Consider the following 55,413-nt stretch of genomic DNA (forward strand, 5'->3'; position numbering starts at 1 on the left):
TGGCTGGATCACGTCGGGGAGATGTTCCCGACGTTCGACCGGTCGACGGTCCGGGAGTTCCGGGTGGCGCGCAACCCGCGGGCGGCGCCGGTCTACGAGCGGGGATATCTCGATCTGGTCGTCCCCTACGACCTCGGCGACGCGGTGGCGGAAGGGGTCTACTACGCGGGAATGGCGAGCCGGGCGCAGTATCCGGAACGGAGCCTGAACGGCGGCGTCGTCGCTGGCTTTACGTGTGCTGATCGGATCGCCGACTAGGCGCCTTCGGACTCCCGGACGTCGTCGGGGGTGACGCCGGGGGCCTCGGTCGGGTCGACGTCCTCGGGTTCCTCGATTCCGCCCGCGACGACCTCCTCGCCGGTGTCGACGTACACGTCGTCGGCGAACCCGCCCTCGGCGTGGGGATGTTCCGGATCGTCGAGTTGCTCGGGTGTCGAGGGGGCACTGGCGACCCCGCCGGCGGGCCGGAAGTCGCCGAGCGGGTCGTCGATGGTGATCCCGTGGCGCTCGAAGAAGTCGACGTAGCGCTCGTAGTGGTCCTCCAGTTCGTCAGTGGGGAACTCCATCATCTCCACCCAGCCGTGGTTGTAGAAGTCGAAGTTCGCCTGAATGTGGGTGATCTCACGGGCCTCGGCCTCGGTGTACCCCTCGTTGAGCGCCGCGAGGTAGGTGTCCATGGTCGCGTCGAAGAAGTCGTCGAGGTGGGCACGACGCGCCTCGCGGACGTCTTCGTCGGCCTTCTCCAGGAAAACGCGCGTGTGCAGGTCGACCAGTTTGTCGTTGACGATCGACCCCACCACCGGGAGGGTGAGCGCCTTCCGGGACGCGAAATGGCGGACGTTCTGGCTGATCTTCATCGCCGTCGGTTGGGATCGTTCGCCCTTCAAGCCAACGGTGCCCCGTCCGGGTTCGAGGCGAATTTCGCGGATAGCAATCGACATTAACCCGTACCTCCAAACGTCGGGGTATGACCCAGTCGTATGTGATCATCGGCGACGGGATCGCGGGGAGCTCCGCGGCGGAAACGTTGCGCGAGGGGGCGCCGGACGCCGAGATCACCGTCATCACCGACGAGGGTGAGGCTCTCTACAATCGTATTCTCATCAAGGAGTTCGCCAAGGGCAAACTGCCGGAGATGCCCGTCTCGATCCACGAGCCCTCGTGGTACGAGGAGCGCGACATCGACCTCCGGCTCAACACGCTGGTCACGAACGTGGATCCGGAGGGGCACCGACTGCGGACACACGAGGGGGAGCGCATCGAGTACGACAAGCTCCTGGTGGCCACGGGCGGGACGCCGGCCCAGCTTCCGGTCGAGAACAGCGACGCCGAGGGCGTCCACCACTTCTGGACGTTCCAGGACGCGCGGGCGATCCGCGAACACGTCGAGCGAGCGGAGACGGGCATCGTCGTCGGCGCGGGGCTGCTCGGCATCGACCTCGCGGCCATCTGCGGCGAGCAGGACGTCGACGCCCACTACCTCATGCGTGGCGACTGCTGGTGGCGCTACGCGCTCTCGACGGAGGGCGCGGAGATCCTCCACGAGGCGATGCGCGAACGCGGCGTCGAGCCGGTCTTTGGGAGCGGCGTCGACCGCTTCGAGACCGACGACGACGGCCACGTCACGGCCGCGATCGACCCCAACGGCGACCGCTACGAGGGTGACTTCGTCGGCATCGCCATCGGCCTGGACTTCAACACCGAGATCCTGCAGGGGACGGGCGTCGAGTGCGACGACGGGATCCTCGTCGACGAGTACATGCGGACGAACGTCGACGACATCTACGCCGCGGGCGACATCACGCGCTATCACGATACGATCCTCGGCGAACGCGCCCAGAACGGGTCGTGGGACAGCGCCAAATCGCAGGGGACGGTCGCCGCGAAGAACATGCTCGACCCCGAGTCGGAACCGTTCCGCTTCGTCTCGTCGTACTCGATCACCCACTTCGACTTCCCCTTCCTCTCCTTTGGCCACCCGACCATCGGCGACGACGAGGCCGAACGCAAGTACTCCGACACGGAGTGGCGTCGCCTGGCGTTCAAGGACGGCAAGATCGTCGGCGGCGTCCTGATCGGCGACCTCTCGCCACAGAGCGCCTACAAGCAACTGATGGAGGAGGAACGCGTCGTCGCGGACCAGAAGGAGGTCCTCCTCGAGAAGTCCGTGGACCTGGAGAACCTCGCCCCGACCCAGGAGCAGTAACGACCCACCCCGCCCTCTCCGTCGCCGCCCGTCCTCGCCGAACCTGAATCCGAGACGAAACGTCCCGAGAATTTATGTGAGGGGTCCGAAATTCGTACGTAGTGTGGCAACGAAACTCACGGAGCGTGTAAACGTGTGGCGAAGGGATCGACACCGGGACGGGCGGGTGGACCGGAGCGTCGCGTCATGATCGTCGGGGTGCCGTCGGAGACGGCCGAGGACGAGACGCGGGTCTCGCTCATCCCCCCGGTGACGGAGAAACTGGTCGACCGGGACGTGGACGTCTGCATCGAGAGCGGCGCGGGCGTCGGGTCCGAGTGGTCGGACGCGGCGTACCGCGAGGCAGGGTGTACGGTCGTCGACGACCGGGAGACGGTGTTCGAGCGGGCCGACGTCCTCTGCCAGGTCAGAGGGCTCGCGGCCAACGAGAGTGAACCGATGGACCCGTACCGCGAGGGCCAGGTGGTGATCGGGACGCTCGGCCCCTACGACCTCGAAGAGGGGACGTGGCAGGAACTGGGCGACCGGCGGCTGAGCTCGTTCGCCCTGGAGTTCATGCCCCGGATCAGCCGCGCACAGAGCATGGACGTGCTGTCGTCGATGGCGAGCGTCGGGGGGTACAAGGCGGCCCTGGTGGCGGCCGAGCGGCTCCCGAAGCTCTTTCCGCTGGAGATGACCGCCGCCGGTACCGTCCAGCCGGCGGAGGTGTTCGTGATCGGCGCGGGCGTCGCGGGACTGAAGGCCATCTCCACGGCGGAGCGTCTCGGCGCGTCGGTCCGCGGGTACGACATCCGGCTGGAGGTGAAACAGGAGGTCGAGAGCCTGGGTGCGGACTTCGTCGAACTCGACCTAGAGACGGAGGGATCGGGCGACGACGAGGGGTACGCCGTCGAGATGGGCGAGGAGTTCTACGAACAACAGCGCAAGGAGCTGGGACGGGTGGTCCCCGAGTCGGACGTCGTCATCACGACGGCGGCCATCCCCGGCGCGCCCGCGCCGGAACTCGTGAGCGAGGGGATGATCGCGGACATGGACGACGGGTCGGTGGTCGTCGACCTCGCGGCGGCGGATGGCGGCAACTGCGACCCCACGGTCGCCGACGAGACGATCACCTACGAGGGCGTGACGGTGTTCGGGCCGACGAACCTCCCGGCGACGGTGCCGAAGACGGCGAGCCAACTGTTCGCCAACAACCTGTACAACTTCCTGGATCACCTGCTCGCGGACGGCGAGCTGGTCATCGACACCGAGGACGAGATCATCGACTCGACGCTACTGACACACGATGGCACGATACGACGACCCCACGAGGAGAACGACGAACCGGCCGACGAGGAGGCGGGGACGGATGAGGAGTGAGCCATGACGTTCGTCCAGAACCTGACGCTGTTCGTGCTGGCGGCCTTCGTCGGCTACGAGATCATCACGAAGATTCCGACGAACCTCCACACGCCGCTGATGTCGGGGGCCAACGCCATCTCGGGGATCACGCTCCTGGGATCGGTCGTCGTCGCCGGCTCCGGCTCCGACCTGCTCGCGACGGCGCTCGGCTTCGTCGCCGTCGTCATGGCGACGATCAACGTCGTCGGCGGGTATCTCGTGAGTCACTTCATGCTCGACCAGTTCAGCCAGCGGGGGAAGTGAGATGGCGGGCGTACTCGGCGGGCTCCCGAACTCGGTGCTCCAGTTCGTATACCTGATCGCCAGCGTCCTCTTCATCCAGGGGTTGCGCGACATGACGCATCCGCGGACGGCGACCCGGGGCAACGGCATCTCCTCGCTCGGGATGCTCCTCGCGGTGGTCGTGACGGTGCTCTGGTTCGAAATCGCCTCCCCGCTGGTCCTCGGCGCGGCGCTCCTGGTCGGCGGAGCGGTCGGCGCGTGGCTGGCGGTGACGGTCGAGACGACCGAGATGCCACAGCTCGTCGGTCTGTTCAACGGCTTCGGCGGCGGCGCCTCCGCGCTCGTCGCCGGGGCGGAACTGGTCGACCGCGTCGTCACCGGGAGCGGCCTGCCGGTCGGCGTGACCGCGACGGCGGCCATCGCCGGTATCATCGGCGCGGTGACGTTCTGGGGGAGCCTCGTCGCCGCCGGCAAGCTCCACGGGGTGGTCGGCGACTCGCCCGTGAGCAGCACCGTCGGCCACGGGATCAAGGTCGTGACCCTGGCGGCCGCCGTCGCGAGCGGCGTCGTGCTCGTCGCCCAGCCCGGCTTCGTCGGCGGCGCACCGGTGTCGTCCTACTGGGTCCTGGTCGCCGCCGCGTCCGTCCTCGGAATCTTCCTGGTCGTCCCCATCGGCGGGGCGGACATGCCCGTGGTGATCGCGCTGTTGAACTCCTACTCCGGGCTGGCCGCCGCCACCACGGGGTTCGTCCTCGGCAACACCGTCCTCATCGTCGCGGGGACGCTGGTCGGGGCGTCGGGACTGATCCTGACGGTCATCATGTGTGAGTCGATGAACCGCTCGCTGGTCAACGTCCTCTTCGGCGGCCTCGGCGGCGACGACGAGATGGAGGACATGCCGGACATCTACGAGGGATCGATCAGCGAGACGTCCGCCGAGGAAGTCGAGATGTTGCTGGACGTGGCCGACCGCGTCGTCATCGTTCCGGGGTACGGGATGGCCGTCGCACAGGCCCAACACGCCGTGGCCGAACTGGCCGAACTGCTGGAGGAAGACGGCGTCGACGTCGAGTTCGGCATCCACCCGGTCGCGGGCCGGATGCCGGGCCACATGAACGCGCTGCTGGCCGAGGCCGACGTGCCCTACGACAAGATGCGGGAACTGGAGGAGGTGAACCCGACGTTCTCGCAGACGGACGTGGTGATCGTCACCGGCGCCAACGACGTGGTCAACCCGATGGCGAACACCGACGACTCCAGCCCCATCGCGGGCATGCCGGTCCTGGAAGTGGGCGAGGCCCGCTCGGTGGTCGTCAACAAGCGGAGCCTCAGCCCCGGGTTCTCCGGCATCCCCAACCCGCTGTTCGCCGAGGACAACACGAGTATGCTCTTCGGCGACGCCAAGGCGTCGATGCAGGAACTGGTGAACGTCTACAAGGAGAACCGCTGAGCGACCGACGGGGGACGCCCCCCGACGAAACCTTTATCGTCCTAAATGTGTATTGTTGTCACATGTCACGCCCCGTCGACGCCGACTACGACGTGAACCGAACCGACACCGTGCCGGAGAGCGCACGAGTGCGTCACTTCGACGAACTCGACGACTCGGCACAGCAGTATCTCGTTCACGTCGCGGAGGGCGTCTCTTCCCGGGACCCGACCAACCTCTCGGAGCTGAACGAGGGCGACGTGGTCGTGTTCACCGACTACTACCACGTTCAGTAGCGGGATCGAAGCCGTTTTGCCCGGTGGTGTGGTAACTCGTCCATGGACAGCGGCGGGACGATGACGCTCGCGTTCGAACTCGGGGCGCTCGAAGCGCTCGCCGATCCGAACGCGGTCTTCGACGACGCTCGACAGTGGACCGAATACGTGGGCGTCCTCAGCGACCAGCCGACGTACGTCGTCACCAACTTCACGCGCAAGCGACGCATCCGTCAGGACTTCTTCTCGGGGCCGCGGGGCGTCCGCGAGAGCCTCGACAACGTGGCCGACCAGTTCGACACCGACCGTCACGTCTTCATCGGCACGACCGACGAGGACCGCGCCGCCGCCGAGGACCACGACTGGGAGTACCTCTCCGTCGAGGAGGCCGCGGAGTTCGCCGACTGGGAGCTCGGCGAGACGGACGAGGAGGACCCCTTCGAGGGGGAAAGCCGGGACGATTGGCCGTAGTCGCGGCGTAACGGTCGACGGACGTCACACGGGACCGAGTGGATCGAAAGCCATAATCACGGCGGGTCCTTGCCGATAGTCGATGAGTCACCAGTTGCCTGACGTACAGGCAAGCAAGCCCGACGTGACCGTCGGGCTCAGTCAGGTCGGCGTCACCGGGGTCGAGAAGCTCGTCACGATCGACCGGAACGGCAAGCGACCGATCGTCTTGATGGCGGAGTTCGAAGTGTTCGTGGATCTGCCCAGCGGCCGCAAGGGGATCGACATGAGCCGAAACATGCAGGTGATCGACGAGATCCTGGAGGCGGCCGTCTCGGAGCCCTCCTACCGCGTCGAGGAGGTGTGTGGCGACGTCGCCGAGCGACTCCTCGAGAAACACGACTACACCTCGACGGCCGAGGTCCGGATGGAGGCCGACTACGTCACCCGGGAGCGGACGCCGGCCTCCGACTTAGCGACACAGAACACCGCGACGATCATCGCGGGCGCCGTCGCGACCGAGGAGGGGACCCGAGAGGAGATCGGTGCCCGGGTCACCGGGATGACGGTGTGTCCCTGCTCGCAGGGAATGTCCGAGTCGCGGGCCCGCGACACCCTGCGTGATCTCGGCGTCGACGAGGGAACGGTCGAGACGTTCCTCGATCGGGTCCCACAGCCGGGTCACTCACAGCGCGGCCACGCGACGCTCACGATCACGAGCGACGGCTCGCCCGACGTCGACCTGCGGGACGTGATCGACGTCGCCCGGGACGCGATGAGCGCGCGGATCTACAACCTCGCGAAGCGGCCGGACGAGGATCACATGACCTACCACGCCCACGCGGACGCCAAGTTCGTCGAGGATTGCGTGCGCTCGCTGGCCGAATCCGTCGTCGAGGAGTTCGGTCACCTCGCCGACGACGCGGTGATCCACATGAAACAGTCGAACGACGAGTCGATCCACCAGCACAACGCCCACGCGGAGCGGGAACTCACGCTGGAGGCACTCCGCGCGGAAGTCGACGGCGACGCCGCCTGATCACGGCCGCTGCACCGGGGTCGACTCCGCCCACTGTTCCTCGAAGACGGTCCGCACGTCGTCCGCGAAGGTGGCGTCTTTGAAGTCGATCATGGCGAACACCTCGCTCGAATCGAGCGGGTTCGGCACCTCGATGCACACCTCCTCGCCGTCGATCAGCGTGAACGTCCCGTCGATGCTCGGCGACCCCCGGATCTCGTAGCGGTCGTAGTCGCCGAGTCGGGTCTCGAAGCGCTCGTTGAGTTCCTCGGGGACGGTCTCGATCAACTCCGGGTGGACGAGCACCTGCACGGTGACCCCGCGGTCGAGCGCCGCCTCGAACGCCTCGAGGACCTGCTGGCCGACCGTTCCGAGGTCGATCTGTGGGGAGGGGAGACCGACGACGTAGTGGATCTGCTCGTCGGCCGCCGAGAGGCGTTCGAGGAACAGTTCGACCGTCTCGTCGGCGCCGACCGCCGCGGTCCAGAACTGCCCCTGGACGGAGTCGGCCGCGTCGAGGTCGTCGATCAGGTCGTCGGCCACGGCCTCGTATCGCTCGGCCTGCTGGTCGAGTTCCCGCTTCCGGGCCTCGACCAGGCGGTCCAGTGCGGCGTCGGGTTCGACGGCGACGTACTTCTTGGGCCGACTGGCCGCCTGACTGCGGACGAGGCCGTTACCCTCCAGATCGTTCAACACGTCGTAGATCCGGCCCATCGGCACGTCGCTGGAAGCCGACAACTCTTTTGCCGTTGTCGGCCCCTGATCGAGGAGTTCGCGATAGGTCCGCGATTCGTACTCGGAGAGGCCGAGATCTCGGAGCGTCGCCATACGTCCGCGTGCGTGGCGAGAAGTAAAAACGAACCGTTCGTTTACTCCGCGGCGAGGTCGGCAACGGCCGCGGCGAGGTCGGCCGGGGCTCGGACCGTCCGGGAGCGGTCGCCGACGGTCACGCGTGCCGTGCCGGGGTCCGGATCGGGCGCCCGCGGGCGGACGACCGCCTCGTGGTCGGCGACCCGCAGGGCCGCCCGGTGGAGGTCGCTGCCCGGGTCGGTCGCCACGCGGATCGACAGCCCCTCGCGCCCGAGGCGGGCGGCGACGGCGCCGTAGCCGGCGACCTGGACGCCCAGTCGGTCCCAGGCGCCCGCGAAGGCGCCGACGGCGTCGCGTGCCACCTCGCGGTATCGCTCCTCGCCGGTCAGGGTCGCCAGGTCCAGGAGCGCGTCGGCCATCTCGACGTTGCCGTCGAGGGGGTGGAAGGCCCGGTCGAGCAGTCCCGGCCCCTCGGCCGGCCCGTCGCGGAACACGCCGTCGTCGAACAGCGACTCGATGGCCCGGTCGGCGACCCGGCGGGCCAGATCGAGGGCGTCCTCGTCCCCGAGCACCTGAACCGCGCGGGTAGCCGCGGCGACGGTCCACGCCTGATCCGCGAGGACGAGCGTCGGCGCGTCGGGGGCCGCGTAATGTCGCACGACGCCGTCGTCGACCAGCTCCGACCGGAGCGTCGAGAACGTCCGCCGCGCGTACTCCCGGGGACGCTCGGCGTCGGTGTACGCGGCGAGGGTGAGCAGGGCGTCGACCGCGAGGGCGTTCGAGTCGGCGAAGGCGGTCAGATCCGTTCGCGGGCCGGTGTCGTCGCCCGCCTCGGTCGGGGCCTGACTCCCGCCGAACGCCGACCCGTTCCACAGAGCGTCGATCAGGTACTCGACGGTCCGGTCCGCGGGCCGTCGGTACGCGTCCTCGCCCGTGTAACAGTACGCGTGGGCGAACGCCCGCACCAGCGCGGCGTTGTCGGCGAGGAGTTTCGCCCGGTCGGGATCCCCCCAGTCCCGGGTCCGGGCGTAGCGGAAGAAGCCGCCCGCATCCTCGTCGAAGAGCCCGCGGGTGATGGCGTCGAGGGTCTGGCGGGCCTTCGCCCGGTCACGCTTGAGGGCGAACTCGACGGTCCGGGGCAGGGGGAACTTCGGGGCGTCGCCCCAGCCGCCGAACTCTTCGTCGAAGGCGCCGTCGACCTGGCCGGCGAGGTGTTCCTCGATGCGGTCGGTCACGGGCCCCCGCGGTGGCCGGTCGTCGCGCAGGCTCCGGGGGATGCGCCCCGCGTCGGCACCGCTCGTGTCCCAGCGCTCGCGCACCCGGTCGAGGACGTCGCGCATCCCGTCCGGGCCGAGGAAGCCGGCGCTCGCGATCCGCTCGCCGTCGGGCGTACAGAACACCGTCGACGGGAAGCCGCCGACGTTGTAGCGCTCGCGGACCCGGGGCTGGCGGTCCACGTCGACGCGGACGGGCACGAACCCGTCGTTCAGGTTGGCCGCGATGCGCGGTTCGGCGTACGTCCGGGCGTCCATCTCGTGACACTCCCCACACCAGGTCGCCGTCAGCGCGAGCAACACGGGCGCACCGCGGCGGCGAGCTTCGTCGAAGGCGGCCTCGTCCCACTCGCGCCACTCGACGCGTGTCCCGTCGGTCATACCGACACTCCGTGGCGGGCGGGCCTAATACTGTTCATTGTGAGTCATACCGGTGGTTCGCCAGGACAGTCAGGCGAACCATCGGTGACCAGTCACGATGATCCGTACACTTCGTCACGGCCGCCGACGCGACGGCGTCAAAAGGGCTATGGGCGGGCGCCCGGTAGTGGACGTATGCGCCTGCGCTGGGTGTTCGTGCTCCTGTTGCTCGTCCCCCTCACCGACGCCCTGTTGCTCGTCGTCGTCGCCGACGCCGTCGGCGCGCCGACGACCGTCGCGCTGGTCGTTCTCACCGGTCTCGTCGGGATGTTGCTGGTGCGCGCCGAAGGGCGGCACACCGTCCGCCGCCTCCAAGAGCGGGTCGCTACCGGCGAGGTGCCGACCACGGAACTCATGGACGGCGGCCTGCTGATCGCCGCGGGCGCGTTCCTGCTCACGCCGGGACTCGTCACCGACGCCATCGGCTTCCTGCTCGGCGTGCCGCTGACGCGGGCGCCGATCCGTGCCCTCCTCGAACGGGTCGTGGTACGGCCGTATCTGGAGCGCAAGAGCGGCGGGTTCGTCACCGGCGGCGTCTACACCGGCGGCTTCCCCGACGACGAGGACGTGTACGACGTCGACCGCGGGTCCTACCGCGTCGACGACGAGTGACTGCCCCGAACGGAAACGCTTAAACGAAAGACCGCGCAAGGGACTGATGCTTGGGCCAATAGCTCAGTCAGGTTGAGCGCTCGGCTGATAACCGGGAGGTCCGCGGTTCAAATCCGTGTTGGCCCACCTCCTTCCCGGCCGGTCCTCGACCGGCCGGGAACTGGGGCCGTAACTCCCCAGCCATTTCATCTCGGTTCACCCACCACCCAGACCCCTCTCCGCACGTGCACGCCAAGGTTCCGCCACACCCGGAGGAGGAGCATCGGGACGCATATTTGCATCGGCGACGAGGGAACACCCAACGATGGCGAGCGACGAGCGAATCCGCACGACACACATCGGAAGCCTGCCCCGTCCGCCGGAACTGCTCGACCTGCTCGAGAAGCGCCAGGACGGCGCGGCGGTCGACTCCGACGAGTGGGCGGCGACCGTCGAGTCGGCCACGCGCGACGTCGTCGAGCGCCAGGTCGCGGCCGGCCTCGACGTCGTCAACAACGGCGAACAGCCCCGCGTCTCGTTCAACTGGTACGTCGCGGACCGGCTCAGCGGCATCGAGGGCGAACGCGAACAGGAACTCTGGGCGGACCTCCAGGAGTTCCCGGACTACGCCGAGGAGACGTTCGAGACCGACGTCATCGACCTGTCGATGCATCCGGTCGTGACGGGGGCAGTCGAGTACACCGGGCGCGAGGAAGCCGAGGCCGAACTCGCGGCGTTCCGCGACGCGCTGTCGGCCGTCGATGCCGACGTCGAGGGGACGTTCATGACCGCGGCGTCACCCAGCGTCGTCACGGCCACGCACGTCGACGAGTACTACGACTCCTACGACGAGTTCCTCTTCGCCGTCGCGGACGCGATGGCCGAGGAGTACGAACTCGTCGCCGAGAGCGGCATGACACTCCAGATCGACGCCCCGGAACTCCTCACCGTCGGCCACACCGCGGCCTACGCCGACGAACCCCTCGAGACGGTCAAGGAGGCGACGCGTCTCCACGTCGAGGCGCTCAACGAGGCGCTGTCGAACGTCCCGAGCGACCAGGTTCGGCTCCACACCTGCTGGGGGAGTTACGAGGGACCCCACCACCTCGATACGGATCTGGCCGAGATGCTGCCGGAGCTCTACGAGGCCGACATCTCGGGGCTCAGCGTCGAACAGGCCAACCCGCGTCACCAACACGAGTACCGCGCGTTCGCCGAACACCCGCTGCCGGACGGCTGGACGCTCCTGCCGGGCGTCGTCGACGTGAAGACGAACATCGTCGATCACCCACGGACCGTCGCCGACCGCTTGGAGCGGGTCGCCGAAGCGGTCGACGATTCGACGCCGCTGGTCGCCGCGCCGGACTGCGGGTTCGGCACGCAGGCCGGCCTCGGCATGGTCGATCCCGAAATCGCGTGGGCGAAACTGGAGGCACTCGTCGAGGGCGCCGAAATCGCGACCGAACGTCTCTACTGAGGAACGGTCGACCCCCGAGCGTTCGCGCCCCGGCCGGGTGCGTTGGCCACAAAATTCATGTCATGGTACGACATACCACGGAGATAGCGAGGTGATGGTACAGTCCATCCGATCACTCCCTCCAGCGGCATGCCACCCGAGCATCGAGCGGTGATCACGTAGCCCGCCTCCGTTTTCACGGTCGGCTCCGTCCACATCACAGCCGTTCCTCCGGCACGTCGGAACGAACCCCGAACCGTTAACTCGGGCGGTGCGAACCGACCTGACCATGGGGACGCTACTGACGGACGTCGTTGCCGACGTGGCCTACGACCTCCGGCGTCTGCACGGACTCTGGATGGCGCTTGCCTTCCCACAGCTTCGCGAGTCCCATCCAGTCGTCAGCCGCTGGAGTCCGGAGACGACCCGGGAGCGCGTGAGCTACCGGGTCTGGGCGCTTCTTGGCGCCGTCGGGCTGCTCGTGGGCTACCCGCTCGCGGTCCTGGGGTTGCTGGTCCGATTTCACGTCGGACAGGTCGACCGGACGACCGCCCGCCTGGGCGCCGTCGGGACCGTCCTCCTCGCGACGCTCGTCTGGGGTGGGTTGACCGCGCTCGCCCGCGTTCGGTTCTCGGCGGAGGGGTTCCTCGCCGTCGCCGCCGCGGGCTCCGTCGCCGTCGTCTCGACGATCCTGGCGCTGCTCTTCCGGCGTTTCGGGGGACGCACGACGACGGTCGTGCTGGCCTACCCGTTCGCGGTGGTCGCGGTCTTTCTCCCGCCGGTGGTGGCGGCGCTCTACTCGCCGGCGCTCGCCGCGGCCGTCTTCCCCCGGAGCGAGACGCTCGCGGTGTGGGTGCTCGATACGCTCCTCGATTACCGCGGGCTGAACACCCTGATCCGCCGGCGGTTCGAACTCGTCGGGGTCGCGTACGTCGGCATGTGGGGTGCGCTCGCAGTGCCGGTGGGATGGGCCCTCGGCCTCCTGGTGACGCTCGCGAACCTCGTCCGGCCGACGGTCCCCGACGACGGGACCTGACCGGGGACGCGTCGAAAATGGACACCTCCAAGGGCGCGCGGCGACTCCCCCGTGTGTGGTCATCATCGTGACCTGCCAGGAGTGTGGTCGGGGGTACTCGCGCACCCGGTTTCTCGGCGAACCGGACCCACACGGCGCGCGGCCGTTCCAGTGCCCGAACTGTTATGCGTATCTCGGGCGCACCGAGCAAGGGTCGTCCTGATACCCTCGGGTCGGCGTGTCGATCACGGCCAGTGGGGCGGGGCCCCTGACGCCGTGACCGGACGGACGTTTCTCCCCGGTCGGGTCGTCGTCGAACACGAGAGGGATCTGAACCACGGTCGCTTCGCTCCCTGGTTCAAATCGACTGGGAAATTTCCGGCCGGCTGGCTCCCTCGTCACTCCGTTTCTCGGTCGCAGTTGCCGGCCGAAAATAGCGGGAGGTAGATTTGAACTACCGATCTCCGGGTTATGAGCCCGGCGGAATCTCCTGGCTATCCCATCCCGCTACCGAACCCTACCGGCGAGCCGGCGTTAAGGGTTTTGAAATCCGACCGGGGAACGGGGATCGCCGAACGTTTAATGTGACTCCGTGACACAGGGGCGGGCATGGTCGAAGCGTTCGTGAGACTGCTCTGTCCGGAGTGCGGCAAGGACTGGGAGGACGGCCCGACCGACCTGCCCGGCCATCGGAAGAACTTCAGCTGTCCGACGTGTCACGCGACGCGTCGGCTCGCGGAGTTCATGCGGACCGAACGCGACCTGGAACTCGTCAAACAGTTCGAGTGATCAGATCTCCGAGACGGCGGAGAGCGCACCGCAGGCGTCACACTTCAGCACCGTCGCACCGCGTTCCTCGACCAGTCGCGTGTCGGGCGAGCCACACTCGGAACAGGTCACGAACGTCTCGACGTACTCGTCGAGGGCGTCGCTCACGCGGGACTGCTTGAAATCGCCGGTGAACCGGGCGCGACCCCGGTCGTCGATGCTGGCGCTCGTCCCCAGCTCCGACTGGAAGAACTTGAGCAGGTGGTCCCGCTCCCGGTTCAGCCGGTCGTGCGTCTCGGCGAAGTTCTCGTAGATGGTCACGTTCCCCTCCGGACGAACCTCCGGGTCGGGAACCTGAAACCGGTCGACGGAGTCGGTTATTTCCGGCGTCTCGGTCAGCGCCCGATCGAGACTGTCGTCGTAGTCCATGGTTCGATGTGGCGGGGCCGACGACTAAAACGTTTCAGGACCCACGCGGGAGGTCGGAACGTGGTGGCGGCGACGGGACGGCGCGTCGAGCGGGGCCCGGACGCGGTCGAGATAGGTGAGAAACACCGCGGTCTGTGGCGTCGACTCGACGGCCCCCCGATCCGAGTCGTAGACGAGCGCGCCGGCCTCGTCGAAGGTCGGGTGGTGCGACCGGTGGAGGGAGACGTACACACGCTTGCGCTGTGTGGTCGTCAGGTCCGCGACCGACACGCCGTTCTCCAAGGCAGCGACGTGTTCGGCGAGGTCACTCCGCGTCGTCGCCGAGTTCGACGACAGATAGACGAGGACCCGTCGCCGCCGCTGGTTTCGGAGGACGTGCAGGATTCGATCGATCGAGACGGGTCGTCGCCCCGACTCCGCGTCCGTGTCGTCGTGTCTTCGAGCGCATGGTGTGGCGTGTACCCCCGACCGTGGGTGACGGCGGCGGCCGCCGAGCGCCGCGGACCGGAGAACCCCGCCGAGACGCATGTTAACTCCACTCAAGATAATAATATAACCTTCCACTCGCTATGGATGGTTGTTATGAAAAAGCAGGAGCTCATTCACCTGCACGGCCTTCTGGCCGAGGTAGAGAAACAGTGTGCGGCGTGGCATGACGGCGAAATCGACCTGACGGCGTACGAGGAGATGGGGGTACGACCCACATCCATCCACAAGTCGAAGACCGACCACAAGGCGGCCGTTTTCAAGCTGGCCAACGGCATCACTTCGTCCCTGGACACGTCCGAGGAGCGCGTCGCTCCGCACGCGGACTGAACACGTACGGCGCAGTCCCCGGTGTACCCGAACCGACCAGCGGCGGCGCTGACGCCGCCGGCGGTCACTCGTCGACGAGTTCCTCGAACTCGGGGATGAGGTCCTCGTCGTCCTCGTCGGTCGACGCCTCGCTCTCGCTTTCGTCCCCGCCGCTCTCGCTTTCGTCCTCGTCGTCCGCCGTCGGCTCGACCGACAGGACCGACAGCGGGACGTTCTCCAGTCGCTGGCCGATCTCCTTGCGTGCGATGCGCGAGGCGTGTTCCTCCTGTTCGACGTTGAACACCATCATCTCGAGTTCGAGGGCGACGAGTGCCTCGTCGGCGGCGATGAACGCCGGGGGGAGTTCCTCGCCCGACGGCGAGGTCCGCGACCCCATCTCGATCTCCACGTAGTTGAGGTCCGGGTTCAGCATCTCGCCGGTCTTGGCGATGGCGATCCGGATCGCCTCGTCCGGGGTCTCTACGTCGTACACCGGGACCGCTGCCTCGACGACGACTCGACAGTCCATACCACACCAAAGTTGTATTCCCACCGTCATGAAGCTTCGGCCGCACGGCTTCATCGACCGTTCCCCTACCGACGGGAGGACCGCCGTCCGGGCGGGACTCGATTCGATATACGTTCAACCATGTTTTCTCCGATATCGATCTAATCGCTTTATATACCGCTCTATACTCTCTTCGATCTGATTTGGTTGAACACCAGTACAATTAACTTCGGCGAAGTCGATCGTCGACACGATGCCCCACGGGACGGAACGGCTCCGACGATATCTGGCGGACGAACTCGGGGAGTGTCGCGACGAGGACGTGGAGCGACGGCTCGACGAACTGGGAACGCTCGAGGCGACGCTCGGGACGGCGCGGGTCGACGCCGAACTCGACGTGCTCTCGGCGCTCGCCAACGGGACGCGCTACACGCTCGTCCGGGTGCTCGTCGCCGCGGGCGAGGAGCTCTGTGTCTGTGAGTTACACGCCGTCGTCGACGTGAGCGAGAGCGGGCTCAGCCACGCCCTCTCGACGCTGGTCGACGCCGGCCTGGTCGAGGGTCGAAAGGACGGCCGCTGGAAGAAATACCGGGCGACCAACCGCGCCGTGGCGCTGGTGACGCTGCTCGACGGGAGCGTCGACGATGAGTAACGCACACGAACACGGGCCGAACTGCGGCTGTGAGAGCTGTGGCGATCCGCGTTCGATGGATTTCCTCGACAAATACCTCACCGTCTGGATCTTCGGCGCGATGGCCGTCGGCGTCGGCCTGGGTTTCGTCGCGCCGTCGGTGACGGGACCGATTCGGGACCTCCACCTCGTCGAGATCGGGCTCATCGTGATGATGTACCCGCCGCTGGCGAAGGCCGATTACTCGCAGCTCCGGACCGTCTTCGCCAACTGGCGCGTCCTCGGCTTGAGCCTCGTCCAGAACTGGCTGATCGGCCCGACCCTGATGTTCGGACTGGCGGTGGTGTTCTTCGGCGGGGTCGTTCCCGGCCTCCCGGCCCGACCGGAGTATTTCCTCGGCCTCGTGTTCATCGGGATGGCCCGGTGTATCGCGATGGTACTGGTCTGGAACGAACTCGCCGAGGGATCGACCGAGTACGTCACCGGCCTGGTGGCGTTCAACAGCCTGTTTCAGATCGTCACCTACGGCGTCTACGTCTGGTTTTTCGGCCTCGTGGTTCCCCCGTTACTGGGCATGGAGTCGCTCGTCGCGGGAATCACGGCCTTCGACGTCTCGCCGGCCCAGGTGTTCGAGGCCATCGCCGTCTTCCTCGGCATCCCCTTCGCCGCCGGCGTCCTGACGCGCTACGTCGGCACCCGTCGGAAGGGCGACGAGTGGTACGACGAGGAGTTCGTCCCGCGGATCGATCCGCTGACGCTCGTCGCGCTCCTCTTTACCGTCGTCGTGATGTTCGCCACCCAGGGTGGAAACATCGTCGCCGCGCCGGGCGACGTCCTGTTGATCGCCGTTCCGCTGACGGTCTACTTCGTCGTGATGTTCCTCGTGAGCTTCGGGATGGGTCGGGGCATCGGCGCGGACTACTCGACGACGACCGCCATCGGCTTCACCGCCGCCTCCAACAACTTCGAACTCGCCATCGCCGTCGCCGTCGCCGTCTTCGGCGTCGGCTCCGGCGTCGCCTTCACCACCGTCGTCGGGCCGCTCATCGAGGTGCCCGTCCTCCTCGCGCTGGTGAACGTCGCACTGTACTTCCAGCGGCGGTTCGACTGGGGCGGGGACGTCGACGGAATGACGACGGCGGACCCCACGCCCGACGATTAACCATGACCGACACCAACGCCGCCGAGCCGACCCGCATCGCCTTCGTCTGTGTCCGGAACGCCGGCCGCTCGCAGATGTCCGCCGCGTTCGCCGAACGGGAGCGCGACCGACGGGACCTGAACGTCGAGATACTGAGCGGCGGGACCCGTCCCGCCGAATCGGTCCACGAGGGAGTGATCGAGGCCATGGCCGAGGTGGGGCTCGACCTCACGGACCGGACACCGCGCGAGATCGGCACGGCCGAACTCCGGACCTGCGACTACGCCGCCACGATGGGCTGTTCGACGCTCGACGTGGACGCGATCCGCGACGACGTCGACGTCCGCGATTGGGCGCTCGCCGACCCCGGCGGAGCCGACCTCGACCGGGTGCGCGAGATCCGTGACGAGATCGAGGGCCGCGTCGCCGCGCTGTTCGACGAGGTCGAGTAGCGGCCGATTACTCCCCGCCGGCCCGGAGGTAGTAAAACAGGTACGTCTGGGCGTAGCCGGCGTACTCGCCGCCGAGGCGCTCGCGGATCGCCCGGGAGGTCCCGGCGTAGGAGCCGCGGTCGCAGTCGGGGTAGTGATCGGCGATGGCCGAGCGGATCCACGTATCGAGCGGCACCGCCTCCAGATAGCCCAGCGAGAACAGTAACACGCAGTCGGCCACCTTCTCGCCGACGCCGACGAAGCGCGTGAGGTACTCGCGGGCCTCCTCGTAGGGGCGACCGCGGGCCTCCGCCGGCGCGGCCTCGCCGTCGTCGACCATCGCCGCCGTCCGCCGGACGTAGGGCGCTCGGTAGCCGAGTTTGAGCTCCCGAAGTTCCTCCTCGGTACGGGCGGCCAGCTGGGCCGGCGTCGGGAAGGCGTGGTACGTGCGGCCGTCGACGGCAAGCGTGTCGCCGTACTCGCGGGCGAGCGCCCGCTGCATACCGTGGATGCGCGAGACCCGCATCTGTGCCGAGCAGATGAAGGAGATCAGGCAGGGAAAGGGCGGGTCGCGAACCAGCCGCATTCCCCGATACCTCTCGTACGCGCGGGCGAGCAGTGGATCGTCCGGAGTGGCCCCGAGGATGGCGTCGAGGTCGTCGTCCAGGCGGAGCAGGTGGGTGAGGATCGGGACGGCGTCGGTCGTCGACTCCCACTCCAGTCGCCCGTCTGTCTGGCGGACCCGGACGACCGCCGGCTCGTTGCCGACGGCGTCGAGCCGCGGGACGACCGTCTCGTACCACGCGTCGCCGCCGTGGGCGTCGTCCCGCTCGTACATTCCCCCGTCCGGGCGGGTCCAGAGGTAGCTCTGGCCGCTCTCGACGGTCGCCTGCAGGTCGAAGGGACCGTCGAGGGAATCGAGCGGGATGGTGCCGCGTTCCATGCGAGCGGGTCGGGCCGCCGCCGTTTCCCGGTTTCGTTTCTACTCCTCGTAGACCGCATCGAGCGGCGGGGCCTCGATCCCGCGGTCGGCGCGGTAGTCGGCGGCGACGGCGAGGACGGCGACCCCGAGGGATTCCCACCACCACGGCTGGGTGCACCGTCGACAGCGGGTCGCGGACGAGGGCGGCGAGCGGCGTGGCCGGGCCGCCGAGGTTCTCGACGCCGCTCGGGAGGGCGAACACGCCCGCGCCCAGCGGGAGCGCGAGGGCGCGAGCGGGCGGGTCGCGGACACGTCCTCCGTGGTGAGGGAAGCGAAAAATAACTTGCGTGGCCGCCCGGAGCCGCGTGTTCGACAGTATTATTCCGCTCGTCCGACTTCGACCGGTATGAGCGAAATCGTAGTGACGCTTCCCGACGGGTCGGAGCTCTCCGTCGCGGAGGGGTCGACGGTGGAGGACGTCGCCTACGAGATCGGGCCGGGCCTCGGACGCGACACGGTCGCGGGCGTCGTCGACGGGGACCTCGTCGACAAGGCCACCCCACTCGAGGACGGCGCCGAGCTCGTCATCGTCACCGAGGACAGCGACGAGTATCTCCGAGTGTTGCGCCACTCGGCGGCGCACGTCTTCGCACAGGCCCTGCAACGGCTCCACCCCGAGGCCAAACTCGCCATCGGGCCGCCGACCGACGACGGCTTCTACTACGACGTGACGAACGTCGACCTCGACAGCGAGGACCTGGAGGCCATCGAGGCGGAGGCCGAGGAGATCATCGCCGAGGACCTGCCGATCGAACGGGAGGAGCGGCCGCGGGCGGACGTCCTCGAAACGTACGACGACAATCCGTACAAGCGGGATATCCTGGAGACCGAGGCCGCCGGCGAGGATCCCGTGAGCGTCTACCGACAGGGCGAGTTCGCGGACCTCTGTCAGGGGCCACACGTCGAGTCGACCGGCGAGATCGGCGCGTTCAAACTCCTGAACATCTCCTCGGCGTACTGGCGGGGTGAGGAGGACAACGACACGCTGACGCGGGTGTACGGGACGGCCTTCGCAGACGACGAGGAGATGGAGGCCTACCTCGAACGCCGCCGGGAGGCCGAGGAGCGCGACCACCGAAAGCTCGGCCGGGAGCTCGACATCTTCTCCATCGACGAGACGACGGGACCGGGACTGCCGCTCTATCATCCCAACGGCAAACGCATCCTCGACGAACTCGCGGCCTTCGCCCGCGACCTGAACCTCGATGCAGGGTACGAGCCCGTCGAGACGCCGCACCTCTTCCGGACGGAGCTCTGGAAGAAGTCGGGCCACTACGAGAACTACGTCGACGACATGTTCCTGCTGGACGTGAACGACGAGGAGTACGGCCTGAAGCCGATGAACTGTCCGGGCCACGCCACCATCTTCGACCAGCAGTCCTGGAGCTACCGGGACCTCCCCGTCCGCTACTTCGAGGACGGAAAGGTGTATCGCAAGGAACAGCGCGGCGAACTCTCGGGGCTCTCCCGCGTGTGGGCGTTCACCATCGACGACGGCCACGAGTTCGTCCGCCCGGACCAGATCGAGGACGAGGTGACGCTGGTGATGGACAACATCGTCCGCGTCTTCGAGACGTTCGGCCTCGACGCCGAGGTGGCGCTTGCCACCCGCCCGGAGAAGTCCGTCGGGAGCGACGAGATCTGGGAACGCGCCGAGTCCCAGCTCCGTGCGGTGCTCGAATCCCGCGACATCGAGTACGACGTCGAGGCGGGCGACGGGGCGTTCTACGGCCCGAAGATCGACTTCGCGTTCGAGGACGCCCTCGGTCGCGACTGGGACGGGCCGACCGTCCAACTCGACTTCAACATGCCCGAGCGCTTCGATCTCACCTACACCGGCGAGGACAACGAGGATCACCGCCCGGTGATGATCCACCGCGCGCTCTACGGCAGTTACGAGCGGTTCCTGATGGTGCTCATCGAACATTTCGACGGGAAGTTCCCCCTGTGGCTGGCACCCGAGCAGGTCCGCATCCTCCCCGTCAGCGACGACAACCTCGGCTACGCCCACCGACTCGCGAACGAACTCGACGACTTCCGGGTCGAGATCGAGGACCGGTCGTGGACGGTCGGCCGCAAGATCCAGCAGGCCCACAGCGACCGTGTCCCCTACATGCTCATCGTCGGCGACGACGAGGAGTCCGCGGGAACCGTCTCGGTCCGGGACCGAAAGGAACGGGAGCGCAAGGACGTCGACCGCGAGGCCTTCGCCGCCCACCTCCGGGCGGAACGGGACGAGAAGCGGATCGGACCGGACTTCCTGGACTAAAACATCGCCCGGTTCTCGTCGTCGACGAGGTTCGGGAGTCGATAGCGGGCGCCGGTGTCGAACTGGCGCTGTGCGGTCCGGGCCCGTGGCGGCGTCGACGCCGCGGGCGTTCCGGCCGTCCATCGGCCGTCGGTGAGTGTGGGATCGGTGCGTCGGTCGGTCGTTGACTGCTGGTGTGTGCTCATTCCGTGTCTGCGAGGCGGCGGCGGCGGTCGAACGTCGATACCCGTCGGTGGAGAACTCAGTTGCGTACGGGTACGACGTGCGGGGGCATCGATCCGAACGAGTTCCCGATCCTTCATAAAAGTTCCTGTTGGTCCATCGTACCGCTCGGCGGCCGACGGCTTCAGTCCGATTCGCGTGGCGATATCTCGGAGACGGCGATGAGGAGACGGCCGTCGTCGAGGGCGGTGACCAGTTTCGACTCGGTGAACGTGCTGCCGTCGGCCCGGAGTCCGGTGCTGCGACCGGTCCACTCGCCGCCCTCCTCGACGACCGGCAACACGTGCGTTCGGATGTGCTCGACTTCCGCCTCGGGGTGGAGTTCCGTCCAGTGTTTGCCCGTCACCTCCGCCGGCTCGTAGTCGTAGACGTCGGCGTAGCCGGGGTCGACGCGGTCGAACCGTTCGTCCGGGCCGACGATACCGACCGCGTCGACCGCCGTCTCCGCCTCGGGGGCGAACCGGCCGTCCGCCCCGGCCGCGTGTTCCACGCGCCGGATCAACAGCGTGTACTGGTCGGTGCCGACGCCCTTTCGGAGGTAGTCGGTCACGCCGGCACGGACGACTTCGGCGGCCACGTCGCCCGTCTCCTCGCCCGAGAAGAGGAGGAAGGGGATCTCGGGATGGGTCTCCCGAACCGCCCCGAGGAAGTCGATACCGTTCGTGCCGGGCATCCGGTAGTCGCTGACGATACAGTCGAAGTCGTCGTCGCCGTCGCCGTCACGGAGTCGCTCCAGCGCCGCTTCCGGCGACGTGACCGTCGTAACCCGACAGTCGACCGACTCCTCGCGTTCGAGATAGAGTTTGACCAACTCGCCGAGCGCGGCGTCGTCGACATGGAGGATCGAGAGTCCCGAATCCGGATCGCCCGTCGTCATACGTCGAATCGGGGCGATACGAGCTTAAATCTCCCGCGACACCCGCTGTCACCTCGCATCGGGAACGTCCGACGTCGTCGGCCGGTACCGAGCCGAACGGGCGCGAGTGACCGACGTCCCACCCACCGTCGAGATTCGTTTGTTTACATATATCGTGAATATATTAGGCTTACTAGTACTAATATGTATATCTACGCCAGATTCTTATGTTTCTGTCGTCGGACCTGGATGTATGTTCGAACAATCGAGACGCGGGACGATGGCGGTACGGATCGGGGCGACGGTCGTGGCGGTCGGACTGTTGGTGTTGACGGCCGCCGGTGCGGGTGCGGCGGTCGGCGGCGACGACGTGGCCCCGAACCATTCGGCCGACAGCACGAGTCCGGTTCGGATCTACGACCACGAGACCGTCGACGGCGAGACGCTGCATACGATCGAACTCGCCCCGGCGACGGTCGATCCGTCGAGTGACGACGTCCTCGGCGTCGTCGTCCTCCCGGAGCGGGATCGGATCTGCCAGTCGGTCGCCGGCGACGGCGCCGGGTGCATGGAGGACGGATCGACGGTGGAGTCGTACTTGGACGCGGCCGGCGTCGAACGGGACGAGAGCGGGGAGTACGTGGTCTGAGGCGCCGGTCGAGTCCCGATAGGCGTCGGCCGACGGCGGGACGCCGTCCGCCTACCCGATCGGCGCCATGAGGAACCCGCCGGCCATCACGAGGATAGACGCTGGCCATCGACCCGACCGGATCCGCGAAGAGGCTGGCGGCGACGATTATCAGGCGTCCACGGTCGACGACTGCCTCGTTTTTCGACGCGGGGGACGTTCGCGGCCGCCGCCACTTCGTCGGTCCGTCGGCACGACCTCGCCCCGACCGAACGGGCGCTGCGGTATCGTCGTGTGTCCGGGTCGACGTCGAACACTGCCGGCGAGAGAACCGGGTCACGACCGAGCCATCGGCGACGGGGCGGGCCTCCGTAGCCGCTTCGCTCCTCACTTTCGTTCGGAGCGGAAGCGGGCCGGGAGGGAGTTGAACCACGCGAACGCCTCGCTACCGCTCGGCGTTCTCCAGTTCAACTCCTTCCTGCCGGTTCCCTCACCGCCTCGCCGTCGCTCGGCGGTTCGGTGCACGGGCCGGGAGGGAGTTGAACCCCCGACCGACGGATTAAGAGTCCGTCGCTCTACCTGACTGAGCTACCGGCCCTACGCCAACCGCTATCCGTGGGCCACTAAAAGGCGTTTCCCTTCGAGACGGTGGGAAGAAGGGACGAGGTTAAGTGAAACGCCGGGATACGTCGGTCACATGAGCAACGCGGCCCCGGTGTCGACGATGTCTTCGTACGCGATCCTCGGCTGTGGGAGCGTCGGTCACGCGGTCGCGGAAGACCTCGCGGAGGAGGGCAAGAGCGTGCTGATCCTCGACCGGGACGAGAGCCGCGTCGAAGCGCTTCGCGACCAGGACCTCAACGCACGGCAGACCGACATCCGTGACGAAGAGGTGGCGGAGTTGGTCGCCGACCGCGACATCCTCCTGATCCTCGCCTCGGACGTCGAGGCGAACAAGGCCGCGGTGTCGACGATCCGCGACCGTGGCGGCGACCAGTTCATCATCGTGCGAGCCTCCGATCCGATCTCGGAGGACGAACTCACCGAGGCGGGCGCGGACGTGGTGATCAACCCCTCGCAGGTGATCGCCGAATCGGCGCTGCGGGCGCTGGAGACGGGCGAACTGGAGTACAAGGCCAAACAGTTGGCGGACATCCTCCGCTCGGGGGCGGGCGACCTCGCCATCCTCACCCACGACAACCCCGATCCGGACTCCATCGCCAGCGCCGTGGCGCTCCAGGCCATCGCCGACGCCCACGACGTCGAGGCCGACATCCTCTATCACGGCGACATCGGCCACCAGGAGAACCGGGCCTTCGTCAACCTGCTCGGGATCGAACTCCTGCCGCTCTCGGAGGCGGAGTCGCTCGACGACTACGACCTGGTCGCGCTCGTCGACCACATGAAGTCGGGTGACATCGGCCTCGACACCGGCGTCGATATCTTCATCGACCACTACGAGCCCGAATCGGAGTACGGCGCCGAGTTCATGGACGTACGGCCGAACGTCTCCTCGACGTCGACCATCCTCACGAAGTATATCCAGGAGTTCGACCTCTCGCCGAGCGAGGCGGTGGCGACGGCGCTCCTGTACGGCATTCGCGCGGAGACGCTGGATTTCAAACGCGACACCACACCCGCGGACCTGACGGCTGCGGCGTATCTCTATCCCTTCGCCAACCACGACACGCTCGAACAGGTCGAATCGCCGTCGATGTCGCCCGAGACGCTCGACGTGCTGGCGGAGGCCATCCAGAACCGGCAGGTCCAGGGGAGTCACCTCGTCTCGAACGCGGGGTTCATCCGCGACCGGGACGCCCTCTCGCAGGCCGCCCAGCACCTCCTCAACTTGGAGGGGATCACGACGACGGCCGTCTTCGGCATCGCGGACGACACCATCTACCTCGCCGCCCGCTCGAAGGACATCCGCATCAACATCGGGAACGTCCTCGACGACGCCTACGGCAACGTCGGGGAGGCGGGGGGCCACTCGACACAGGGGAGCGTCGAAATCCCGCTCGGCCTGTTTACGGGCATCGAGGCCAGCGAGGACAACCGCGACACGCTCCTGTCGCTCGCCGAGGAGGCGGTCCGCAAGAAACTGTTCGACGCGATGGGCGTCGAGAGCACCGCGGGCGAGGCGACGAACGGCAGTTAAGCGACGACTTCCTCGTCCTCGTCTTCCTCGTCGAGGCGTTCGACCACGTCGTTGATCAGGATCACGTCGCCGACCGCACGGACCCAGCGGTAGGGGATCATCACGCCCTTGCCGGCCTCGATCCGCCCGGCGAACAGTTCCTGGCTCAACTCACCGAGCGCGAGCCCCGTGACCGACTCCTGTCCCAAGTCGAGGCGGACGTCCTCGACCTCCCCGACGAAGACTCCGTTGTTCGAGTACACCTCGCGCCCGACGAGTGTCGTGATCTCCTGTGGCGTGCCGTCCATATGCACTTCCTGTTCGTGGCGGGTCTTAATAGTTCGCGGACCGCCCGCGACGGCCGGACGGCGACGCGAGTCACTCCCGAAGGAGGAGCGCGAGAACGACGAGCAAGACCACCTGTGCGACCTTGTCGACGGCGCCGAGCGTCCCGACGTCGGCGGGGAAGGCCTTCGTGCCGGCGGCGAAGTTGACGTAGTACCACAGGACGATCTGTCCGGCGGTGAAGGGGATTCCGAGGCGATAGAGGAGCCCACGGCGGTAGTTCGCGACGACGGCGGCGCCCGCGGCCAGGAACACGACTCCGGCGAACAGAAAGGAGAGGCCGAGCGGACTCGGGGCGAACCCGACGCCGAGTCGCAGGTGGATCAGTCCGGTGACGACCGCCAGCAACACGCCGGCGTAGTGTAGCGGTCCCAACTCGCCCGAGTCGACGAATCCGGTGTCCGTCGCCGTGCTCATACCACGTCTCGGGGCGGCGCGCGCATAAAATCACGTGCTGCCCCCCGTGGGTACGAGGGATTATGCGTCTCCAGCCCCCCGAACGGGCATGGCCGACGGAACCCGGCAGTGGGTCGTCCGTGCCCTCGTCGCGGTGCTGGTGCTGTCGGCCGGCGTGGTCGCGGTGGAGTTCGTCGCACACGCACGCGACCCGGCGGCCGGCGACGCCGCGGCGTCGCAGGCCCGACAGCCCTACGCGGAGCGGCGAGCCGTCGCCCCACCGGCGAACGGGACGACGGTGATCACGGTCCAGAAGTTCCGACGAAACTTCGTCGTCGCGTTCGCCCCCGACGGCCGGGTCCGCTACTTCGATAACTCGCTGGATCGATACCACGACGTCGACCCGGTTCCGGAGGGGACCCACACCGTCGAGTTCGTCGGTGCCGAATACGACGGGGATACGACCCACCTGCTCGTCCGGCGGGTGAACCTCACGACGGGCGCCACGCGGGACGTCTACCGCCACGCCGTCCCCCGCACCGACCGCCCACACCGGTGGCACGACGTCGACCGACTCGACGCCCACCGGCTCCTGGTGGCGGACATCCGTGACGACGCCGTCTTCGTCGTGAACACGACGACGGGGGAGCGGACCTACGAGTGGCCGGCACAGGCCCACTTCGACACGGAATCCGGGGGCCAGTTCCCGCGGGACTGGACGCATCTCAACGACGTCGAACGGCTCCCGGACGGACGATACATGGCGAGCCTCCGCAACCAGGACGCCGTGGTGTTCGTCGAGCCGGGTCGGGGCGTCGACGCGTCGTGGACGCTCGGGCGCGACGACGCCCACGGGATCCTGTACGAGCAACACAACCCGGATTACCTTCCGGGAGCGGAGCCGTCGGTACTCGTCGCCGACTCGCAGAACCGGCGGATCGTCGAGTACCGACGCGAGAACGGGTCGTGGGTGCGGACCTGGTCGTGGCGCGACGAGGGGATGGCCTGGCCACGCGACGCCGACCGGTTGCCGAACGGCCACACCCTGATCGGCGATACGAACAGCGGCCGTGTCCTCGAAATCGACGAGACGGGGACGGTGGTCTGGCGGGTCGACGGGCTCCCGAGTTACGACGTGGAGCGACTGGGGACGGGCGACGAGAGCGCGGGCGGCCGCTCGGCCGAACGGCTGGGCCTCGCGAACCGGAGCCCGGCGGCCGGCTCGCCGTCGACGACCCGCCCGGGACGGACGGTCATCCCCACCCGGGTCAGCAACACGGTGGCCTTCGTCTCCCCCCTATGGCTGTCGGCGACGGGGCGGGCGGCGGCGGTCGTCGGCCTCGTCGCCGCCCTAGCGCTCGCTCTGCCCGTGGTGGGGGGGCGACTGCGCCGCGTCCTCGCCGCGGCGGCGCGAAGAGGTAAACCGTAGCGGTCCCAGGGTGAGGTGAATGGCGGAACGCAGTCAGGACGGACGGGTGCGTGGGCCACAGGGCCGGATCCAGGGGTCGACGGGAGGGGGTCGATGACGCCGGGCGTCCCGACGCAGTCGGCGTGGGTCGGCCAGGCCGTCCGGCTCTCGGTCGAGTCGGCCGCCGGAACGGCGGCACGGACCGGGCCTGGCGCGCGGCGGCTACTGGACTGGATCGTCGGTATCGACGCGTGGGCGGTGGGGGTGATCCTCGAACTCAGACACCCGCTGCTGACGAAGCTCATGGCGTCGGTGACGGGGCTCGGGTCGGCGTCGGCCGCGGTCGTGTTGCTCGGCCTCTGCTATCTGGCGGGGTGGCGACGGGACGTCGCGGTCGCCACCGTCTCGCTTGCGGTCGCCGGCGTCGTCGTCGCCGCGCTGATGGCGCTGGTCCAGCGGCCGTTCCCGCCACAGCCGGTGTGCGTGACCGACGGATCGGGGGTGCCACACTCGTTCCCGTCCGGACACGCGGCGGCCGTGACCGTCTACGCGCTGGTGTCGCGACGCTCCGAGGCGCTCCCGTTCGGGGTCGTGACGGCCGTCGCCGCCCTCGTCGCGTTCTCGCGGATCTACCTCGGGACCCACTTCCTGAGCGATACGGTGGTCGGGGTGGCCATCGGCGGCGCCGCGGTGGTGCTTGGTCGGCGGGTGATCGACCGCCGGGACGGGCGACCCCTCGGCGGGGTGCTGGCGGACGAATGACTCCCGTCGCGCCGATCCACCCCGCACCGGGAGGGCGGTGATGCTCTTCGCGACCCATCTCGTCGCGGCCGTCCTCCTCGGCCGACGGTGGACGCTGTCCCCGGCGTGGCTCGTCGCCGGCGCGGCGCTCCCGGACGTCGTCGACAAACCCTTGGCGATGGTCGGACTCGTCGACCTCTATCACACCGTCGGCCACTCCGCGCTGCTCGTCGTCCTCGCGGTGCCCGCTGCGGTCGCCGGGCGACGGGGGCTGGCTGTCGCGGTCGGGTGGGCATCACACCTGGCGCTCGACGCGTTCCACGTCGCGATCAACGGCCGCCCCGAGGACGCCGTCTTTCTCGTCTGGCCGCTCGTGACCCCGGCGACGCCGCTGAAACTGCCGCCCGGGGACTTCTTCGTCTACTACCTCTGGACGCCCTCGTTTTTCGTCGAAATCGGAATCTGGGTGGCCGTCGGGGCGGCGGCGGTGCGCGCGTGGCGCCGCGGCCGGGAGTGAGGGTCTACCGTGGCGCGATCAGTTCGACCGGATGCCGCGAGGGCCGGGAGAGCAGGGCGTCGAGTTGCTCCAGACAGGAGGTGCCACTCGCGACGACCGTCCGGTCGCGCGTCTCGGGGGTCGAGAACTGCTCGGCCAGGTCCTCGCCCACGTCCATGCTCAGCTCGTAGTAGGTGTCCTTGTACCCGAAGGAGCCGGCCATGCCACAGCACTCCACGTCCGAGGTGGCGACGTCGTAGCCCAAGTCCTCGAGGACGGTCGTCGTGTGGGCTTCGAGGCCGAGCGTGCGCTGCTGACAGTGGGCGTGGTACGCGACGTCGTGGCCGTCGCCCGGGCGGAGCGCCCCGGCGTCGGCCCCGTTCTCCAGCAGGCCATAGACGTACTCCATGATCTCGTAGCTGTGCTCCTGGAGCCGTTCGGCGGACGCCTCGGGGAGGAACCGCTCGTACTCCCGCTCGAATATCGCGAGGTCCGAGGGTTCGATGACGACCACGTCGCGCCCGGCGTCGAGGTGTTCGGCGAGGGCGCCGTAGACGTCGTGGGCGTGGTTCTCGGCGGTGGCGATCATCCCCTGGGAGAGGGGCGCGCGGCCGCTGGAGCGCATCGAGGGCACCCGGACGGAGACGCCGAGGGCCTCCAGGGCCCGGACCGCGGCCTTGCCGCGTTCGACCTGGACGTGGTTGGTGTAGACGTCGGGGTAGAGCACGACCTCCCGGGAGGGATCGGGCACCGTCGAGGAGCGTCGCTCGAACCAGTCGACGAGGGTCTCCCGCTGGAACTCGGGGAGGTCACGGCGGGCGTCGACGCCCGCGACACGTTCGAGCGCCCACCGGGCGGGTGCGGTGTCGGCGAGCCAGTTCGAGACGGGGGCGGTCGCGCTCCCGAGTTTCGCGAGCGTCTCGAAGTTGCCGAAGAGGCGCTTATCGAGTTCCAGCCCGCCGGGCTCCTCGTCGGGGGTGAGCCCCTCGACGAGGAAGTCGGCACCCTCGGGCTCCTCGCCGCGGTTGATTCGGTCGCGGACGACCGTGTTGATCCACGGGATATCGATTTTGGTGGGACAGCCGTTGACACACCGCGAACAACCGGTACAGAAGTCGTTGAACTCGGCGGCGGTGTCCAGTCCCTCGATGCCCGCCTCCCAGCCGGTACCGATGCCGCCGGAGTACGTCTCGCCGCCGAAGGCGTGGCCGCCGACGTGCTGGAAGTTGGCACAGGAGTTCGAACACTGGCCACAGCGGATGCAGTACAGCGTCTCGCGGAGCTGCTCGTCCTCGCGCATCGCCATCCGGCCGTTATCGATGAGGACGAGGTGGAAGTCGCGGTTCGAATCCCGCTCGGAGAGGGGCGTCTCGTCGTCGTCGAAATCGAGGGTCGGCGAGTCGACCGGTGGGGTGAAAAGCGAGACGTAGGCGGTGAGGTCCTGGCCCGTACCCGAGCGGGCGAGGAGTTCGAGAAACGGCGAGAGGTCGTCCGTGGAGGGGACGATTTTCTCGATGCCGGTGACGGCGACGTGTGTGTCGGGCGCGACGGCACACTTCCGGGCGTTGCCCTCGCTGGTGACGATGGCCATCGTCCCGGAGTCGGCGGCGACGAAGTTGGCGCCGGTCATGCCCACGTCGGCGTCGCGGATGAGTTCACCCAGGCGCTCCCGGGCGAAGCTGGTGAGTTCGTCGGCCGTCTCCGGCGGGTCCTCGGGGTCGAACACCTCCCGGAACAGGTCGGCGATGCTCTCCTGGGAGCGGTGGATGGCGGGGGCGATGAGGTGGGAAGGCGTCTCGTCGGCGACCTGGACGACCCACTCGCCGAGGTCCGTCTCCACCACCTCGACGCCGTCGGCCCCCAGGGCGTCGTTGACGTCGAGTTCCTCGGTGGTCATCGACTTGCTCTTGACGACGCGCTCGGCGTCCGCGTCGGCGGCCACGTCGCGGATGTAGCGGTTGGCGTCCGCGGCGTCGTCGGCGACGTAGAGGTGACCCCCGTTGTCCTCGACGGACTCCCGCAACTCCTCGATCAGTTCGGGGAGGCGCTCGATGGCGTCCTCCTTGATCTCGCGGGCGCGGGTCCGGAGTTCCTCGTAGTTCTCCAACCCGGCGACCGCCTCCTGGCGCTTCCGGTTGAACCCCTTGGTGTTCTCCTCGATGGCGGGGCCCTCGGTCGCCATCAGCCGCCTGATCTCGGCGGCCTTGTCGCCGCTACCCTTACTCATCGAGCATCACCACGTGGACGGCCTCGGGGCCGTGCGCGCCGAGGACGAGTTTGCCCATGTCGGCGGTGGCGCTCGGACCGGTGGCGACGACGGCGCTCGCGGCGTCCTCGCGGGCCATGTCGCCGAAGCGGTCGAGCGCCTCGGGCAGGTCGGGGAGGACCTCGTCCGCACGGACCACGGGGACGTGGAGTTCGGGATAGAGGGAGACGGGTTCGGCGCCGTCGGCGGTCGAGGGGAGGAAGACGCTCCCGTAGTTGGCCACGCCGAACGAGGCGGGGGTGACGCCGGTCGCCGCCCGCTCTACGGCCGCCGGCGTCGGGTCGACGGTCACGGCGTCGGGGTACTCGACGTCGAAAGGGAGGGGGACGCCGACGGCGGGGTCGCGGACGATGTCGGCGAGCGTCGATGCGAACGCATCGGCCGTCGTCCGGGTGAGGTCGACCCCGAGTTCGTCGAGGGCGTCCTCGAACGTCGATAGCGGGTTGGTGGTCGTGGTAGCCATGTGCACGCGTTTGGCGTCCGGCCGTTTTGTAGCTTCGGTCCGGCGCCGACGTCACCGAAACGCCCGCCGACTGTCGAGGGCCGCGACGGTGCCCGCCGCGGCACGCTTCGCACGGATCGACCGGATCACCGCGGACGCCTGCACGAGCGCGTAGCCGAGCCAGAGGGCGTAGCCGCCGGGGGCGCTCCCGACGACGCCGACGGTCGTCCCGAAGGCGTCGACCCCGGCCGTAACCGCCGTCTCGCCGAGCAGGAGGACCGAGAAGTAGCCGTAAAAGCCCGAGGCCCACCAGAGCACGGCCACCCGTCCCCAACCGGGTTGGAGGTGTTCGGGCAGTCGCCCGGTGTTGACGAGAAGCGTCAGGAGCGTGTAGGGCCACATCATCAGCCCGGAGAGGGCGGCGCCGACGACGAGCAGGAAGAAGGGGCCGCGGTCGCCGAGCGGCGCCGAGAAGAGGAGGATGACGACCACCCCCCACACGGTGAAGGCGGTGAGCAGCCACCAGAACAGACGGGAGAGGTCCCACCCCGCCTCGCGGGCGAAGGCCTCGTAGACGGCGTCCGCGGAGTTGCGGACGAACGACTCGACGATGGCGTACTCGGTGGTAAAGAGCGCGAGAAAGAGCAGGACGAAGACGAGTGCGGCCCCGACCCCGCCGAGGGCGGGGGCGATCCGCCCGAGCCACATATCGAGGGCGTTCGCCCCGGCGCCGGGGGCGTGGCGGTGGGCGACGGCCATCAGGACCGTCGCCACGAGCAGGAGGCCGAGGACGAACGTGAGCAGGTGTTCGACCTGGATCACCCGCCACCAGCCGCGCCAGCGACGGAGGTTCAGGTCGGTGGGGCGGAAGGTGAAGCCGTTCCGGTGGATCGCTTCCGGGTCGTCGCCGCTGAACGGGTTGTGGACCCGGCCCTGGTAGTTGCCCATGGCGTACCCCTTCTCGCGGGCCCAGAGGCTCTGTGAGAGGTTGAGGTAGCCGCCGGCGCCGGCGAAGGCGAGGCCGCCGAGGAAGACGGCCACGTCCATGTTCGGGGGGAGGGTGCCCACGCTCCCGAGCGACGCGGGCAGGGCCACGAGTTCGCCGACTGCGCCGCCGACGGCGGCGAGGGCGAGCGCCGTCGCGATGGCGAGCGCGAGGAGTCCGATCTGGAACGCCTCGACGGCGTTGTACATCACCGACGACGCCTGGTAGGAGCCCCAGACGAGGAGCATGAGCGCGACGGCCAGGGGCTTCCAGGCGGGGAGGCCGAGGAGTGTGGACCCGGCGAGGCCGGTCGCGGTGGCAGCGACCTGTGCGGCCCCTGCGGCCCAGCCGGGCCACCCGAGGCTGAGGAGACCGGCGACCAGGAAGACCCACGGCCACGCGCGGTGGACGCGTACGTACGACCGAAAGACGCTCTCGCCGGTGGCGAGCGTCCACCGCTGGAGCTCCGTGTTGACGAAAAACTGCGTGAGGACGCCAACCCAGAACGCCCAGTAGAGCCCCCAGCCGTGGCGAGCGATCAGCCCCGGCCAGAACAGCGTCTCGCCGCTCCCGAGCGACGCGCCGAGCATGATGGCGCTCGGCCCGACGACGTGGCGGACGCGGGGCACGCGGGGCAGTTCGGCCAAGCGGAAGGCACCGCCGGTCCCGCGGTCGGGGTAGTCGACCGTCTCGGGCGCTCGATCCAGGTCGTCGTAGGGGAGCGGGCAGTACCACGTTCCCCGGTACTGGCGGCCCTCGACCGCGGAGGCGTACACCGGAGCCTCGGCGTCGTCGTCGCTCGGCTCCGTCGCCCCCGCGTCGTCGTCAACCACGGCGACCCCCGCCGCGTGACGTCCGGCGGTCGCTGGGCGTCGGTGTTCCCATCGGTGGCGACTCGGGAATCCCCCGAGAAAAACGAACCGATCAGTCGCCGCCGAGGAAATGCCAGAGGTGGCCCCGCTCCGCGGGCGGATCGACCCCCGGCAACCCCTTCAGCGCCGGCTGGATGGCGTTCCACCACGACTCCGGGGATTCGTAGCCTGCGGGGTGGTCGTGATAGACGTCCCGGAGGAAGTCGGCCTTCTTCGCCTCGGGGTGGGCCGCCAGGTAGTCGTAGGCGGCCGACAGCGCCTCGCGGCGGGCCTCCAGGGTCGGCCCGCTCCCCGGCAGGTTCGCCTCGCGAATGGCGTTGGCGACGGCGAGCGGTCGGTCGTCGGTGTCGGCGGACGGGTGGGACGACTCCCGCGCCATCGGCACCCACCACACGCGACTCCGCGCGCCGACCTTCCGGGTCTTCAGCCGCCCCCGGTCGACGAGCGCCTCGAGTTTGTTGTGGGCCGTCCGTCGCGAGCAGTCGACCGCCTCCATCACGTCGCTGGCGGTGAGCGGCCGCGCCAAGTCGTCGCGCTCGTCGAACACCTCCAGGACCGCCTCCGGCGGGATGCGGTCGGCGTACTGGCCGTCGTCGTTCCGCGGGCGTTCCTCCCCGGCCATGGTCGAACCCTGTGCACACGAAAACAAAAGCCTTCGCACTCGTGTGAACGACAGCACACACGAATGAACAGGTGGTACACACGTGTGTCGTGGCTCGGGTGCGGGACGGCGGATCGCCGCCGACAGCCCCCGAAACCGCCTTCTTTCCGGTGCAGTCGAACGGACTGGCGCGTGTGAACCGCTCCCGAGCCACGCCGCATCCATCACGAAAAGCGAGGAACGATGGATATATATCGGGGGGAACGATGGCAGGGAACGATGCCAGAACGATCTGCGAACGGTTGTGGAACGGATCGGCGAGTCGACGGCGGAGGTGTGCGATGGCGCTGACCGACATCGCCGTCGCCATCACGCCGCTGGCGATCATCGCCTACCTGATGGTCGGGCGGTTCTGGCCCGCGACGCGGGCGATGCCGGTCGCGTGGCTCGTTGCCATCGTCGCCGGCTACGCCGGGTGGAACATGTCGCCGACCTGGATCGGCGCCGCCACCGTCAACGGCTTCATCACCGCCGCGAGCATCCTCTGGATCGTCTTCGGGGCGATCCTGTTGCTCTATACGCTCAAACGGACCGGCGCGTTCGACGCCATCAACCAGGGGTTCGCCTCGATCAGCGACGACCGCCGCGTCCAGGTGGTCCTGCTCGTGTTCCTGATGGGATCGTTCATCGAGGGCGCGGCCGGCTTCGGGACGCCCGCGGCCATCGTGGGCCCCCTGCTCGTCGGCCTCGGCTTCCCGCCGCTCGCGGCCGTCGTGGTCGCCCTCACCGGGAACCTGATGGCCATCACCTTCGGCGCCGTCGGGACGCCGCTCATCATCGGGATGATCGACATCTTCGGCGACGTGGAGGTCATCTCCTCGGCCGTCGCCGCACAGGGGATGACCGTCGAGGGTTGGGTGGCCGACATCGCGGTGTGGGCGGCCTCGTTCCACGTGGTCGTCGGCGCCGTCCTGCCCTTCATCGGTGTGGCGATGATGACCCGGTTCTTCGGCGAGGAGCGTTCGATCAAGCCCGCGCTGGAGGTGTTGCCGCTCACCCTCTTCGCGTGGGCCTCCTTCGCCGTGCCCTACTGGGCGACGGCGTACTTCCTGGGACCGGAGTTCCCCGGCCTGATGGGTGCGATGGTCGGCCTGTTCGTCACGGTCGGCGCGCTCAAGGCCGGCTTCTTCCACCCCGACGACGAGTGGGACTTCGGCGACCAGTCCTCGTGGCCCGACCACTGGGTCGGCGAGATCCAGCCCGGCGAGTCCGCCGACCGCGAGGCGGGCGTCGCCGCCGACGGCGGCGTCGTCCGGACGATGTCCCTCTGGAAGGCGTGGACGCCCTACGCCCTCGTCGCGGCGCTGCTCGTCGTCACGCGCGTCGTCGACCCGGTGACGGCGTTCCTCCAGTCGACGCTCGTCCTGCAGTGGGGGTCGATCTTCGGCACCTCGCTGTCGGGGTCGCTCGCGGTGCTGTACCTGCCGGGGGCGGTGTTCGTCGCCGTCCACCTGCTGACGATCCCCATCCACGGGATGTCGAAGGCGGAGGTCGTCGGCGCCTGGAGCGAGACGATCGAGAAGGTGACCCCCGCGGTCGTCGCCCTGCTGTTCGCGGTGGCGACGGTCCAGATCATGCTCCAGTCCGGCACCGCCACCGGCACCGACGGGATGTTGATCGTCCTCTCGGACGCGATGGCGAACCTCGCCGGCGGGGTCTACCCCTTCTTCGCGTCGCTCGTCGGTGCCCTCGGGGCCTTCCTCGCGGGGTCGAACACCGTCTCCGACATCCTCTTTGGCACCTTCCAGTACGGCGTCGCCGACCAGATCGGCTTCCCGCGTACCATCATCCTCGGTGCGCAGGCCGTCGGCGGGGCCATCGGCAACCTCATCGCCGTCCACAACGTCGTCGCGGCGCTCGCGGTCGTCGGCCTCGTCGGCGAGGAGGGCCGCGTCATCCGCTACGAGCTCATCCCGCTCGCGTACTACGCGACGGCCACGGGGGTCCTGACGCTGCTGTTCGGGTACGTGCTGTTCCCCGGGACGTTCTAGTACCCGGAATTTAAGCGGCCGTACGCCAAGTGGCCGCCGATGGCAACGACAGGCGACTCCGCCGACGATCCCGCGGCGTCGGGGGAGTACGACTACCGGAGCGACGACGTCGATCGCCCGGGGATGGTCGACGACCTCGAGGAACTGATCGAGGGCGACGTGCGGTTCGACGACTACTCCCGACAGCTCTACGCCACGGACGCGAGCGCCTACGAGATGACCCCCGTGGGGGTCGTCTTCCCCACGTCGACCGCGGACGTGGCCGCTATCGTCGAGTACTGCGCCGAGCGCGAGGTGCCGATCCTGCCCCGCGGCGGCGGGACGAGCCTCGCCGGCCAGACGGTCAACGAGGCGGTCGTCCTCGATTTCTCGCGGCACATGACCGACGTGGTCGAGGCCGAGCCCGACGAGCGGCGGGTGCGCGCACAGCCGGGCGTCACGCTCGGCGAACTCAACGCGGAACTGGCGCCCCACAGCCTCAAGTTCGCCCCCGACCCCGCGTGGGGCGACAAGAGCGTCCTCGGAGGCGCCATCGGCAACAACTCCACCGGCGCCCACTCGCTGAAGTACGGCAAGACCGACGCCTACGTCGAGGAACTGGAGGTGGTGCTGTCCGACGGGACCGTGACCACCTTCGGCGAGGTGTCGCTGGCGGAACTCCGGGCCGGGGCCGATCCCGAGGGAACCGTCGAGGAACGAATCTACGCCGCGGTCGAACGGATCGTCGACGAGGAGGCCGACGAGGTGCGCGAGCGGTACCCCGACATGAAGCGCAACGTCTCGGGGTACAACCTGGACATGCTGGTCGACGAGGCCGAATCGGGGGCGATCAACCTCGGCCGCCTGCTCGCCGGCAGCGAGGGGACGCTCGCGATCATCACCGAGGCGACCGTCTCGCTCGAACCCGTCCCGGAAACGAAGTCCGTCGCCCTGCTGACCTACGACGACCTGCTCGACGCGATGGCGGACGTGGCGCCCATCCTCGAACACGACCCGGCGGCCGTCGAGGTGATGGACGACGTGTTGCTCGACCTGGCGCGGGACACCGCGGAGTTCGCGGACGTGGTCGGGATGCTCCCCGAGGGGACGAGCTCCGTGCTGCTCGTCGAGTTCTACGCCGCGGGCGACGACGACGGTCGCCGGAAGGTCGCGGACCTCGTCGCCGACCGCGTCCCCGACGCCGACCCCGAGGCGACCCCGGGCGAGGGGGCGGCCGACCGCACGGACGCTCCACGGGTCGCGCGGGCGGCGATGGAGGCCCACGACGAGGAGACGCGGGCGAAGTTCTGGAAGATGCGCAAGTCCGGGCTGCCGATCCTGCTGGGGCGGACCACCGACGAGAAACACATCGCGTTCATCGAGGACACGGCCATCCCGGCCGAGAACCTGCCGGACTACGTCGCCGACTTCCAGGCGATACTCGACGAACACGACACCCTCACCACCTACTACGCCCACGCGGGGCCGGGCGTCCTCCACATCCGGCCGCTGGTCAACACCAAGACCGTCGAGGGCGTCCACGAGATGGAGGCCATCGCCGACGCCGCGACCGACCTCGTCGTGAAATACGACGGCTCCGTCTCGGGCGAACACGGCGACGGCCGCGCCCGCACCCAGTGGAACCGGAAGCTGTACGGCGACCGGCTCTGGGGGGTCTTCCGCGACCTGAAGGGTGCCTTCGACCCCGACTGGCTGCTGAACCCAGGAACGGTCTGTGGCTACGCCGACGATGAGCCGATCCCCGACGGGCTGTCCGACCGAGCGGCCGCCGCCGACATGACCGAGAACCTCCGCTTCGACCCCGACTACGAGTTCGACGCCGGCTTCTCGTCGGCCCTCGAGTGGGACAACGAGAACGGCATGCAGGGCATGGTCGAACTCTGTCACGGCTGTGGCGGCTGTCGGGGCCCCCAGGAGACCACCGGCGGCGTGATGTGTCCGACCTACCGCGCCAGCCAGGAGGAGATCACCGCCACGCGCGGACGGGCGAACCTGCTCCGGCAGGCGATGAGCGGCGACCTGGACGCCGACGCGACCGACGTGGAGTTCATGCACGAGGTGCTCGACCTCTGTATCGGCTGCAAGGGCTGCTCGAAGGACTGCCCGAGCGAGGTGGACCTCGCGAAGCTGAAAGCGGAGGTGACCCACGAACACCACCGGCGACACGGTGCCAGCCTGCGCGATAAGCTGTTCGCGAACGTCGACCGCCTGAACGAACTCGGGTCGGCGCTGGCGCCGCTCTCGAACTGGGCGGCGAAGGTGCCCGGCGCCCGCACGGTGATGGAGAAGACCCTCGGCATCGCGAAGGACCGCACCCTGCCGACCTTCCACCGCGAGTCGCTCGTCGACTGGTTCGACGACCGTGGCGGCTGCCGGGTTTCGGCGGCCGAGGCCGACCGGCGCGCCCTGCTCTTCCCCGACGCGTACACCACGTACAACCACCCCGAGTCGGGGAAGGCCGCCGTCCGGACTCTGGAGGCGGCGAACGTCCACGTCCGTATCCCACGGGACGTGAGCGGGAGCGGCCGTCCGCCGTTCTCGAAGGGCTTCCTCGACCGGGCCCGCGAGCAGGCGGCGACGAACGTCGACGCCCTCGCGCCCCGCGTCCGCGACGGCTGGGACGTGGTGTTGGTCGAACCCTCCGACGCCGTGATGTTCCAGTCCGACTACCGCGACCTACTAGCCGGCGAGGACGTCGATACCCTCGCGGACAACGCCTACGGGATCATGGAGTATCTCGACACGTTCCGCCTCGACGAGGCGCTGGAGGCGGACGCGGACGGCTCGCTGACCTACCACGGCCACTGTCACCAGAAGTCGACACGGAAGGACCACCACGCGGTCGGCGTGTTGCGGCGGGCGGGCTACGCGGTCGACCCGCTGGACTCCGGGTGCTGTGGCATGGCCGGGTCCTTCGGCTACGAAGCCGAACACTTCTCGATGAGCAAGGCCATCGGGTCCATCCTCTTCGACCAGGTGGACGACAGTCCCGGCGAGGAACTCGTCGCCCCGGGGGCCTCCTGCCGGACGCAACTCGGCGACCACTACGACGCGGAGCCGCCGACGCCGGTGGAGAAACTCGACGCCGCGCTCAGGTAGGATCGAAGGGCGTCGCCGACGTCCACAGGCGCTCGTGGAGCGCCCGTGCCCACCGCGTCGCCGCCGGCGTGTCGTTGCCGAGGAACCCGCGTGGGGCCCCGTCGTCGTAGACGACCAGCCCCATCTCGGGGCCCGACGGCGTCTCCGCGAGGACGAGCGTCACGGGGTCGTCCCGGTCGACGTGACGGATCGCGACGCGGCCGCTCGCGACCGCCTCGCGCATGTCACCGGGACGGGTCGCCGCCTGCCGCTCGATCACCCGCTCGGTCGTGACGAAGGAGACGGTCATCCCCGCCTCCATGACCCGGTCGTGATAGAGTCGCGCGTGGCGGGAGAGATACCGCCCGGTGTACACCGACACGTGCGTCGCCGCCTCGACGATGTCCGCGACCGCCGCGACGGGACGACTCGGCGCGTGTGGCGCCGTCTCGATCAGCGTCGCCCCGTCGACGACCGCCGGGTCGAGATCGAAGACCACCTCGACGCCGGCGAACAGGGGGGCGGCCTCGCCGAGAGTCTCGATCCGCCGGGTGTACCGATCGTGGACCTCGGCGGCCAACCGTCCGGACGCCGTGGTGCGGTAGCCCGACGGAGTCGACGTCACGAACCCCACCGTCGACAGCTCGCGGACGGCCCGATCGACCGTCGACCGGGAGACCCCGAGCCGGTCGACGAGCGTCGCCTTCGAAACCGCCCCCTCGTCGAGCGCGCGGAGCGTCTCGGACCGGCGAACGACGACCGCGGCCGGGGACGGATCGGTCATCGCGTCACGCCCGGCTGCGGCCCGAACCGTCGGGTCCGTCCCCAACCGGCACAGCATTTATATATCACGTTTCAGCGGTTGACGTGTTCGCCGCACGACAACATCAAGTCGTCGATCGGTGTACATCGGTACGCCGGGGTGCCTCTGACACGCGGGGTCGTGGCGGGTTGCCCGGCCCGCCGTTCGATCCGGCGCCGGACCGCGACGGATGCGCCCGGATCCGTCGACGGTCGGGTGCTCCCGGTCGCCCGACAGCGGTCGGGATTCACCCTCTCGTCGCGTCGCGATGTGCCGACCTGACGGATTCGGTCAACGCCGACAGCGACGGGGCCGCCGCGAGGTGGGACCGGCAGTCGCAGTCCGAGGCGCCGAAGCCGTCGATCGGCCCGTCGGGCAAGCGCCCGGCGACGGCACACTCGACGTCCGCGCCCGCCGACGTGACGACGGTGATCAGATCCGTCGCCGGGTGGCCGGTGAGGTAATCCACGTGCCAGTGGCGGGTGTCGCTCTCGCCGGCCGCCAGCCGGCGGTGGCGGTCCACGCGGGCGAACCCCCCGCTCCCGAGAGCGCTGCCGGTGTAGGCGTAGGCGCCGGCGGGGAGGCGGTGGATTCCCAGCGCACCGACCTCCAGCTCCGCGTCACGGGACAGTTCGAGAAGCAGGGTGTAGGTGCCGCCGTCCGCGTCGGTCATGGTCACATCCGGGCGGTCGAGGGGCAAAGGTCGACCGGAACCGGTTTGTTCGCGTCGGCCCGAGCGGGGGCGTGGACGACGTCGTCGACCGACTGCGGGAGCGGGACGGCACGGTCGCGGACTACCGAGTGGTGTCGGGACGCGACCCGACCTACGCCGACTGCGATCTGGAGTCGCGGCTCGCGGGGGCGCTCGACGAGCGCGGGGTCGACCGCCTGTACCGCCACCAGGTCGACGCCGTCGAGGCCGTCCGCGACGGCCGCGACGTCGTGTTGGCGACGCCGACCGCGAGCGGGAAGAGCCTCGCGTACACGGTGCCGGCGTTCGAGCGGGCGATGGCCGAGGGGGAGCGAACGCTGTATCTCGGCCCACAGAACGCCCTGATCGCGGACCAGGCCGCGAGTCTGGAGGGCCTCGCGAGGGACCTGGGGTTCGGGAGCCGGGTGTCGGTCGCCACCTACACCGGTCGGCTCTCGCGGACCGAGAAGCGCGACGTCCGGGACCGCCGACCGACGGTCCTGCTGTCGAACCCGGACATGCTCCACTACGGCCTGCTCCCGCACGGCCACCGGCTGTGGGAGTGGCTGTATTCGTCGCTCTCGCTCGTCGTGATCGACGAGATCCACGGCTACCGCGGCGTGTTCGGGAGCCACGTCTCGCTCGTGCTCCGACGGCTCGCCCGCCTCTGTGAGCGGTTCGGGAGCGACCCCCAGTTCGTCTGCTGTTCGGCCACCATCGGCAACCCCGTCGAACACGCCGCGCGCCTGACGGGCCGCGAGGCGTCGTCGTTCGCCCTCGTCGACGAGGACACGAGCGGCCGGGGGCCACGGCACTGGCTGCTCTGGAACCCCCCCGAGTACGAGGGCACGGGCGGCTCGGGGCGCCGCCGGTCGAGTCACGTCGAGACGAAGCGGCTGTTCGCCGACCTGGTGGCGGCGGGCCACCAGACGCTCGCCTTCACCCGCGCGCGACAGACCGCCGAACGCTACGCGACCGAGAGCGCCGACGCCCTGCACGACCGGGGCGAACACGGCCTCGCGGGACGGATCGAGGCCTACCAGGCCTCGTTGCGCGACGAGCGCCGCCGCGAGGTCGAGGACGGCCTCCACGACGGCCGAGTGGCGGGCGTCTGGTCGACCAGCGCGCTCGAACTCGGCGTCGACGTGGGCGGACTGGACGCCGTCCTCCTCGACGGCTACCCCGGGACGCGGATGTCGACGTTCCAGCGGGCGGGGCGCGCGGGGCGGGGGTCGGATCCCGCGCTCGTCGCCCTCGTCGCCGGCGAGGACCAGCTCGATCAGTACCTGATGGACCACCCCGACACGCTCTTCGACGGCGATCCGGAGCGGGCGACGGTCGATCCCGGGAACGACCACCTGCTGCCGGACCACGTCGCCGCCGCGGCGACGGAGAACTGGCTGTCCCGGGAGGACGAGTCACACTTCGGCGACGGCTTCCCCGACGTGGTGGCGGACCTGGAGGCCGCCGGGCGACTGGAGCGCCGGGAGACCGACGCGGGCGTCCGCTGGACCCACGCCGGCGGGGGAAGCCCACAGCAGGCGACGAGTCTCCGGAGCGTGGACGACCGCGAGGTGGACCTGCTGGCCGACGGCGACGTGATCGCCACCCTGGGACTCGACGACGCCCTCCGGGACGCCCATCCGGGCGCCATCTACCACCACCAGGGACAGTCCTACGAGGTGACGGACCTCGACCTGGACCGGGACGTCGCGACCCTCCAGGCGACGTGGGCGGACTACTACACTCGGGTGCTGACCGAGAAGTCGGTCGCGGTCGAGCGCGAGCGCGAGTCGACGGCGCTGTCGGCCCGCCCGGACACCGCGGTCCACCTCGCGGACGTGACCGTCACCGAACGGGTGACGGGGTTCGAGCGCCGGGATGCGGGCCGGGGCGAGACGCTCGGCCGCGAGACGCTCGACCTGCCGGAGACGACGCTGCGGACGACGGCGCTGTATTTCACCGTTCCGGGCGACGTGGAGGCGGAGATGCGGGCGCTCGGCGACTTCCCCGGCGGCATCCACGCCGCCGAACACGGCCTCATCTCGCTGTTTCCCCTCCATCTCCTCTGTGACCGGGCGGACGTGGGCGGCCTCTCGACGCCACACCACCCCCACACCGGCGCGAGCACCGTCTTCGTCTACGACGGCTACCCCGGCGGCGTCGGCCTCGCCCGCGGCGGCTACGAGCGGATCGAACCCCTGCTCTCGCGGACCGAACGGCTGATCGACGGCTGTGACTGCGCCGGCGGCTGCCCGGCCTGCGTCCAGTCGCCACACTGCGGGAACGCCAACGAGCCGCTGGCGCCGGCACCCGCGGTCCACCTGCTCGAATCGCTGACCGGGGCGACCGACTAGCCGGACGATCACGAGTGTCGCGTCTGCGACGGTTTAGGGAGACCTAATCGACAGGTATTTTAGGTGGCCCTAAAGAATGGCGGGCATGGAAACGGACGTCTGCGTCATCGTACCGACCATCAGGGAGTACGAATGCGTGCGGTCCTACGTCGCGAACGCCGAGCGTCACGGCTTCGACACCGACCGACTGGAGTTCGTGCTGGTGACCGAGGACTTCTGCCCGGCGGGGGAGATGGAGGCGATGCTCGACGACCTCGGGGTCGCGGGCGAGGTGTTCGACGGGAGCCGGCGCGAGGAGTGGTTCGAGGCCCAGGACGTCGGCGAGTACAGCCACCTGATCCCGGCGGCGAGCCACGCCCAGACGAGTTTCGGCCTGCTGTACCTGTGGGCCAACGACCATCCCTACGCCGTCTTCATCGACGACGACACACGGCCCCACGAGACCGTCGATTTCTTCGGCACCCACCTCGACAACCTGACCGAGGAGCGGACCGTCGAGTCGGTGCGGTCGGACACGAACTGGGTGAACGTGCTGTACCACGCAGCCGACGAACACGGCCTCTACCCCCGTGGCTACCCCTACTCGGCGATGGACGAGACGGTCGAGACTGGCGAGGCCGAACTCACGGACGTCGTCGCCTCGCAGGGCCTGTGGACGAACGTCCCCGACCTCGACGCGGTGCGCATCCTGATGGACGGCGACCTGCAGGGGCAGGCCGAGACGCGCCTCACCGCCGACGACTTCGGCCCGGACTTCGTCGCCGAACCCGGTCAGTATCTCACCGTCTGCTCGATGAACCTCGCCTTCCGCCGCGAGGTCGTTCCCGCGTTCTACCAGTTGCCCATGGACGACAACGAGTGGTCGGTGGGACGGTTCGACGACATCTGGAGCGGCGTGTTCCTCAAACGCGCTGCGGACCTGCTGGACAAACGGATCGTCAGCGGCGACCCGCTCTGTCGCCACGACAAGGCGCCCCGGTCGACGTTCGACGACCTGCACAACGAGGTGGCGGGGCTGGAACTGAACGAACACCTCTGGGAACTGGTCGACGACGTCGACCCGGCCGTCGAGAGTCGGGGCGCCGAGGCGTACGCCACCATCTTCGCCTCGATGGCCGACGCGCTGATCGAGGCGGAGGCCGACTACCGCAACGGCGAGTTCCTCGCACACGTCGGCGAACACATGCACGACTGGCTGGACTGCCTCGACGAACTCCAGTCCGTCGAGCGCGCGGTGCCGGCCGACGACTGACCGCTCGCCGAATCGGCAAGTATAAGTGTTTTAGGGCGGCCTAAACGAACTATGGAAGACGATACTTCGCGATCCCTCCGACGGCGTCGGTTCCTCGCGACTGGCGCGGCCGCGACGGTCGGTGCGCTGGCTGGGTGTAACGGACTGCCTGGCGGAGGTGGCGACGGCGGCGACGGCGGCGACGGAACGGTCAGCCTGAGTTCGTTCCGCGGATCCGGACCGCTCATCGAGAACCGGGCGTCGCTGAGCGGGACCCGGATCGCCGACCTCCCCGACCTCTCGGGGGAGCTCACCATCTACCTCGGTGGCGGCGAGGGAGGGCTGTACCGCGACCTGCTGGCGACGTTCTCGCAGATCTACCCCGACTTCACCGCCCGTCCCCGTGAGGGCGGGACCGCACAGCTCGCCAACACCATCATCGAAGAGGGCGAGAACACCCCCGCCGACGTGTTCTGGGCGGTCGACGCCGGCTCGCTCGGCGCGGTCGACGAAGCGGACATGGCGGCGGACCTCTCGAGCGACGTCGTCGAGTCGGTGCCCGAGGAGTTCCACCCCACGGACCGGTGGGTCGGGACCGCGGGCCGCGCCCGGAGCGTCCCGTACAACACGAACGCGCTCTCGGCCGACGACATCCCGGACACGGTGATGGACTTCCCCGAGACGGAGGCGCTGACGGAGGCGATGGGGTGGGCGCCGACCTACGGGGCGTTCCAGGCGTTCGTCACGGCGATGCGGCTCATCGAGGGCGAGTCCGCGACCCGCGAGTGGCTCCAGGCCATGCTCGACAGCGGCGTCACGGAGTACCCCGACGAGTTCCTGACCTCCAACGCCGTCGCTGACGGCGAGATCGGCGCCGGCTTCGCCAACCACTACTACGCGCTGCGGGTGCGTTCGGCACGCTCGGACGCGCCGCTCGATCTGGCCTTTACCAGCGGCGACGCGGGCGCGCTGATCAACATCGCCGGCGCGGCGGTCGTCCAGGGCACCGAGCAGTCGGACCTCGCCGAGAACTTCGTCCGACACCTCCTCACGGTCGAGGCCCAGGAGTTCTTCGCCACCCGGACGTTCGCCTACCCGATGATCCCCGGCGTGCCGCCGGTCGGCGGCCTCCCCACCATCGACGAGCTGAACCCGCCGTCGATCGACCTCCAGGAACTCGCGAACGTCGAACCGACCCTCCAGCTCATGCGGGACGTGGGCGTGCTCTAGGGGATGAGTCGCGAGGATACCGGCGTTCGGCGGGCGGTCGACTGGCTCCGTGACGCCGCCGTCTCGCCGACGCGCGAGGGCTCCAACCCGCTCGTCGCGGGCGTGGCCGTCTTGGTCGCGGTGACGGTTATCTCGCCGCTCCTCTGGCTGTTCCTCCGGGCGGCCGCGGTCGGGCCACGGGAGGCGCTGTCGATCCTCGTGACACCATCGACGGTCGACGTGTTCGTCAACAGCGTCGCGCTCGTGGCGTCGGTCACCGGCCTCTCGGTCGCGCTCGGCGTCCCGCTGGCGGTGTTGACGGTGTTGAGCGACCTGCCCTTCCGCCGGTTCTGGACCGTGGCGCTGTCGCTCCCGCTGGTGGTGCCGAGCTACCTCGGCGCGTTCGCGTTCGTCTCGGCGTTCGGCCCGCGGGGCGAACTCGCCGAACTCCTGTCGCCGCTTGGGGTCACGGTGCCGACCGTCTACGGCTTCGAGGGCGCGACCCTCGTCCTCGGCCTGTTCGTCTATCCGTACGTCTTCCTGACGACCCGGGCGTCCCTGCTCTCGTTCGACACCGAGCAGTTGGAGGCGGCCCAGACGCTCAACCACGGCTTCCGATCGGCGTTCCGTCGCGTCGTCCTCCCACAGATCGCTCCGGGGATGACCGCCGGCGCGCTCCTCGTCGCCTTCTACGCGCTGTCGGACTTCGGGACGCCCGCGATCATGCATTTCGACACGTTCACGCGGGTCATCTACGTCCAGTACAACAACTTCGGCCGCGGGACCGCGTCGCTGCTCTCGATCCAGCTGCTGGCGGTGACCGCGCTGGTCCTGTTTCTCGAATCCCGGCTCGGCGACGCCGGCGGCGACGGGTACGGCGGCGGCGTCGTCGGCACGGACTCGCCCGTCGCCTCGCTCGGGTGGGCCAAGGTCCCGGCGCTCGCGTTCTGTGCGCTCGTCGCCGCGCTGACGCTCGTGGTGCCCGTCGCCATCTTCGGCATGTGGCTGTTGCGGACCGGGCCCGGCTACGCGTCCGCCGGCATCGGCTTCCAGTGGGACTTCGCCATCAACTCCGTCTACGTGTCCGTCCTCGCCGCGGCGGGGACGGTGCTCGCGGCGCTCCCCATCGCCTACGTCTCGGCGCGGTCGGACTCGCGGCTCGCACGGCTCCTGGAACGGTCGACGTACGTCGGCTACGCCGTGCCGGGCATCGTCCTCGCGCTCGCGCTGGTGTTCCTCGGGGCGAACTACCTCCCCTGGCTCTACCAGACGCTCCCCCTGCTGGTGTTCGCGTACGTCGTTCGCTTCCTGCCACAGGCGGTCGGGTCCACCCGGTCGTCGGTGATGCAGGTGGACGCGAAACTACTCGGCGCGGCCCGCACCCTCGGGGAGACGCCCCGGGGTGCGTTCCGGCGCGTGACCCTGCCGCTGATCGCCCCTGGACTCGTCGCCGGCGCCGCGCTCGTCTTCCTGACGACGATGAAGGAGCTCCCGGCGACGCTCATCCTGCATCCGACGGGCTTTACAACCCTAGTGACCTACATCTGGCGTGTGCAAGAAGCGGGCTACTACGGACGGGCCGCGCTCCCGGCGCTGGTACTGGTCGCCGTCTCCGCGCTCTCGATGATCCTGCTCTTGCGACAGGAGGGAGACGATGGCTGAAGATACACTGGGGATGACCCGTCGGTCGACGACGGAGACGGGGGATCCGGCGGACGCACCGTCGATGCTGACGCTCGACGGCGTGACGAAACGCTACGGTCCCGAGACGGCGGTCAACGGCATCGACCTGACGGTCCGCGACGGTGAACTGCTCACGCTCCTCGGGCCGTCGGGGTGTGGCAAGACGACGACGCTCCGCATGATCGCCGGCCTGGCGATGCCGACGAGCGGGCAGGTCCGCGTCGACGGCGAGGCGGTCGCCGCCGACGGCGACGGCGTCCCCCCCGAACAGCGGGACGTGGGCATGGTGTTTCAGGAGTTCGCCCTGTTCCCGCACCTGACCGTGGCCGAGAACGTCGGCTTCGGCCTCGACGACTGGGACGCCGACGAGCGCGAACGCCGAGTGGCCGACCTGCTCGATCTGGTCGGCCTCTCGGAGTTCGCGGACCGCTCGCCCGAGAACCTCTCGGGCGGGCAACGACAGCGCGTCGCGCTCGCCCGGTCGCTCGCGCCCGAACCCGAGGTCCTCCTGCTCGACGAGCCCTTCGCCAACCTCGACATCCGACTCCGCGAGCGCATGCGCGAGGAGGTCCGCCGCATCATCAAGGAGACGAACGTCACCGCCGTCTCCGTCACCCACGACCAGGAGGAGGCGCTCTCCATCTCCGACCGGGTGGCGGTGATGAACGACGGTCAGATCGAGCAGGTGGGCCGACCGGAGTCCGTGTTCGAGCATCCGAAATCCCGGTTCGTCGCGGACTTCCTCGGGCAGGCGAGTTTCCTAACCGGCCGGCTGGCCGAGAACCACATCGACACCGGTCTCGGGACGCTCTCGGCCGACCTGCTCCAGGGGTTGAGCTCCGAGTACGACGGCGCCAGGATCGACGTGCTCGTCCGCCCGGACGACCTGCGGGCGACGCCGTGTGACGGCGACCGCCGGACCGGCAACGGCACGCTCGTCGGTCGCCAGTACACCGGCCCCTCGTTCGTGTACGCCGTCGAACTCGACACGGGCGACGTCGTCCACTGCGAGCACAACCACTCGACCGACCACGAACTCGGCGAACGGGTCACGGTCGACCTCGTCGCCGACCACACGCTGGCGTGGTACCCCGCGGAGTGACCGACGGATCGGGGCGGCTCACCCCCCGAACCTACCGCCTGCTCGCCGCCGCCCTCGCCGTCGGCGGGGGGTTGCTCGTCCTGCTGGTGGCCACGCGCCTGTTTCCGTATCACTCGCTCAACCACGACGAGGGCGTCTACCTCCAGCAGGCGGCGATGCTCCTCGACGGCCGGGTGTTCCTGCGACCGCCCGTCGCGGAGGCCTACCGGCCGTGGTTCTTCGTCGAGACGCCCGACGGGGCGCTGTACTCGAAGTACGCCCCCGTCCCGGCGGTGATGTTCGCCGTCGGCGAACTCCTCGGGGGCTACCGCCTCGCGCTGGCGGGAATCGCGGCGGCCAACCTCGCGCTCACCTACACCCTCGTCGCCGGGGTGTTCGACCGGCGCCGAGGCCTGCTCGCGGCCGTCTTCCTGCTTACCTCTCCGCTTTTCCTGATCGAGTCGTCGGTCTTCCTCCCGTACGCGCCGACGACGCTCCTCAACCTCGCGTTCGCGGTGGCGTACTTCCACGCCCGGCGGACCGGGAGCCCCCGGGCCGCCGCCGTCGCCGGCCTCGCGGTGGGGATGGCCTTCTTCGCCCGCCCCTACACGGCCGTCCTCTTCGCGACGCCCTTCATCGTCCACGCGCTGTGGACGCTTCGCGGCCTGGATCGCGCGGTCGTCGCCCGGCAGGCCGCGACGGCCGCGCTCGGCCTCGTCGGGGTCGGCGTGGCGCTCGGGTACAACGCCCTCACGACCGGCGACCCGCTCGTGTTCCCCTACGAGGCGTTCGCCCCGCGGGACGGCCTCGGCTTCGGCCACCGCGAGATCCTCGCGTACTCGCGGCAGTACACCCCCGAACTGGCCCTCCGGGTCAACGGCCGGGTGCTCGCGATCCTGTTCGGCGAGTGGGTCGCCGCCGGCCCCGTCGGAACGCTTCTGGCGGCCGTCGGCGTCGCCGGCCTCCTCCGGCGCCTGTACCGCGACCGGTCGGCCGACCCGCGGCGACTCGTCCTCGCCGGCCTGTTCGTCTCGGTGGCCGTCGGCAACGTCTACTTCTGGGGGAACCTGAACGTCCTCGGCGACCTCGGGCAGGCGAACGACGGACTGGTGGCGAACCTCGGGCCGTACTACCACTTCGACCTGCTGGTGCCGACGGCGGCCTTCGCCGCCCACGGCGCCGTGACCGGCGGCGAGCGGGTCCGGGCGACGCTCGCGGCGCGGGTCCCCGGCGCCGCGCGGCGACGCCGGATCGGGGTCGCCGTCGCGGTGCTCTGTCTCCTCGCGTTCGCGGTGCCGGCGGCGACGGCGCTCGCCGACCCCGTCGAGCGCAACGCCGAGGTGACCGAGACGTACCGGAGCGCGTACGCCCCTGTGGACGGGATCGAGGACGGATCGCTCGTCTTCCTCCCGACGCCGTACGGCGACTGGATGAACCACCCGTTCCAGGCGCTTCGCAACGATCCCGACTTCGACGGCGACGTCGTGTACGCGCTCCGGGAACGACAGTTCGACGTCGTCGACGCCCACCCCGGGCGGACGCTGTACCGCTACACCTACCGCGGGACGTGGGCGCCGACCGCCGGCCAGACGGTGCGCCCGCGGATCCAGCCCGTCGACCACGTCGCCGGCGAGCGGGTCGTCCTCGACCTGCGACTCGGCGTGCCGCCGGGCGTCGAACGCGTCTCCATCCGCCTCGAATCGGAGGAGGGGCAGGCCTACTACGTCACGAACGGCACGCCGACGCTCGCCACCCCGTCGCTGGTCGTCGGCGACGGCCGCGCCCGCCTCCGCGGCGTGACGGCGGTGGACGGGAACGCGACGGTCCCGGTCGACGACCGCGACGAACTGCGGGTGACGGCCTTCGCCGACTACGGCGCGGGCAACGGGTTCAGCTACCGACTCGAACTGCCGACGGCGACCGAGGGCGACCGGACCCGCGCCCTGACGCCCTACGTCGAGGTCTGCCGGCGGGCGCTGCGGTGTGGCGGCGAGGCGGCATACGTCCCCGAGACGGCGCGCGACGGTGTCGTCGTGGAACACGACCTCCGAGCGACGAACGCCACGGTGTCGGCCGACCGCGACCCCGCGCTCACAGCAGCGTCAACCGGGTCGTGAAAAAGGAGTCGGCGGCATCCGCGAGGGCCGCCTCGGGGTCGCCGCTCGCGTCCACGGCGGCGCGGGCGACGGCCTCGCGGTCCAGGTCGTCGAGGACGGTTCGCTCCCCGAGGAGGACGAGCCGATCCGGATCGCGCGCGTCGAGGACCGCCCGGCAGTCGTCGAGGTGGTCGGCGACCTGTTCCTCGCGGCGACGCTCGAACCGGGCCTGCGAGAACCCGCCCTTCGAGTGGCGACCCTTGACGTCCGTCTCGACCGTCTCGACGTCGACGAGCGACCCGCCGTCGTAGCGGCCGACGGCGAACAGATCCGAGCGCACCAGCGCGACGGAGAGCCCGTCGGGCGGACGGAACCAGTCGGGGTCGAGACGGAAGCTATCGCCCCACTCGACGAAGGGGTCGGGCGCGAGCGGCGGGGCGAGGGCGACGCTTACGAGGCCGGCGTCGTCGACGCAGACGAGCGCGGGTGCGACGTCGTCGAGGATCGCCGCCCGGTCGCCGAGGGCGTCGGCGACGGCGTCGGTAGCGGGATCGTGATCGGAGGACGCCGCGCTGTCGGGCGATCGTCGCGCCGCGTTCCCACCGTCGTCGCGGGGCTCGGTCGGGTCGACCATCGCGGTCAGCGCCCCTTCGGATTCGGTCGAGAGGCTCCGGAGGCGGGCGAGCACCTCGTCGAGTCGGTCGCCCCGCAGGTCGTCGGTGCCGCGTGGGGCGAGCGACACCTCGCGGTCGTCGCGTTCGGCGTCGAGGCGACCCTCCAGGTCGGCGATCCGGTCTTCGAGGCGGTTGACCCGCTCCTCGGCCTCCTGACGGGCGGTCACGGCCTCGGCGCGGCGGTCACTCTCGGCGTCGAGCCGACGCTCGAGGTGCCGCTTTTCCTCTTCGAGTTCCTCGATGCGTGCCTTCAGTTCGGCCCGCCCGAGCAACGAGTCGAGCATGGATAGAGGGGCGAGCGCGGGGGCCTTCTACCCTGCGGCCGCGCCCGGCCTACACGGCCTCGTCCGTGACGCCGCCGGGGTCGTACCCCGAATACCGGAGGAGTTCGGCGGCGCGGTCGGGTTTGGCGAGGAACACCTCACACCGGTCGGGGAGGTCGGTCTCGGTGACCGTCGGCGGGAGTCCGAGCGTCCCCGACGGGACGCCCTCCTCGCCGAGCACCGGGAAGTGACGCCCGTCGAGTTTCATCACGAGCGGCGCGTCGAGGCGTTCGACCCCCTCGCCCGTGGCGTAGAGGCGTTCGTTCATCCGTTCGTGGTCCGTCCGGTGGATGACGGCGTGGTCGCCGTCGCGGGGCTGGACGTACAGCCGTCCGAGGTAGTAGCCGGAGGAGAACTCTTCGAACATGCGATTCGGTACACGTTACCATACGTCACGATATAAGTCTTGTCGGGAGGATTTATCACGAACCGCCCTCAGCGTCGGTTCTTCATGGACCAGACGGCGACGACGCCGAGGAGGACGGCCGGAACCATCGGGAGGACGAGCATGGCCGTCCGGTAGTGGGCACCGAGGACGGTCCCGCCGGCGGGCCAGAGGTAGATGGCACCGGGAATGACGAGGACGGCGACGACGACGGCCGCGACGAGCACCCACCCGACCCAGCCGAGGTCCGCGTCGTCGTCGGGCGCCGGATCGCCGCCGCGCGGCGGGTCCCCACCGGGGCGGACGACGGGGGGGTCGTCGGCGCTCACCGTCGGTGACGGGCGTCGGACCGACTGCCGTGCGGTTCGCCAGGGTCGTCGTGAGTCACGAAAGAACGGGGTTGCATACCCGTGAGAACCATCGCGACGGACAAAACGCTGTGGTTCGGCACGGGCGAGGGCCTGGCCGTCGCCGCGGACCGCTAGCCGCTCGTCGTATCCGTGCTCCCGCAGTCGGGACACCGCTGGAGCGTCCCGAGCGACGGGTGAGTCGCGGTGTCCCAGTCGTCGCTGCCGGCCGGCGCCTCGAATCCACACTTGAAACACGTTACCTCCGTCGTCGTGGATTCGTCGACCATACGCGCGGTTACGGGGGGAGAGGTCAAAGGTGTTTCTCGTCCGACGGGCGGTCGCGGCGCTCCCGCCACGGCTTTTGTGGCGGCCCCCGAATCCACGCCCATGACCGACGACCACGCACACGACGGCGACCACGCACACGACGACGACCACGCACACGATCACGGCCACGGCGACGATCACGAACACGACCACCACCACCACGACGTCGAGACCCTCGGCGCCGCGGTGGTGACGGTGACCTCCACGCGGGGACTGGACGACGATCCGGCGGGCGACGCCATCGCGGCGGCGTTCACGGACGCGGGCCACGGGATCGTCACCCGTGAGTTGATCCCGGACGACTACGACCGCGTGCAGGCGACGCTGAAGAACCTCGCCGGGCGGGACGACGTGGACGCCGTCGTAAGCACCGGGGGAACGGGCGTGACCCCCGACGACGTGACCGTCGAGGCGGCCCAACCGTTGTTCGAGAAGACCCTGCCCGGCTTCGGCGAACTCTTTCGCCGGCTCTCGTACGAGGAGATCGGGACGAAGGTGGTCGGGACGCGGGCGGTCGCGGGGGTCGTCGAGGGGACGCCCGTCTTCTGCCTGCCGGGGAGCGAGAACGCGGCACGGCTCGGGGCCGGGGAGATCATCGTGCCCGAGGCCGGCCACCTCTCGGGGTTGGCGAGCCGCGAGAGCTGAGGGCGACGAGGCCTCATGCTTTAAGCCCCCGGACGAGTAGGGTCGGAACATGAGCCAGCAGGAACCAGAGCGAGAATCCGAAGCGGAGTCCGAGTCGGCGCCCTACCCCGGAGGCAAGGACCCGGACCTCCGGAGTACCGACGTCACCGAGGGCCGTGACCGCGCGCCCCACCGGTCGATGTTCCGCGCGATGGGGTTCGACGACGAGGACCTCTCGTCGCCGATGGTCGGCGTCCCCAACCCCGCCGCGGACATCACGCCGTGTAACGTCCACCTCGACGAACTGGCCGAATCGGCCATCGAGGGCATCGACGAGGCGGGCGGGATGCCGATCGAGTTCGGCACGATCACCATCTCCGACGCCATCTCGATGGGGACCGAGGGGATGAAGTCGTCGCTGATCTCACGGGAGGTCATCGCCGACTCCGTCGAACTCGTCTCCTTCGGCGAGCGCATGGACGCCCTCGTCACCATCGGCGGCTGTGACAAGAACATGCCCGGGATGATGATGGCCTCCATCCGGACCGACCTCCCCTCCGTGTTCCTCTACGGCGGGTCGATCATGCCCGGCGAGCACGACGGCCGCGAGGTCACCATCCAGAACGTCTTCGAGGGCGTCGGCGCCGTCGCCGAGGGCGAGATGTCCGACGAGGAACTCGACGACCTCGAACGGAACGCCTGTCCCGGCGCGGGCTCCTGTGGCGGCATGTTCACGGCCAACACCATGGCCTCGATCAGCGAGGCCATCGGCTTCGCGCCGCTCGGATCGGCCTCGCCGCCCGCCGAGGACGAGGCCCGCTACGAGGTGGCCCGCGAGACCGGCGAACTCGTCGTCGACGTCGTCGAGTCGCGGCGCAAACCGTCCGATTTCCTCTCGCGGGAGTCCTTCGAGAACGCCATCGCGCTCCAGGTCGCCATCGGCGGGTCGACCAACGCCGTCCTCCACCTGCTGGCGATGGCCGCCGAGGCCGGCATCGAACTCGACATCGAGGACTTCAACCGCATCAGCGAACGGACGCCGAAGATCGCCAACCTCCAGCCCGGCGGCGAGCGGGTGATGAACGACCTCCACGAGGTCGGGGGCGTGCCGGTCGTCCTGCGCGAACTCCTCGACGCCGACCTGCTCCACGGCGACGGGCTCACGGTCACGGGCGAGACGATGGCCGAGGCCCTCGACCGCTACGACCCGCCAGCCGTCGCGGACCTCGACGCCGACTTCCTGCACACGGTCGACGACCCGATCCACGAGCGCGGCGCCATCCGCATCCTCTCGGGCAACCTCGCCCCCGAAGGCGCGGTCATCAAGATCACCGGCGAGGACCACCTCCACCACGAGGGGCCCGTCCGGATCTTCGACGACGAGGAGAACGCCATGGAGTACGTCCAGGAGGGCCACGTCGACTCCGGCGACGTGATCGGCATCCGCAACGAGGGGCCCCGCGGCGGCCCCGGGATGCGCGAGATGCTCGGCGTCACGAGCGCCGTCGCCGGCCAGGGCCACGCCGAGGACGTCGCGCTGTTCACCGACGGCCGCTTCTCCGGCGCGACCCGTGGCTTCTCCATCGGCCACGTCGCCCCCGAGGCGTTCGTCGGCGGCCCCATCGCCGCCCTGGAGGACGGCGACGTGATCACCATCGACATCGACAGCCACGAGCTCTCGGTCGACCTCAGCGACGAGGAGATCGAGGAACGGCTCGACGGCTACGACCCCGAACCGAACTACACGTCCGGCGTGCTGGCGAAGTACGGCCGGATGTTCGGCTCGGCGGCCAACGGCGCGGTGACGGATCCGGGCGCGAAGGACGAGTGACGGCCTAGCGGGGGCCGGCGGATCGTTTTGCTCCAGCTTTTGCGACGAGCGGTCGCGACCGGCGGGAGCGACCCGAGGACGTAAAAGGTGGAACTGGCGCGGTGACGGATCCGGGCGCGAAAGGAGGGGAATCGCTCAGTCGCCGGTGCCGGCGTCGACGCCGTCGGCCTCGATGTGTCCCGTCTCGGGCGCCGCCCGTTCGCCGCGTGCGGACTGGAGTTTTCCGAGCACGACGGCACAGACGTAGATGGCCACGGCGAAGAGGACGATGATCCCGCCGGCCGTGACGCCGCCGTAGTAGGCGGCGGCGATGCCGAGCAACACCGCGAGTTCCGCGAGGACGACCGAGACGACGAGCGACTCGGAGAAGCTCCGGGACACCTGCGTCGCGCCCGCGACCGGAACGACGAGCATCGCCGCGACGAGGATGACGCCCATGATCTGCATCGCACCGACGACGACCATCGCCGTCAGCATCACCATCACCCGGTTGTACCAGTTGACGGGGATGCCGGAGACGGCGGCCGCCGTCTCGTCGAAGGTGACGTACAGCAGCTGGTTGCGCGTCACGGCCACCGTGCTCACGATGACGGCAAAGAGCACCAGGAGGATTGCCGCGCTCCCCGGCGAGACGGTAGAGAGGTTGCCGAAGAGGAACTGGTTGACCCCCACCGCGAGCCCGCCCGCGTTGAGGCTGATGAGCGTCGTCCCCAGCGCGAACCCAGTCGACAGGACGATGGCCATCGACACGTCGTTGTAGGCGTCCGTCACTTCGGAGATGAGCTCGATGCACAGCGCGGCGATCATCGCCACGACGACGGCGGTGAGATACGGCGAGACGCCGAGGTCGATGACGGCGTTCAGGAACAGGCCGACGGCCACCCCGGCGAAGCCGGTGTGGGCCAGCGCGTCGCCGATGAGCGCGAGCTGTCGGTGGACGAGGAAGGTGCCGATGAGCGGCGCCATCACGCCCACGCAGAGCCCGACGAGTATCGCCCGGTGCATGAACCGGTAACGGGGGTTCAGCATCTCCAGCCCCGTGGCGTAGTACACCCAGTCCATGAGCCAGTACCACTGCTCCAGGACCCACAGAGGGGCATCGAAGACGGCCTCGCCGACGGCCTCCAGCACGCTCCCCAGCGCGAGCACGGCCGACGGATCCAGGGTCACGAGGGGGCTCGCGACGAGCGTGGCCGCCGCGTCCGCGCTCATCCGTCCACCTCAGCGAGGAACCGCGCTTCGGTTCCGAACGCCCGGGCCAGCGCGTCGCTGTCGACGAACTCGTCGGTCGGCCCGTCGAAGTAGACTTCGCGGTTCAGGCAGACGACGCGGTCGGCGTGCTCGACGACCGCCCCGAGGTCGTGCTCGATGAGGAGGACGGTGATGCCCCGCCCGTTGAGCGCCGCCAGCAGGCCGTAGAAGGCGTCGACCGACTCGGCGTCGACGCCGACGGTCGGCTCGTCGAGCACGAGCAGGTCGGCCTCGCCCGCCAGCGCCCGTGCGATGAACGCGCGCTGGCGCTGTCCACCCGAGAGCTGCGTGACGCGTCGGTCGGCGAAGGCGCTCATGCCGACGGTCGAGAGGGCGTCGTCGACGATGGCCCAGTCCTCGCTCGACAGCCGGCCGACCCCGACGTGCGGGAAGCGGCCCATCTTCACCACTTCGCGGACGGTGATCGGCATCCCCTCGGCGGCGTTGGCCTGC

56 protein-coding genes and 3 tRNA genes (2 of these 59 running past the window's edge) are annotated in these 55,413 nt (G+C 69.2%); 33 read left to right on the forward strand and 26 right to left on the reverse strand.

Translation table 11 applies throughout. From position 1 onward, the window contains the following. Nucleotides 1-258, forward strand: the 3' end of a protein-coding gene (locus NO364_RS11945; protein ID WP_257627638.1) for an NAD(P)/FAD-dependent oxidoreductase. It extends 1,050 nt beyond the left edge of the window; 258 of the gene's 1,308 nt are visible here — the last part of the coding sequence; the start codon falls outside the window, past its left edge; its stop codon occupies nt 256-258. Here NO364_RS11945 and NO364_RS11950 read toward each other — a convergent pair. Then, nucleotides 255-857 carry a DUF6149 family protein gene (locus tag NO364_RS11950; RefSeq protein WP_257629119.1) on the reverse strand — a complete coding sequence of 201 codons (603 nt, stop codon included), beginning with the start codon at nt 855-857 and terminating at the stop codon, nt 255-257. The two genes, NO364_RS11945 and NO364_RS11950, sit on opposite strands and share 4 nt — an antisense overlap. A 110-nt stretch (nt 858-967) precedes the next feature. Here NO364_RS11950 and NO364_RS11955 point away from each other — a divergent pair, with 110 nt between their 5' ends. From NO364_RS11955 to mptA, 7 genes are all read left to right on the forward strand, one after another. Beyond that, a complete protein-coding gene (locus NO364_RS11955) occupies nt 968-2,206 on the forward strand; it encodes an NAD(P)/FAD-dependent oxidoreductase (RefSeq protein WP_257627639.1) in 1,239 nt (412 codons plus the stop codon). 135 nt (nt 2,207-2,341) lie between these two features. Next, nucleotides 2,342-3,565: an NAD(P) transhydrogenase subunit alpha gene (locus NO364_RS11960; protein WP_257627640.1), complete on the forward strand. Its 1,224-nt coding sequence runs from the start codon at nt 2,342-2,344 to the stop codon at nt 3,563-3,565. 3 nt (nt 3,566-3,568) lie between these two features. Then, on the forward strand, nt 3,569-3,850 hold the full coding sequence (locus tag NO364_RS11965; RefSeq protein WP_157690614.1) for an NAD(P) transhydrogenase subunit alpha part 2: 282 nt from the start codon (nt 3,569-3,571) through the stop codon (nt 3,848-3,850). A 1-nt stretch (nt 3,851) separates the two neighbouring features. Beyond that, nucleotides 3,852-5,279 (forward strand): NAD(P)(+) transhydrogenase (Re/Si-specific) subunit beta, encoded by a 1,428-nt coding sequence (locus NO364_RS11970; RefSeq protein WP_157690613.1) that lies wholly within the window; start codon nt 3,852-3,854, stop codon nt 5,277-5,279. 62 nt (nt 5,280-5,341) lie between these two features. Further along, entirely contained in the window at nt 5,342-5,554 is a 213-nt protein-coding gene (locus tag NO364_RS11975; protein ID WP_233255245.1) for a DUF7979 domain-containing protein, read from the forward strand. 60 nt (nt 5,555-5,614) lie between these two features. Further along, the gene (locus tag NO364_RS11980; RefSeq protein WP_394352065.1) at nt 5,615-6,004 is read left to right on the forward strand and encodes a DUF7124 domain-containing protein; all 390 of its coding nucleotides are present in this window, start codon (nt 5,615-5,617) and stop codon (nt 6,002-6,004) included. Nucleotides 6,005-6,086: 82 nt separating this feature from the next. Continuing rightward, complete coding sequence (mptA, locus tag NO364_RS11985; RefSeq protein WP_157690611.1) at nt 6,087-7,022, forward strand: GTP cyclohydrolase MptA; 936 nt, start codon at nt 6,087-6,089, stop codon at nt 7,020-7,022. Here mptA and NO364_RS11990 read toward each other — a convergent pair whose 3' ends face one another. Beyond that, nucleotides 7,023-7,829, reverse strand: coding sequence for a TrmB family transcriptional regulator (locus NO364_RS11990; RefSeq protein WP_157690610.1), 807 nt, complete (start codon nt 7,827-7,829; stop codon nt 7,023-7,025). A 41-nt stretch (nt 7,830-7,870) separates the two neighbouring features. Next, nucleotides 7,871-9,466: a DUF255 domain-containing protein gene (locus NO364_RS11995; RefSeq protein WP_257627641.1), complete on the reverse strand. Its 1,596-nt coding sequence runs from the start codon at nt 9,464-9,466 to the stop codon at nt 7,871-7,873. Nucleotides 9,467-9,640: 174 nt separating this feature from the next. Here NO364_RS11995 and NO364_RS12000 point away from each other — a divergent pair, with 174 nt between their 5' ends. The 4 genes from NO364_RS12000 (at nt 9,641) to NO364_RS12015 (ending at nt 12,588) form a co-directional block, all read left to right on the forward strand. Next, a complete protein-coding gene (locus tag NO364_RS12000) occupies nt 9,641-10,117 on the forward strand; it encodes an FxsA family protein (RefSeq protein WP_257627642.1) in 477 nt (158 codons plus the stop codon). Nucleotides 10,118-10,169: 52 nt separating this feature from the next. Further along, a tRNA-Ile gene (locus NO364_RS12005) sits at nt 10,170-10,243 on the forward strand. Nucleotides 10,244-10,421: 178 nt separating this feature from the next. After that, the gene (locus NO364_RS12010) at nt 10,422-11,573 is read left to right on the forward strand and encodes a cobalamin-independent methionine synthase II family protein (RefSeq protein WP_157690607.1); all 1,152 of its coding nucleotides are present in this window, start codon (nt 10,422-10,424) and stop codon (nt 11,571-11,573) included. Nucleotides 11,574-11,841: 268 nt separating this feature from the next. Beyond that, a complete protein-coding gene (locus NO364_RS12015; RefSeq protein ID WP_257627643.1) occupies nt 11,842-12,588 on the forward strand; it encodes a hypothetical protein in 747 nt (248 codons plus the stop codon). A 413-nt stretch (nt 12,589-13,001) separates the two neighbouring features. Here NO364_RS12015 and NO364_RS12020 read toward each other — a convergent pair. Next, nucleotides 13,002-13,076, reverse strand: a tRNA-Met gene (locus tag NO364_RS12020). Nucleotides 13,077-13,176: 100 nt separating this feature from the next. On the opposite strand from NO364_RS12020, the gene NO364_RS12025 reads away from it, so the two are divergent. Then, complete coding sequence (locus NO364_RS12025) at nt 13,177-13,356, forward strand: DUF7836 family putative zinc-binding protein (RefSeq protein ID WP_157690605.1); 180 nt, start codon at nt 13,177-13,179, stop codon at nt 13,354-13,356. Here NO364_RS12025 and NO364_RS12030 read toward each other — a convergent pair whose 3' ends face one another. Beyond that, nucleotides 13,357-13,764 (reverse strand): translation initiation factor IF-2 subunit beta, encoded by a 408-nt coding sequence (locus NO364_RS12030; protein ID WP_157690604.1) that lies wholly within the window; start codon nt 13,762-13,764, stop codon nt 13,357-13,359. It lies immediately after the preceding gene. A 24-nt stretch (nt 13,765-13,788) separates the two neighbouring features. Continuing rightward, nucleotides 13,789-14,292: a DUF7344 domain-containing protein gene (locus NO364_RS12035; RefSeq protein WP_157690603.1), complete on the reverse strand. Its 504-nt coding sequence runs from the start codon at nt 14,290-14,292 to the stop codon at nt 13,789-13,791. 54 nt (nt 14,293-14,346) lie between these two features. Between NO364_RS12035 and NO364_RS12040 the strand changes: the two genes are divergently transcribed. Then, the gene (locus NO364_RS12040; RefSeq protein ID WP_157690602.1) at nt 14,347-14,580 is read left to right on the forward strand and encodes a UPF0058 family protein; all 234 of its coding nucleotides are present in this window, start codon (nt 14,347-14,349) and stop codon (nt 14,578-14,580) included. Between the two features lie 64 nt (nt 14,581-14,644). On the opposite strand, the gene NO364_RS12045 is transcribed toward NO364_RS12040, so the two are convergent. Beyond that, nucleotides 14,645-15,088, reverse strand: a complete 444-nt coding sequence (locus NO364_RS12045) for a DUF555 domain-containing protein (RefSeq protein WP_157690601.1) — start codon at nt 15,086-15,088, stop codon at nt 14,645-14,647. Between the two features lie 232 nt (nt 15,089-15,320). On the opposite strand from NO364_RS12045, the gene NO364_RS12050 reads away from it, so the two are divergent. The 3 genes from NO364_RS12050 to NO364_RS12060 are packed head-to-tail and all read left to right on the forward strand — an operon-like array spanning nt 15,321 to nt 17,291. Further along, entirely contained in the window at nt 15,321-15,719 is a 399-nt protein-coding gene (locus NO364_RS12050) for an ArsR/SmtB family transcription factor (RefSeq protein ID WP_157690600.1), read from the forward strand. Beyond that, nucleotides 15,712-16,860: an ACR3 family arsenite efflux transporter gene (gene arsB / locus NO364_RS12055; RefSeq protein ID WP_157690599.1), complete on the forward strand. Its 1,149-nt coding sequence runs from the start codon at nt 15,712-15,714 to the stop codon at nt 16,858-16,860. The genes NO364_RS12050 and arsB overlap by 8 nt, the downstream gene beginning before the upstream one ends. A gap of 2 nt (nt 16,861-16,862) precedes the next feature. After that, nucleotides 16,863-17,291 carry an arsenate-mycothiol transferase ArsC gene (locus tag NO364_RS12060; RefSeq protein WP_157690598.1) on the forward strand — a complete coding sequence of 143 codons (429 nt, stop codon included), beginning with the start codon at nt 16,863-16,865 and terminating at the stop codon, nt 17,289-17,291. Nucleotides 17,292-17,298: 7 nt separating this feature from the next. Here NO364_RS12060 and NO364_RS12065 read toward each other — a convergent pair whose 3' ends face one another. Then, a complete protein-coding gene (locus NO364_RS12065) occupies nt 17,299-18,213 on the reverse strand; it encodes a DNA-3-methyladenine glycosylase family protein (protein WP_157690597.1) in 915 nt (304 codons plus the stop codon). A 39-nt stretch (nt 18,214-18,252) separates the two neighbouring features. Beyond that, nucleotides 18,253-18,504, reverse strand: coding sequence for a hypothetical protein (locus tag NO364_RS12070; protein ID WP_157690596.1), 252 nt, complete (start codon nt 18,502-18,504; stop codon nt 18,253-18,255). A gap of 94 nt (nt 18,505-18,598) precedes the next feature. On the opposite strand from NO364_RS12070, the gene thrS reads away from it, so the two are divergent. Next, complete coding sequence (thrS, locus tag NO364_RS12075) at nt 18,599-20,521, forward strand: threonine--tRNA ligase (protein ID WP_157690595.1); 1,923 nt, start codon at nt 18,599-18,601, stop codon at nt 20,519-20,521. On the opposite strand, the gene NO364_RS12080 is transcribed toward thrS, so the two are convergent. Together NO364_RS12080 and NO364_RS12085 are read right to left on the reverse strand one after the other, a co-directional pair. Further along, complete coding sequence (locus NO364_RS12080) at nt 20,518-20,706, reverse strand: hypothetical protein (RefSeq protein ID WP_157690594.1); 189 nt, start codon at nt 20,704-20,706, stop codon at nt 20,518-20,520. The two genes, thrS and NO364_RS12080, sit on opposite strands and share 4 nt — an antisense overlap. A 161-nt stretch (nt 20,707-20,867) precedes the next feature. Further along, on the reverse strand, nt 20,868-21,620 hold the full coding sequence (locus tag NO364_RS12085; protein WP_257627644.1) for a response regulator: 753 nt from the start codon (nt 21,618-21,620) through the stop codon (nt 20,868-20,870). Between the two features lie 232 nt (nt 21,621-21,852). Between NO364_RS12085 and NO364_RS12090 the strand changes: the two genes are divergently transcribed. Continuing rightward, complete coding sequence (locus tag NO364_RS12090) at nt 21,853-22,248, forward strand: hypothetical protein (protein WP_257627645.1); 396 nt, start codon at nt 21,853-21,855, stop codon at nt 22,246-22,248. A gap of 503 nt (nt 22,249-22,751) precedes the next feature. Here NO364_RS12090 and NO364_RS12095 read toward each other — a convergent pair. Next, nucleotides 22,752-22,825 (reverse strand) — tRNA-Lys (locus NO364_RS12095). A 99-nt stretch (nt 22,826-22,924) separates the two neighbouring features. On the opposite strand from NO364_RS12095, the gene NO364_RS12100 reads away from it, so the two are divergent. Next, on the forward strand, nt 22,925-24,385 hold the full coding sequence (locus tag NO364_RS12100) for a DHH family phosphoesterase (RefSeq protein ID WP_157690591.1): 1,461 nt from the start codon (nt 22,925-22,927) through the stop codon (nt 24,383-24,385). Here the strand turns inward: NO364_RS12100 and NO364_RS12105 are convergent. Beyond that, nucleotides 24,382-24,672, reverse strand: coding sequence for a PRC-barrel domain-containing protein (locus tag NO364_RS12105; RefSeq protein WP_157690590.1), 291 nt, complete (start codon nt 24,670-24,672; stop codon nt 24,382-24,384). The genes NO364_RS12100 and NO364_RS12105 overlap by 4 nt on opposite strands. A 70-nt stretch (nt 24,673-24,742) precedes the next feature. Then, the gene (locus tag NO364_RS12110) at nt 24,743-25,126 is read right to left on the reverse strand and encodes a hypothetical protein (RefSeq protein ID WP_157690589.1); all 384 of its coding nucleotides are present in this window, start codon (nt 25,124-25,126) and stop codon (nt 24,743-24,745) included. 88 nt (nt 25,127-25,214) lie between these two features. Between NO364_RS12110 and NO364_RS12115 the strand changes: the two genes are divergently transcribed. The 3 genes from NO364_RS12115 (at nt 25,215) to NO364_RS12125 (ending at nt 27,771) form a co-directional block, all read left to right on the forward strand. After that, a complete protein-coding gene (locus tag NO364_RS12115; protein ID WP_257627646.1) occupies nt 25,215-26,534 on the forward strand; it encodes an arylsulfotransferase family protein in 1,320 nt (439 codons plus the stop codon). A 93-nt stretch (nt 26,535-26,627) separates the two neighbouring features. Further along, nucleotides 26,628-27,275 (forward strand): phosphatase PAP2 family protein, encoded by a 648-nt coding sequence (locus NO364_RS12120; RefSeq protein WP_157690587.1) that lies wholly within the window; start codon nt 26,628-26,630, stop codon nt 27,273-27,275. Nucleotides 27,276-27,315: 40 nt separating this feature from the next. Next, nucleotides 27,316-27,771, forward strand: a complete 456-nt coding sequence (locus NO364_RS12125; protein ID WP_157690586.1) for a metal-dependent hydrolase — start codon at nt 27,316-27,318, stop codon at nt 27,769-27,771. A gap of 4 nt (nt 27,772-27,775) precedes the next feature. Here NO364_RS12125 and NO364_RS12130 read toward each other — a convergent pair whose 3' ends face one another. The 4 genes from NO364_RS12130 to NO364_RS12145 form a co-directional block, all read right to left on the reverse strand. Then, nucleotides 27,776-29,977, reverse strand: coding sequence for an LUD domain-containing protein (locus tag NO364_RS12130; protein ID WP_257627647.1), 2,202 nt, complete (start codon nt 29,975-29,977; stop codon nt 27,776-27,778). Further along, nucleotides 29,970-30,479: an LUD domain-containing protein gene (locus NO364_RS12135; RefSeq protein ID WP_157690584.1), complete on the reverse strand. Its 510-nt coding sequence runs from the start codon at nt 30,477-30,479 to the stop codon at nt 29,970-29,972. The genes NO364_RS12130 and NO364_RS12135 overlap by 8 nt, the downstream gene beginning before the upstream one ends. A gap of 51 nt (nt 30,480-30,530) precedes the next feature. Continuing rightward, nucleotides 30,531-32,276, reverse strand: coding sequence for an Nramp family divalent metal transporter (locus NO364_RS12140; protein ID WP_199243668.1), 1,746 nt, complete (start codon nt 32,274-32,276; stop codon nt 30,531-30,533). Between the two features lie 91 nt (nt 32,277-32,367). Further along, nucleotides 32,368-32,937: an ArsR family transcriptional regulator gene (locus tag NO364_RS12145; protein ID WP_157690583.1), complete on the reverse strand. Its 570-nt coding sequence runs from the start codon at nt 32,935-32,937 to the stop codon at nt 32,368-32,370. A gap of 320 nt (nt 32,938-33,257) precedes the next feature. On the opposite strand from NO364_RS12145, the gene NO364_RS12150 reads away from it, so the two are divergent. Next, nucleotides 33,258-34,967, forward strand: coding sequence for an L-lactate permease (locus NO364_RS12150; protein ID WP_157690582.1), 1,710 nt, complete (start codon nt 33,258-33,260; stop codon nt 34,965-34,967). A gap of 39 nt (nt 34,968-35,006) precedes the next feature. Beyond that, nucleotides 35,007-38,066, forward strand: a complete 3,060-nt coding sequence (locus NO364_RS12155; protein WP_257627648.1) for an FAD-binding and (Fe-S)-binding domain-containing protein — start codon at nt 35,007-35,009, stop codon at nt 38,064-38,066. Here the strand turns inward: NO364_RS12155 and NO364_RS12160 are convergent. Both NO364_RS12160 and NO364_RS12165 read right to left on the reverse strand, forming a co-directional pair. Beyond that, nucleotides 38,059-38,829 carry a helix-turn-helix transcriptional regulator gene (locus NO364_RS12160; RefSeq protein ID WP_257627649.1) on the reverse strand — a complete coding sequence of 257 codons (771 nt, stop codon included), beginning with the start codon at nt 38,827-38,829 and terminating at the stop codon, nt 38,059-38,061. The two genes, NO364_RS12155 and NO364_RS12160, sit on opposite strands and share 8 nt — an antisense overlap. A gap of 265 nt (nt 38,830-39,094) precedes the next feature. Beyond that, a complete protein-coding gene (locus tag NO364_RS12165; protein WP_257627650.1) occupies nt 39,095-39,520 on the reverse strand; it encodes a GIY-YIG nuclease family protein in 426 nt (141 codons plus the stop codon). 71 nt (nt 39,521-39,591) lie between these two features. Between NO364_RS12165 and NO364_RS12170 the strand changes: the two genes are divergently transcribed. The 6 genes from NO364_RS12170 (at nt 39,592) to NO364_RS12200 (ending at nt 49,216) form a co-directional block, all read left to right on the forward strand. Beyond that, nucleotides 39,592-41,895 (forward strand): DEAD/DEAH box helicase, encoded by a 2,304-nt coding sequence (locus tag NO364_RS12170; RefSeq protein WP_257627651.1) that lies wholly within the window; start codon nt 39,592-39,594, stop codon nt 41,893-41,895. An 85-nt stretch (nt 41,896-41,980) separates the two neighbouring features. Next, nucleotides 41,981-43,147, forward strand: coding sequence for an alpha-1 4-glucan-protein synthase (locus NO364_RS12175; protein WP_157690577.1), 1,167 nt, complete (start codon nt 41,981-41,983; stop codon nt 43,145-43,147). Nucleotides 43,148-43,198: 51 nt separating this feature from the next. Continuing rightward, the gene (locus NO364_RS12180; RefSeq protein WP_257627652.1) at nt 43,199-44,356 is read left to right on the forward strand and encodes an extracellular solute-binding protein; all 1,158 of its coding nucleotides are present in this window, start codon (nt 43,199-43,201) and stop codon (nt 44,354-44,356) included. Nucleotides 44,357-44,359: 3 nt separating this feature from the next. Then, a complete protein-coding gene (locus NO364_RS12185) occupies nt 44,360-45,997 on the forward strand; it encodes an ABC transporter permease (RefSeq protein WP_157690575.1) in 1,638 nt (545 codons plus the stop codon). Beyond that, nucleotides 45,990-47,120, forward strand: a complete 1,131-nt coding sequence (locus NO364_RS18400; RefSeq protein WP_420191812.1) for an ABC transporter ATP-binding protein — start codon at nt 45,990-45,992, stop codon at nt 47,118-47,120. Before NO364_RS12185 ends, NO364_RS18400 begins: the two co-directional genes overlap by 8 nt. Beyond that, nucleotides 47,102-49,216, forward strand: a complete 2,115-nt coding sequence (locus NO364_RS12200) for an ArnT family glycosyltransferase (protein WP_199243666.1) — start codon at nt 47,102-47,104, stop codon at nt 49,214-49,216. The genes NO364_RS18400 and NO364_RS12200 overlap by 19 nt, the downstream gene beginning before the upstream one ends. Here NO364_RS12200 and NO364_RS12205 read toward each other — a convergent pair. The 4 genes from NO364_RS12205 to NO364_RS12220 form a co-directional block, all read right to left on the reverse strand. Next, entirely contained in the window at nt 49,191-50,153 is a 963-nt protein-coding gene (locus NO364_RS12205; RefSeq protein WP_157690573.1) for a Vms1/Ankzf1 family peptidyl-tRNA hydrolase, read from the reverse strand. The two genes, NO364_RS12200 and NO364_RS12205, sit on opposite strands and share 26 nt — an antisense overlap. Before the next feature lie 49 nt (nt 50,154-50,202). Then, nucleotides 50,203-50,559 carry a DUF5802 family protein gene (locus NO364_RS12210; RefSeq protein WP_157690572.1) on the reverse strand — a complete coding sequence of 119 codons (357 nt, stop codon included), beginning with the start codon at nt 50,557-50,559 and terminating at the stop codon, nt 50,203-50,205. Between the two features lie 68 nt (nt 50,560-50,627). Continuing rightward, nucleotides 50,628-50,906 (reverse strand): DUF7977 family protein, encoded by a 279-nt coding sequence (locus NO364_RS12215; RefSeq protein WP_157690571.1) that lies wholly within the window; start codon nt 50,904-50,906, stop codon nt 50,628-50,630. A 152-nt stretch (nt 50,907-51,058) separates the two neighbouring features. After that, nucleotides 51,059-51,214: a hypothetical protein gene (locus tag NO364_RS12220; protein ID WP_199243665.1), complete on the reverse strand. Its 156-nt coding sequence runs from the start codon at nt 51,212-51,214 to the stop codon at nt 51,059-51,061. 100 nt (nt 51,215-51,314) lie between these two features. On the opposite strand from NO364_RS12220, the gene NO364_RS12225 reads away from it, so the two are divergent. Continuing rightward, on the forward strand, nt 51,315-51,899 hold the full coding sequence (locus tag NO364_RS12225; RefSeq protein ID WP_257627653.1) for a MogA/MoaB family molybdenum cofactor biosynthesis protein: 585 nt from the start codon (nt 51,315-51,317) through the stop codon (nt 51,897-51,899). 49 nt (nt 51,900-51,948) lie between these two features. Next, a complete protein-coding gene (ilvD, locus tag NO364_RS12230) occupies nt 51,949-53,709 on the forward strand; it encodes a dihydroxy-acid dehydratase (RefSeq protein WP_257627654.1) in 1,761 nt (586 codons plus the stop codon). A gap of 135 nt (nt 53,710-53,844) precedes the next feature. On the opposite strand, the gene NO364_RS12235 is transcribed toward ilvD, so the two are convergent. After that, nucleotides 53,845-54,921 carry a metal ABC transporter permease gene (locus NO364_RS12235; protein WP_157690568.1) on the reverse strand — a complete coding sequence of 359 codons (1,077 nt, stop codon included), beginning with the start codon at nt 54,919-54,921 and terminating at the stop codon, nt 53,845-53,847. Continuing rightward, nucleotides 54,918-55,413: the 3' portion of a metal ABC transporter ATP-binding protein gene (locus tag NO364_RS12240; RefSeq protein ID WP_157690567.1), read on the reverse strand. 263 nt of this gene lie beyond the right edge of the window; the window shows 496 of its 759 coding nt (coding positions 264-759); its start codon lies beyond the right edge, outside the window — the gene reads right to left on this strand; its stop codon occupies nt 54,918-54,920. Before NO364_RS12240 ends, NO364_RS12235 begins: the two co-directional genes overlap by 4 nt.

The organism is Haloplanus salinarum, assembly GCF_024498175.1.
Classification (GTDB): Archaea; Halobacteriota; Halobacteria; order Halobacteriales; family Haloferacaceae; genus Haloplanus; species Haloplanus salinarum.

What these genes read in the sequence shown, in the direction of transcription:
- NO364_RS12010 (WP_157690607.1), top strand. Translation starts at nt 10,422, where the DNA reads ATGGCGAGCGACGAGCGAATCCGCACGACACACATCGGAAGCCTGCCC.
- NO364_RS12090 (WP_257627645.1), top strand. Translation starts at nt 21,853, where the DNA reads ATGTTCGAACAATCGAGACGCGGGACGATGGCGGTACGGATCGGGGCG.
- NO364_RS12135 (WP_157690584.1), bottom strand. Translation starts at nt 30,479, where the DNA reads ATGGCTACCACGACCACCAACCCGCTATCGACGTTCGAGGACGCCCTC.
- NO364_RS12015 (WP_257627643.1), top strand. Translation starts at nt 11,842, where the DNA reads ATGGGGACGCTACTGACGGACGTCGTTGCCGACGTGGCCTACGACCTC.
- NO364_RS12115 (WP_257627646.1), top strand. Translation starts at nt 25,215, where the DNA reads ATGGCCGACGGAACCCGGCAGTGGGTCGTCCGTGCCCTCGTCGCGGTG.
- NO364_RS12000 (WP_257627642.1), top strand. Translation starts at nt 9,641, where the DNA reads ATGCGCCTGCGCTGGGTGTTCGTGCTCCTGTTGCTCGTCCCCCTCACC.
- NO364_RS12160 (WP_257627649.1), bottom strand. Translation starts at nt 38,829, where the DNA reads ATGACCGATCCGTCCCCGGCCGCGGTCGTCGTTCGCCGGTCCGAGACG.
- NO364_RS11995 (WP_257627641.1), bottom strand. Translation starts at nt 9,466, where the DNA reads ATGACCGACGGGACACGCGTCGAGTGGCGCGAGTGGGACGAGGCCGCC.
- NO364_RS11980 (WP_394352065.1), top strand. Translation starts at nt 5,615, where the DNA reads ATGACGCTCGCGTTCGAACTCGGGGCGCTCGAAGCGCTCGCCGATCCG.
- arsB (WP_157690599.1), top strand. Translation starts at nt 15,712, where the DNA reads ATGAGTAACGCACACGAACACGGGCCGAACTGCGGCTGTGAGAGCTGT.
- NO364_RS12025 (WP_157690605.1), top strand. Translation starts at nt 13,177, where the DNA reads ATGGTCGAAGCGTTCGTGAGACTGCTCTGTCCGGAGTGCGGCAAGGAC.
- NO364_RS12210 (WP_157690572.1), bottom strand. Translation starts at nt 50,559, where the DNA reads ATGTTCGAAGAGTTCTCCTCCGGCTACTACCTCGGACGGCTGTACGTC.
- NO364_RS12080 (WP_157690594.1), bottom strand. Translation starts at nt 20,706, where the DNA reads ATGAGCACACACCAGCAGTCAACGACCGACCGACGCACCGATCCCACA.
- NO364_RS12040 (WP_157690602.1), top strand. Translation starts at nt 14,347, where the DNA reads ATGAAAAAGCAGGAGCTCATTCACCTGCACGGCCTTCTGGCCGAGGTA.
- NO364_RS11975 (WP_233255245.1), top strand. Translation starts at nt 5,342, where the DNA reads ATGTCACGCCCCGTCGACGCCGACTACGACGTGAACCGAACCGACACC.
- NO364_RS11950 (WP_257629119.1), bottom strand. Translation starts at nt 857, where the DNA reads ATGAAGATCAGCCAGAACGTCCGCCATTTCGCGTCCCGGAAGGCGCTC.
- NO364_RS12030 (WP_157690604.1), bottom strand. Translation starts at nt 13,764, where the DNA reads ATGGACTACGACGACAGTCTCGATCGGGCGCTGACCGAGACGCCGGAA.
- NO364_RS12105 (WP_157690590.1), bottom strand. Translation starts at nt 24,672, where the DNA reads ATGGACGGCACGCCACAGGAGATCACGACACTCGTCGGGCGCGAGGTG.
- NO364_RS11990 (WP_157690610.1), bottom strand. Translation starts at nt 7,829, where the DNA reads ATGGCGACGCTCCGAGATCTCGGCCTCTCCGAGTACGAATCGCGGACC.
- NO364_RS12205 (WP_157690573.1), bottom strand. Translation starts at nt 50,153, where the DNA reads ATGCTCGACTCGTTGCTCGGGCGGGCCGAACTGAAGGCACGCATCGAG.
- ilvD (WP_257627654.1), top strand. Translation starts at nt 51,949, where the DNA reads ATGAGCCAGCAGGAACCAGAGCGAGAATCCGAAGCGGAGTCCGAGTCG.
- NO364_RS12130 (WP_257627647.1), bottom strand. Translation starts at nt 29,977, where the DNA reads ATGAGTAAGGGTAGCGGCGACAAGGCCGCCGAGATCAGGCGGCTGATG.
- NO364_RS12150 (WP_157690582.1), top strand. Translation starts at nt 33,258, where the DNA reads ATGGCGCTGACCGACATCGCCGTCGCCATCACGCCGCTGGCGATCATC.
- NO364_RS12155 (WP_257627648.1), top strand. Translation starts at nt 35,007, where the DNA reads ATGGCAACGACAGGCGACTCCGCCGACGATCCCGCGGCGTCGGGGGAG.
- NO364_RS12085 (WP_257627644.1), bottom strand. Translation starts at nt 21,620, where the DNA reads ATGACGACGGGCGATCCGGATTCGGGACTCTCGATCCTCCATGTCGAC.
- NO364_RS12060 (WP_157690598.1), top strand. Translation starts at nt 16,863, where the DNA reads ATGACCGACACCAACGCCGCCGAGCCGACCCGCATCGCCTTCGTCTGT.
- NO364_RS12145 (WP_157690583.1), bottom strand. Translation starts at nt 32,937, where the DNA reads ATGGCCGGGGAGGAACGCCCGCGGAACGACGACGGCCAGTACGCCGAC.
- NO364_RS12045 (WP_157690601.1), bottom strand. Translation starts at nt 15,088, where the DNA reads ATGGACTGTCGAGTCGTCGTCGAGGCAGCGGTCCCGGTGTACGACGTA.
- mptA (WP_157690611.1), top strand. Translation starts at nt 6,087, where the DNA reads ATGAGTCACCAGTTGCCTGACGTACAGGCAAGCAAGCCCGACGTGACC.
- NO364_RS12220 (WP_199243665.1), bottom strand. Translation starts at nt 51,214, where the DNA reads ATGGTCGACGAATCCACGACGACGGAGGTAACGTGTTTCAAGTGTGGA.
- NO364_RS11955 (WP_257627639.1), top strand. Translation starts at nt 968, where the DNA reads ATGACCCAGTCGTATGTGATCATCGGCGACGGGATCGCGGGGAGCTCC.
- NO364_RS12185 (WP_157690575.1), top strand. Translation starts at nt 44,360, where the DNA reads ATGAGTCGCGAGGATACCGGCGTTCGGCGGGCGGTCGACTGGCTCCGT.
- NO364_RS12235 (WP_157690568.1), bottom strand. Translation starts at nt 54,921, where the DNA reads ATGAGCGCGGACGCGGCGGCCACGCTCGTCGCGAGCCCCCTCGTGACC.
- NO364_RS12110 (WP_157690589.1), bottom strand. Translation starts at nt 25,126, where the DNA reads ATGAGCACGGCGACGGACACCGGATTCGTCGACTCGGGCGAGTTGGGA.
- NO364_RS12100 (WP_157690591.1), top strand. Translation starts at nt 22,925, where the DNA reads ATGAGCAACGCGGCCCCGGTGTCGACGATGTCTTCGTACGCGATCCTC.
- NO364_RS11965 (WP_157690614.1), top strand. Translation starts at nt 3,569, where the DNA reads ATGACGTTCGTCCAGAACCTGACGCTGTTCGTGCTGGCGGCCTTCGTC.
- NO364_RS12165 (WP_257627650.1), bottom strand. Translation starts at nt 39,520, where the DNA reads ATGACCGACGCGGACGGCGGCACCTACACCCTGCTTCTCGAACTGTCC.
- NO364_RS18400 (WP_420191812.1), top strand. Translation starts at nt 45,990, where the DNA reads ATGGCTGAAGATACACTGGGGATGACCCGTCGGTCGACGACGGAGACG.
- NO364_RS12175 (WP_157690577.1), top strand. Translation starts at nt 41,981, where the DNA reads ATGGAAACGGACGTCTGCGTCATCGTACCGACCATCAGGGAGTACGAA.
- NO364_RS12120 (WP_157690587.1), top strand. Translation starts at nt 26,628, where the DNA reads ATGACGCCGGGCGTCCCGACGCAGTCGGCGTGGGTCGGCCAGGCCGTC.
- NO364_RS11970 (WP_157690613.1), top strand. Translation starts at nt 3,852, where the DNA reads ATGGCGGGCGTACTCGGCGGGCTCCCGAACTCGGTGCTCCAGTTCGTA.
- NO364_RS12225 (WP_257627653.1), top strand. Translation starts at nt 51,315, where the DNA reads ATGACCGACGACCACGCACACGACGGCGACCACGCACACGACGACGAC.
- NO364_RS12050 (WP_157690600.1), top strand. Translation starts at nt 15,321, where the DNA reads ATGCCCCACGGGACGGAACGGCTCCGACGATATCTGGCGGACGAACTC.
- thrS (WP_157690595.1), top strand. Translation starts at nt 18,599, where the DNA reads ATGAGCGAAATCGTAGTGACGCTTCCCGACGGGTCGGAGCTCTCCGTC.
- NO364_RS12035 (WP_157690603.1), bottom strand. Translation starts at nt 14,292, where the DNA reads ATGCGTCTCGGCGGGGTTCTCCGGTCCGCGGCGCTCGGCGGCCGCCGC.
- NO364_RS12065 (WP_157690597.1), bottom strand. Translation starts at nt 18,213, where the DNA reads ATGGAACGCGGCACCATCCCGCTCGATTCCCTCGACGGTCCCTTCGAC.
- NO364_RS12125 (WP_157690586.1), top strand. Translation starts at nt 27,316, where the DNA reads ATGCTCTTCGCGACCCATCTCGTCGCGGCCGTCCTCCTCGGCCGACGG.
- NO364_RS12180 (WP_257627652.1), top strand. Translation starts at nt 43,199, where the DNA reads ATGGAAGACGATACTTCGCGATCCCTCCGACGGCGTCGGTTCCTCGCG.